48 protein-coding genes are annotated in these 47,938 nt (G+C 43.8%); 21 read left to right on the forward strand and 27 right to left on the reverse strand.

The window, feature by feature from the left end; genetic code table 11:
- Positions 1–158 precede the first annotated feature (158 nt).
- The 3 genes from rpsI to zapE all read right to left on the reverse strand — a co-directional run bounded on the left by rpsI (position 159) and on the right by zapE (position 2,429).
- Positions 159–551, reverse strand: coding sequence for a 30S ribosomal protein S9 (rpsI, locus tag L1D50_RS04045; RefSeq protein ID WP_161568695.1), 393 nt, complete (start codon positions 549–551; stop codon positions 159–161).
- 8 nt (positions 552–559) lie between these two features.
- Entirely contained in the window at positions 560–988 is a 429-nt protein-coding gene (gene rplM / locus L1D50_RS04050; protein ID WP_010376694.1) for a 50S ribosomal protein L13, read from the reverse strand.
- 352 nt (positions 989–1,340) lie between these two features.
- Positions 1,341–2,429: a cell division protein ZapE gene (gene zapE, locus L1D50_RS04055; RefSeq protein ID WP_239965587.1), complete on the reverse strand. Its 1,089-nt coding sequence runs from the start codon at positions 2,427–2,429 to the stop codon at positions 1,341–1,343.
- 123 nt (positions 2,430–2,552) lie between these two features.
- On the opposite strand from zapE, the gene L1D50_RS04060 reads away from it, so the two are divergent.
- The 3 genes from L1D50_RS04060 (at position 2,553) to L1D50_RS04070 (ending at position 5,657) form a co-directional block, all read left to right on the forward strand.
- Positions 2,553–3,008: a YhcB family protein gene (locus L1D50_RS04060; protein WP_239965588.1), complete on the forward strand. Its 456-nt coding sequence runs from the start codon at positions 2,553–2,555 to the stop codon at positions 3,006–3,008.
- Between the two features lie 115 nt (positions 3,009–3,123).
- Entirely contained in the window at positions 3,124–4,476 is a 1,353-nt protein-coding gene (locus L1D50_RS04065; RefSeq protein WP_128727590.1) for a DegQ family serine endoprotease, read from the forward strand.
- A gap of 101 nt (positions 4,477–4,577) precedes the next feature.
- Positions 4,578–5,657 (forward strand): trypsin-like peptidase domain-containing protein, encoded by a 1,080-nt coding sequence (locus L1D50_RS04070; protein ID WP_128727589.1) that lies wholly within the window; start codon positions 4,578–4,580, stop codon positions 5,655–5,657.
- Positions 5,658–5,728: 71 nt separating this feature from the next.
- Here L1D50_RS04070 and murA read toward each other — a convergent pair whose 3' ends face one another.
- The 7 genes from murA to L1D50_RS04105 are packed head-to-tail and all read right to left on the reverse strand — an operon-like array spanning position 5,729 to position 10,386.
- Entirely contained in the window at positions 5,729–6,988 is a 1,260-nt protein-coding gene (gene murA / locus L1D50_RS04075; RefSeq protein ID WP_128727588.1) for a UDP-N-acetylglucosamine 1-carboxyvinyltransferase, read from the reverse strand.
- A 12-nt stretch (positions 6,989–7,000) separates the two neighbouring features.
- Entirely contained in the window at positions 7,001–7,258 is a 258-nt protein-coding gene (locus L1D50_RS04080; RefSeq protein ID WP_128727587.1) for a BolA family protein, read from the reverse strand.
- Between the two features lie 5 nt (positions 7,259–7,263).
- A complete protein-coding gene (locus tag L1D50_RS04085; RefSeq protein ID WP_010376680.1) occupies positions 7,264–7,569 on the reverse strand; it encodes an STAS domain-containing protein in 306 nt (101 codons plus the stop codon).
- Positions 7,556–8,242: an ABC transporter substrate-binding protein gene (locus tag L1D50_RS04090; protein ID WP_128727586.1), complete on the reverse strand. Its 687-nt coding sequence runs from the start codon at positions 8,240–8,242 to the stop codon at positions 7,556–7,558. The genes L1D50_RS04085 and L1D50_RS04090 overlap by 14 nt, the downstream gene beginning before the upstream one ends.
- A gap of 2 nt (positions 8,243–8,244) precedes the next feature.
- Complete coding sequence (gene mlaD, locus L1D50_RS04095) at positions 8,245–8,790, reverse strand: outer membrane lipid asymmetry maintenance protein MlaD (RefSeq protein ID WP_128727585.1); 546 nt, start codon at positions 8,788–8,790, stop codon at positions 8,245–8,247.
- Between the two features lie 13 nt (positions 8,791–8,803).
- A complete protein-coding gene (gene mlaE / locus L1D50_RS04100) occupies positions 8,804–9,583 on the reverse strand; it encodes a lipid asymmetry maintenance ABC transporter permease subunit MlaE (RefSeq protein ID WP_010376675.1) in 780 nt (259 codons plus the stop codon).
- A 2-nt stretch (positions 9,584–9,585) separates the two neighbouring features.
- On the reverse strand, positions 9,586–10,386 hold the full coding sequence (locus L1D50_RS04105) for an ATP-binding cassette domain-containing protein (RefSeq protein ID WP_193554575.1): 801 nt from the start codon (positions 10,384–10,386) through the stop codon (positions 9,586–9,588).
- Positions 10,387–10,560: 174 nt separating this feature from the next.
- Here L1D50_RS04105 and L1D50_RS04110 point away from each other — a divergent pair, with 174 nt between their 5' ends.
- The 12 genes from L1D50_RS04110 to mgtE all read left to right on the forward strand — a co-directional run bounded on the left by L1D50_RS04110 (position 10,561) and on the right by mgtE (position 20,021).
- Positions 10,561–11,520: a calcium/sodium antiporter gene (locus L1D50_RS04110; RefSeq protein ID WP_128727584.1), complete on the forward strand. Its 960-nt coding sequence runs from the start codon at positions 10,561–10,563 to the stop codon at positions 11,518–11,520.
- Positions 11,521–11,529: 9 nt separating this feature from the next.
- Positions 11,530–12,501, forward strand: a complete 972-nt coding sequence (locus tag L1D50_RS04115) for a KpsF/GutQ family sugar-phosphate isomerase (protein ID WP_128727583.1) — start codon at positions 11,530–11,532, stop codon at positions 12,499–12,501.
- A complete protein-coding gene (kdsC, locus tag L1D50_RS04120; RefSeq protein ID WP_138521429.1) occupies positions 12,501–13,052 on the forward strand; it encodes a 3-deoxy-manno-octulosonate-8-phosphatase KdsC in 552 nt (183 codons plus the stop codon). Before L1D50_RS04115 ends, kdsC begins: the two co-directional genes overlap by 1 nt.
- Positions 13,049–13,603: an LPS export ABC transporter periplasmic protein LptC gene (lptC, locus tag L1D50_RS04125; RefSeq protein WP_138521430.1), complete on the forward strand. Its 555-nt coding sequence runs from the start codon at positions 13,049–13,051 to the stop codon at positions 13,601–13,603. Before kdsC ends, lptC begins: the two co-directional genes overlap by 4 nt.
- Positions 13,593–14,135, forward strand: a complete 543-nt coding sequence (gene lptA, locus L1D50_RS04130) for a lipopolysaccharide transport periplasmic protein LptA (protein ID WP_138521431.1) — start codon at positions 13,593–13,595, stop codon at positions 14,133–14,135. The genes lptC and lptA overlap by 11 nt, the downstream gene beginning before the upstream one ends.
- Positions 14,135–14,860: an LPS export ABC transporter ATP-binding protein gene (gene lptB, locus L1D50_RS04135; RefSeq protein ID WP_128727579.1), complete on the forward strand. Its 726-nt coding sequence runs from the start codon at positions 14,135–14,137 to the stop codon at positions 14,858–14,860. Before lptA ends, lptB begins: the two co-directional genes overlap by 1 nt.
- A 46-nt stretch (positions 14,861–14,906) precedes the next feature.
- Entirely contained in the window at positions 14,907–16,406 is a 1,500-nt protein-coding gene (locus L1D50_RS04140) for an RNA polymerase factor sigma-54 (protein WP_128727578.1), read from the forward strand.
- A gap of 29 nt (positions 16,407–16,435) precedes the next feature.
- Positions 16,436–16,723, forward strand: a complete 288-nt coding sequence (gene hpf / locus L1D50_RS04145) for a ribosome hibernation promoting factor (protein ID WP_128727577.1) — start codon at positions 16,436–16,438, stop codon at positions 16,721–16,723.
- A 1-nt stretch (position 16,724) separates the two neighbouring features.
- Positions 16,725–17,183, forward strand: a complete 459-nt coding sequence (ptsN, locus tag L1D50_RS04150) for a PTS IIA-like nitrogen regulatory protein PtsN (RefSeq protein WP_128727576.1) — start codon at positions 16,725–16,727, stop codon at positions 17,181–17,183.
- Positions 17,176–18,042 (forward strand): RNase adapter RapZ, encoded by an 867-nt coding sequence (gene rapZ, locus L1D50_RS04155; RefSeq protein WP_010605937.1) that lies wholly within the window; start codon positions 17,176–17,178, stop codon positions 18,040–18,042. The genes ptsN and rapZ overlap by 8 nt, the downstream gene beginning before the upstream one ends.
- A complete protein-coding gene (locus tag L1D50_RS04160; protein WP_010376658.1) occupies positions 18,043–18,312 on the forward strand; it encodes an HPr family phosphocarrier protein in 270 nt (89 codons plus the stop codon).
- A 350-nt stretch (positions 18,313–18,662) separates the two neighbouring features.
- Complete coding sequence (gene mgtE, locus L1D50_RS04165; protein ID WP_128727575.1) at positions 18,663–20,021, forward strand: magnesium transporter; 1,359 nt, start codon at positions 18,663–18,665, stop codon at positions 20,019–20,021.
- A 61-nt stretch (positions 20,022–20,082) separates the two neighbouring features.
- Here mgtE and pmbA read toward each other — a convergent pair whose 3' ends face one another.
- On the reverse strand, positions 20,083–21,432 hold the full coding sequence (pmbA, locus tag L1D50_RS04170; RefSeq protein WP_239965589.1) for a metalloprotease PmbA: 1,350 nt from the start codon (positions 21,430–21,432) through the stop codon (positions 20,083–20,085).
- Positions 21,433–21,568: 136 nt separating this feature from the next.
- Here pmbA and yjgA point away from each other — a divergent pair, with 136 nt between their 5' ends.
- Positions 21,569–22,087: a ribosome biogenesis factor YjgA gene (gene yjgA / locus L1D50_RS04175; RefSeq protein WP_010376654.1), complete on the forward strand. Its 519-nt coding sequence runs from the start codon at positions 21,569–21,571 to the stop codon at positions 22,085–22,087.
- Positions 22,088–22,178: 91 nt separating this feature from the next.
- On the opposite strand, the gene tldD is transcribed toward yjgA, so the two are convergent.
- The 9 genes from tldD to L1D50_RS04220 form a co-directional block, all read right to left on the reverse strand.
- Entirely contained in the window at positions 22,179–23,618 is a 1,440-nt protein-coding gene (gene tldD / locus L1D50_RS04180; RefSeq protein ID WP_239965590.1) for a metalloprotease TldD, read from the reverse strand.
- Entirely contained in the window at positions 23,615–24,430 is an 816-nt protein-coding gene (locus tag L1D50_RS04185) for a carbon-nitrogen hydrolase family protein (protein WP_128727571.1), read from the reverse strand. The genes tldD and L1D50_RS04185 overlap by 4 nt, the downstream gene beginning before the upstream one ends.
- Positions 24,423–28,352 carry a YhdP family protein gene (locus L1D50_RS04190; protein ID WP_239965591.1) on the reverse strand — a complete coding sequence of 1,310 codons (3,930 nt, stop codon included), beginning with the start codon at positions 28,350–28,352 and terminating at the stop codon, positions 24,423–24,425. Before L1D50_RS04190 ends, L1D50_RS04185 begins: the two co-directional genes overlap by 8 nt.
- 13 nt (positions 28,353–28,365) lie before the next feature.
- Positions 28,366–29,838, reverse strand: a complete 1,473-nt coding sequence (rng, locus tag L1D50_RS04195) for a ribonuclease G (RefSeq protein WP_010376650.1) — start codon at positions 29,836–29,838, stop codon at positions 28,366–28,368.
- Positions 29,839–29,841: 3 nt separating this feature from the next.
- Entirely contained in the window at positions 29,842–30,408 is a 567-nt protein-coding gene (locus L1D50_RS04200) for a Maf family protein (RefSeq protein ID WP_138521441.1), read from the reverse strand.
- The gene (gene mreD / locus L1D50_RS04205; protein ID WP_026001073.1) at positions 30,408–30,890 is read right to left on the reverse strand and encodes a rod shape-determining protein MreD; all 483 of its coding nucleotides are present in this window, start codon (positions 30,888–30,890) and stop codon (positions 30,408–30,410) included. Before mreD ends, L1D50_RS04200 begins: the two co-directional genes overlap by 1 nt.
- Entirely contained in the window at positions 30,880–31,722 is an 843-nt protein-coding gene (mreC, locus tag L1D50_RS04210; protein ID WP_128727568.1) for a rod shape-determining protein MreC, read from the reverse strand. Before mreC ends, mreD begins: the two co-directional genes overlap by 11 nt.
- Positions 31,722–32,765, reverse strand: coding sequence for a rod shape-determining protein (locus tag L1D50_RS04215; RefSeq protein ID WP_010376642.1), 1,044 nt, complete (start codon positions 32,763–32,765; stop codon positions 31,722–31,724). The genes mreC and L1D50_RS04215 overlap by 1 nt, the downstream gene beginning before the upstream one ends.
- Before the next feature lie 67 nt (positions 32,766–32,832).
- Positions 32,833–34,845, reverse strand: coding sequence for a formylglycine-generating enzyme family protein (locus L1D50_RS04220; RefSeq protein ID WP_138521443.1), 2,013 nt, complete (start codon positions 34,843–34,845; stop codon positions 32,833–32,835).
- A gap of 299 nt (positions 34,846–35,144) precedes the next feature.
- Here L1D50_RS04220 and L1D50_RS04225 point away from each other — a divergent pair, with 299 nt between their 5' ends.
- Positions 35,145–36,056 carry a pyridoxal-phosphate dependent enzyme gene (locus L1D50_RS04225; protein ID WP_128727566.1) on the forward strand — a complete coding sequence of 304 codons (912 nt, stop codon included), beginning with the start codon at positions 35,145–35,147 and terminating at the stop codon, positions 36,054–36,056.
- Positions 36,057–36,077: 21 nt separating this feature from the next.
- Here L1D50_RS04225 and L1D50_RS04230 read toward each other — a convergent pair whose 3' ends face one another.
- The 4 genes from L1D50_RS04230 to L1D50_RS04245 all read right to left on the reverse strand — a co-directional run bounded on the left by L1D50_RS04230 (position 36,078) and on the right by L1D50_RS04245 (position 40,854).
- Positions 36,078–37,664, reverse strand: a complete 1,587-nt coding sequence (locus L1D50_RS04230; protein ID WP_128727565.1) for an EAL domain-containing protein — start codon at positions 37,662–37,664, stop codon at positions 36,078–36,080.
- A gap of 266 nt (positions 37,665–37,930) precedes the next feature.
- Entirely contained in the window at positions 37,931–38,584 is a 654-nt protein-coding gene (gene ssb / locus L1D50_RS04235; RefSeq protein WP_128727564.1) for a single-stranded DNA-binding protein, read from the reverse strand.
- Positions 38,585–38,601: 17 nt separating this feature from the next.
- Complete coding sequence (locus tag L1D50_RS04240; protein ID WP_239965592.1) at positions 38,602–39,969, reverse strand: MFS transporter; 1,368 nt, start codon at positions 39,967–39,969, stop codon at positions 38,602–38,604.
- Positions 39,970–40,107: 138 nt separating this feature from the next.
- Positions 40,108–40,854 carry a transporter substrate-binding domain-containing protein gene (locus L1D50_RS04245; RefSeq protein WP_128727562.1) on the reverse strand — a complete coding sequence of 249 codons (747 nt, stop codon included), beginning with the start codon at positions 40,852–40,854 and terminating at the stop codon, positions 40,108–40,110.
- A gap of 180 nt (positions 40,855–41,034) precedes the next feature.
- Here L1D50_RS04245 and uvrA point away from each other — a divergent pair, with 180 nt between their 5' ends.
- The gene (gene uvrA / locus L1D50_RS04250) at positions 41,035–43,857 is read left to right on the forward strand and encodes an excinuclease ABC subunit UvrA (protein ID WP_239965593.1); all 2,823 of its coding nucleotides are present in this window, start codon (positions 41,035–41,037) and stop codon (positions 43,855–43,857) included.
- A gap of 50 nt (positions 43,858–43,907) precedes the next feature.
- The gene (locus L1D50_RS04255) at positions 43,908–44,993 is read left to right on the forward strand and encodes a hypothetical protein (protein WP_239965594.1); all 1,086 of its coding nucleotides are present in this window, start codon (positions 43,908–43,910) and stop codon (positions 44,991–44,993) included.
- Here the strand turns inward: L1D50_RS04255 and L1D50_RS04260 are convergent.
- Positions 44,974–45,372 (reverse strand): thioesterase family protein, encoded by a 399-nt coding sequence (locus L1D50_RS04260; RefSeq protein WP_239965595.1) that lies wholly within the window; start codon positions 45,370–45,372, stop codon positions 44,974–44,976. The genes L1D50_RS04255 and L1D50_RS04260 overlap by 20 nt on opposite strands.
- 29 nt (positions 45,373–45,401) lie before the next feature.
- Between L1D50_RS04260 and L1D50_RS04265 the strand changes: the two genes are divergently transcribed.
- On the forward strand, positions 45,402–46,103 hold the full coding sequence (locus L1D50_RS04265) for a 2OG-Fe(II) oxygenase (protein WP_088531994.1): 702 nt from the start codon (positions 45,402–45,404) through the stop codon (positions 46,101–46,103).
- A gap of 63 nt (positions 46,104–46,166) precedes the next feature.
- On the opposite strand, the gene L1D50_RS04270 is transcribed toward L1D50_RS04265, so the two are convergent.
- Entirely contained in the window at positions 46,167–46,535 is a 369-nt protein-coding gene (locus L1D50_RS04270) for a YacL family protein (RefSeq protein WP_239965596.1), read from the reverse strand.
- A gap of 62 nt (positions 46,536–46,597) precedes the next feature.
- On the opposite strand from L1D50_RS04270, the gene L1D50_RS04275 reads away from it, so the two are divergent.
- On the forward strand, positions 46,598–47,542 hold the full coding sequence (locus L1D50_RS04275) for an AEC family transporter (RefSeq protein WP_235956581.1): 945 nt from the start codon (positions 46,598–46,600) through the stop codon (positions 47,540–47,542).
- Positions 47,543–47,545: 3 nt separating this feature from the next.
- On the opposite strand, the gene L1D50_RS04280 is transcribed toward L1D50_RS04275, so the two are convergent.
- On the reverse strand, positions 47,546–47,773 hold the full coding sequence (locus L1D50_RS04280) for a hypothetical protein (RefSeq protein WP_010376621.1): 228 nt from the start codon (positions 47,771–47,773) through the stop codon (positions 47,546–47,548).
- Positions 47,774–47,938: the final 165 nt, after the last annotated feature.

The following is a 47,938-nucleotide window of genomic DNA, read 5'->3' on the forward strand; positions in this document are numbered from 1 at the left end:
TTATTATATTTATTGAACTTTTTTAACTCGATGCGATATTTTTGAGCGAAATTGAAGGAAATCTCAAGAACAAGCTTACTCCAATTGCTGAGTTCCACAGTATTAAAAACAAAAAACCCAGCATAAGCTGGGTTTTTGAATTCTTGAAACGTAATAAATTAACGCTTAGAGAACTGTGTCTTCTTACGTGCTTTCTTAAGACCAACTTTCTTACGCTCAACTTTACGAGCATCACGAGTAACAAAGCCAGCTTTACGTAGAGTTGGACGTAGTGACTCGTCAAACTCCATTAGTGCACGTGTGATACCGTGACGGATAGCACCCGCTTGACCAGTTGTACCACCACCTGCAACAGTGATGTATAAGTCAAACTTTTCTGTCATTTCAACTAACTCTAGAGGCTGACGAACAACCATGCGAGAAGTTTCACGACCGAAGAACTCTTCTAAAGAGCGCTTATTGATTACGATGTTGCCAGTGCCTGGGCGTAGGAATACGCGAGCACTTGAACTTTTACGACGACCTGTACCGTAGTATTGATTTGCCATGATAGTGCTCCTTAAATGTCTAGAACCTGAGGCTGCTGTGCAGCGTGGTTGTGCTCGTTACCAGCGTAAACTTTAAGTTTACGGAACATTTCACGACCTAGAGGACCGCGAGGTAACATGCCTTTAACCGCTTTCTCGATGATCATTTCAGGCTTTTTAGCTTGAAGTTTCTCAAAGTTGATAGACTTAAGGCCACCTGGGTAACCAGAGTGAGCATAGTACATTTTGTCCTGAGTTTTATTACCAGTTACAGTAACTTTCTCAGCGTTGATTACGATGATGTAATCACCAGTGTCAACGTGTGGAGTGTACTCAGCTTTATGCTTACCGCGAAGGCGACGAGCGATTTCAGTAGCGATGCGACCTAAAGTTTTACCTTCAGCGTCAACTACGTACCAGTCACGTTTTACAGTTTCTGGTTTAGCAACAAACGTTTTCATTATAAAAATCCAAAGTTTTCAATTTTAAAACCACAGGCAGTCCTTGGACTACCGCTCTACTTGTATTTGCTTTAACCCCTTCGAGTTTAAGACTTTTATGCCGCTCAAGTCAGTGGCTAAGCCGACGAGGGCAATAGAACGCAACGTGGCAGGCCGCGGATTATAGCAAGCCTTCTGGGTGAAAACCAGCGCTTGGTGCTTTTTTCTACAAGAAAATCTGAAGAATTTCGAAAAAAATCGAAAAGGCAAAAAATCCAACGAAACGATGACGTATGCGTGAAACGGACTTATTCAAATACGATGTTTACCACCCCATGTCGAACAAGTCCTCTTAACAGAAAAGTAATTGCCGTTAGGCTAAGTGCTCTTTTGCTAAATATTCATGGGATTGCATTTCTTGCAAACGGCTTATGCAGCGTTTGAACTCAAAATTCAGTGTGCCATCGGTATAAAGTTCAGTAATAGGCGCCGCCGCCGAGATGATAAGCGTCACATTTCGCTCGTAAAATTCATCCACAAGCGCAATAAAACGTCTTGCAGCATCATCGTTTTGCTGGCCCATTTGCTTCACATTAGACAAGATAACAGTGTTATATAACCGGCTGATTTCCATGTAATCCACTTGCGAACGAGCGGTTTCACATAGCGCAGGAAAGTCAAACATAACGATACAGTCAGACACCATTCGAGTTTGGATCATCCGACCTTCAATCTCGATTGCTTTGCCAGCAGTACCCGGCTCTGGAGACAATTTGTTAAAGTAATCGAATAAGTTTTCATCAGCTTGCTTATCAAGCGGACTGTGAAAAATTTCCGCTTGTTCCAAAGTACGTAAACGATAGTCAATACCCGAGTCTACATTAACAACCTCAGTATTGGCCTTTACCAACTCAATGGCAGGTAAAAATCGAGCTCGCTGCAGCCCATTTCGGTACAGTTCATCGGGGATTATATTAGAAGTCGCTACCAATACGATTCCACGTTCAAACAGCGCCTGCATTAATCCACCAAGTAGCATGGCATCGGTGATGTCTTGGACAAAAAATTCATCAAAACAAATAAGATCAGTTTCTGATTTAAAAGTGTCGGCAATGCTTTCCAGCGGATTTTTTACGTCTTTGAGCTTTTTCAATTCTGCGTGAACACGATGCATAAAGCGGTGAAAATGCACCCGCATTTTGCGCTCCGTCGGCAACGCATCGTAGAAAGTATCAACTAGATAAGTTTTTCCACGCCCTACTCCACCCCAAAAGTATAAACCCTTCACTTTTGGTTGCTCAACTTTGCCAAACAAGCGTGAGAAGAAACTTTGTTTGGCTGGTGGCTGATTGACAAGGTCGTCATACAGTCGCTGTAAATGCTTTACGGCATTTTCTTGCGCACTGTCATATTGAAAATCATCACGTTGTAGGTCTTGCTGATATTTTTCCCAAGGCGTCATCGACTTAAATATTTTTTTACGATTTGTTTGTAGGTTATATTAACACGACTGTATTCACAGCGTATATTTAACTCTAACAGAGTTTTAATTTTATTTGCCGTTGAGGCACACAGGGAGAAACATATGACTACCGTTACTTGGCTTGGATTACTGATCATTGTTGCCATTGCTGCATTCTTTTTAGGTGGCTTTGTAACGAAAAAGCAGTTCAAACACCATGAGTTAGAAGTGCAAGCACAACAAGCTAAACACGACCTTGAGCAATATCGTCAAGATGTATCAGATCACCTATCTAGCACCAAAAAGCTGGTAAATAAAATGCAAGATAGCTATCAGCAATTGCTTACCCATGTGGAAGAAACGAATCAGCTACTTACACAGGATCGCCCATCTCATCCTGCGGATCCTTTTTTCTCGAAAGAGACCACAGAACAGCTACAAGCTTCTCTACAAGCACGTCCAGAGAGAAGACGTAAGCAAGATCCAAGCTTTGAGGCGCCACCAAGTGATTATGCAGAAGGTGAAACAGGGTTATTTTCTGGTCAAAAAAAAGAAAGTGAGCAAATTAAAGCCTCTTGATGAAACTTTTTGTCGACCCCATAGTCTTTAAAAGAAGTTATTGATTACTAATAAGAGGCTAGTTATCAGCCTCTTATGACCTATATTAACGCTAATAGCGGAGTACTTCACGACTATGAAATTTAAACTATCTTTGTTATCGGCCGCTTTACTCTCTTCTAGCTTATTGCTGTTACCGCAGCAAAGCATGGCCAAACTTCCTGTTGCCGTGGACGGCCAGCAGCTGCCAACGCTAGCACCCATGCTGGAAAAAGTAGCCCCCGGCGTTGTCAGTATCCAAGTAAAAGGCGCTAAAGAAGTGCGTCGTCGCGTCGACCCTTTCGATTTTTTCTTTGGACAACCGCAACCACGTAGCCAAAAGCGCCCTTTTAGTGGCCTCGGCTCAGGTGTCATTATCAATGCAGATAAAGGCTATGTGGTTACGAACAATCACGTTATTGATGATGCAGACGAAATGCTGGTCACTCTGAAGGATGGCAGAGAGTTTGAGGCTAAATTAATCGGTAGCGACGCCGAATCTGATATCGCATTACTACAAATCGATGGCGAAGACCTAACAGAAATCAAACTCGCTAATTCAGACAAGTTGAGAGTGGGTGATTTTTCCGTTGCTATTGGTAACCCATTTGGTTTAAGTCATACAGTCACTTCAGGGATAATCAGTGCACTAGGTCGTAGCGGCCTGAATATCGAAGGCTATGAAGACTTTATCCAAACAGATGCGGCAATCAACCAAGGCAACTCAGGTGGTGCTTTGGTTAACTTAAACGGCGAACTCATTGGTATCAACACTGCTATTTTAGGTGCATCTGGTGGAAATGTAGGGATCGGCTTTGCTATTCCGTCAAACATGATGAAAAATCTGGTGGACCAAATTGTCGAGTATGGCGAAGTTCGCCGTGGCTCATTAGGTATTTTAGGCCGTACCCTAGATGCTGGTCTAGCTAAAGCGCAAGGTTTCGAAGTTAAACGTGGTGCTTATGTCATGCGTGTAGTTGAAGACTCAGCAGCGGACAAAGCCGGCCTGAAAGCCAATGATGTTATTGTCAGCCTAAACGGAGACGAAATTGAGAGCTTTAATGAACTTCACGGTAAAGTGGCGACAATGGGTGAAGGTCGTGAAGTGCGACTTGGCGTCTACCGTGATGGCAAGACCAAATTTATCGACGTGGAGCTTGGTGGCAAGCAAGAAGAACAGGCTAACGCTGAGGACGTACATCCAAACCTACGAGGTGCGGTACTAGAGAGCGGCGAGCGCAACGGCAATGAAGGTGTCGTTATCACATCTATAGAACCTCGTTCACCAGCAGCACGTGTTGGACTTGAAGAGGGCGATGTGATCATGCAAGTGAATCGAAAACGCGTTACTAGCGTCAAAGATATGTCTAAGCTTATCGACGGTATCAAAGGCAATATTGTGCTTGGGATTAAACGTGACCGTGAAACGGTTTTCTACCTCATTCAGTAACGAAATCGAGAAATATTAAAATGAAACACAGCGAAACTTGTCGCTGTGTTTTTTTTTGTGTCATTATTAGCAGTATCAGATAACGATAAATATAAGCTCTTGTGTTCAAATTAATTAAATTCATTTTTCCACCGCTGCTTGCCGGGCTTGGGATCGCTTTTATCATCATTTGGTTTAATCCTGAATTAAGGGAAAACCTGCCAAAGCTTGAGGCCCCACATATTCAGGCCCACCATATGAGTTTTGCTGATGCAGTAGAAAAAACCGCTCCAGCTGTCGTGACGATTTTTTCCGAGGGTTTTAGCAATCAACCAAGATATCAGCGCCAAAGTACGGTTAGAGAGCTTGGCTCTGGTGTTATTATGAGCCGAGACGGTTACATACTGACAAACTATCATGTGGTGAACAATGCTGATCAAATCATTGTGCTTCTTCCTGATGGCCGCCAGTATAGCGATACGCAACTAATTGGCTTTGACACCATTACGGATTTAGCTTTATTAAAAATTCCAGCAGAGAATTTGCCAGTCATTCCTATCGATCATGATTACTCGCCCCGTGTTGGAGATGTGGTGCTCGCAATTGGTAATCCGTTGAACATTGGACAAACCATTACGCAAGGTATTATCAGTGCTACAGGTAAACAAACACTTACGGAAAGCCAGTTCAATAATTTACTGCAAATGGATGCGGCAATTAATGTTGGTAATTCCGGTGGTGCCGTTGTCAATTCTAATGGTGCACTCGTTGGTATTACCTCTGCACAATTTCGCACGCGCTTGAACATTGATATTCAAGGTATCTCGTTTGCAATCCCTTATGACCTTGCATTGGATGTCATGCATAAACTCATTATGGATGGCCGAGTGATCCGAGGTTATCTCGGCTTCAGAGGCACGCCAGTTGACAATACAGGTAAAAGCGTAACGGATCTCTACACACCAATTGTCGGCCTTGCGGTGAGCGAATTAGACCCACTAGGCCCTGCATGGCAAGCAGGTATGAAAGAACACGATATTGTCGTTAAAGTAGGTGGAGAGCCTGTGACTAATCCACAGAGGACATTAAAAACGATAGGTAATACCGCGCCTGGTACAAAACTCGAGTTTGAAGTACTCAGAGGGGGGCAGCGCCTCACCATTACGGTGGAAGTCGCTGAACTCGAAACAGGGTTATATTAGGCAAAAAGGTTAAGCAAAAAGCGTCCAGATGGACGCTTTTTCGTTTTTTATACTAACTTACTTAATTAAGCTTAGGTTTTACGGCGTTTTATATTTGCACCTAAACGACTTAGCTTATCTTCTATCTTCTGATAACCCCTATCAACGTGATAGATGCGGTCGACAACGGTTTCGCCCGTTGCAACAATTCCCGTTAATATAAGACTCGCTGATGCGCGTAAATCGGTTGCCATCACCTGAGCACCTGATAGCGATTCAGTCTCACCACAGATTGCAGTGTTGCCTTCTAAACGAATATTTGCGCCCATGCGCTGTAGCTCCGGCACATGCATAAAGCGATTTTCAAAGATAGTTTCTGTGATTGTCGCACTCCCTTCAGCCACCACATTTAATGCAGTAAACTGAGCCTGCATATCTGTTGGAAAACCTGGATGTGGCATGGTTTTGATATTAACGGCTTTCAAAGTGCGTTGACGCATATCTACATAAATATTGTCTTCACTTACCTCAACAATAGCATTAGCAGCTCGTAGCTTTTCAAGTACAGGCTCAAGGCTATGATAATCCGTGTTTTTACAGAGTACTTCGCCTTTTGCCATTGCCGCAGCAACTAAAAAGGTCCCCGTTTCAATACGATCTGGAAGGATTTTATGCTCGCAACCGTTGAGACGTTCAACGCCTTCGATCTCGATTCGGCTGGAGCCTGCACCGCTGATCTTGGCACCCATAGCAACTAAGCATTCCGCTAAGTTAATAATCTCAGGCTCTCTTGCAGCATTGTCTATCACAGTTTTACCATCGGCGAGGGTTGCAGCCATCAGTAAGTTTTCAGTAGCACCAACGCTGACGGTTTCCATAAAGATCTCGGCGCCCCGCAGACGACCCTCAGTTACCGCATGGATGTAACCATTCTCAACTTTGATCTTAGCACCCATTTTCTCAAGCCCAGAAATATGCAGATCGACAGGACGAGCACCGATAGCACAACCTCCTGGCAGTGAAACCTGAGCTTGACCAAACCTTGCAACTAATGGGCCTAGCGCCAAGACCGACGCACGCATTTGCTTAACGAGCTCATAAGGTGCAAGCACGCTATTTACCGTGGCACCATTGATTTCTAAGATATCACCATCCCACTCAACTGCAGCACCTAATGTTTTTAATAAAGCTTCAGTGGTACCAATATCGCGTAAGTGCGGTACATTAGAAAAACGGCTTTTACCATCACCAAGCAGAGCGGCGAATAAAATAGGTAGGGCTGCGTTTTTAGCCCCGGAAATAGTGACTTCACCGGCTAAAGTGGTGCCACCTTGGATAACAAACTGATCCATTGCGGCACTCCGTTATTGTGGAAGAATAAATTTGCGCTCTTTTTGCCATTCATCAGGTGTGAATGCACGGATGCTAACAGCATGCATAGTGCCGTCTTTAATAGTATCCATCAGTGGGCCATAGATAAGCTGTTCTCTTTTCAGCCTTCTTAATCCGTCAAAACACGTTCCAACAGCAATGACTTCGTAGTGACTACCATTAGCTTTGACGATGATCTCGTCAAGTGATAGCGCATCTTTTAATAAAGTTTCGACTTGATTTGTTTCCATTAGACTCACTCAAATAGGGTTGTCACCTGTCCCAACTCCATTAAATTTTGCAGTTGTTCAGGCGTATTTTTCAGCTCGAGACGAATGTCGCGCTGTTTCAATTGACCTAAAGAGTGAATTAACCAAGCTAAGCCCGCAGTGTCAACCCTTGTCACCTCAGAAAGGTTAAAATAGACGGTTGATTGTGCATTTTTCAACACTTGAACGATGGTTGACTGTTTCAGTGCGCTTGGCAAACTCGCTCTTGTAAGTTCACCAGTTAACACGATTTCACCTTTACTTTCGGTGAATGAAATATTAGGCGTCACCATCATCCCCTCTAAATTGCACTGGTAGCTTGCTCTTTTTATCCAACAGTTGGATCACATGTTCAATACCTTGCTGGCGCAAAATACCGTGTAGCTCCGATTGTTTGGCATCGAGTAAACTAATGCCTTCCGCCATCATGTCAAAAGCACGCCAATCGCCGTCTTGACCACGTCTAACCTTAAAGTCAATTTTGATATCAGGCTTTCCAGGCTCTACAATTTTGGTCTTAACAACCACGACGCCCTCGCTCTCAAATGGGCGATGCTCACCAAATTCTACTTTCTGATCTTTATATTGAGTAAACACGCCAGCATAAGTCGCTACCAAGTAATTTTTGAATACTTCAATAAACTCTTTAATATGCTCAACAGCTGCTGCTTTCTCTTGTTTATCCTCAATATTGCGGACGGTCTGAATATAAGATCCTAGTACACGATACGCGGCATATTTGTAATCAATGTAAGGCAAGAGCTCTTCTTCAACGATCACACGTAGGTGTTCTTTGTCTTTTGCAATGATGCTTTGATCTTTGGTAACACGCTGAAAAGTTTGCGCCGCAACTTGCTCTACCATTTTGTATGGATCGCTTGAGTCCACTTCTTTCGCCTGAACCAATGCAGTAGCCATCAAGGCTACAAACAAAGTCAGACATTTTACATAGATATTTTTTAACATATTTACTCGCTCCCTTGATTAAATAGGAACTGACCGATTAGCTCTTCTAATACAAGTGCGGATTTTGTATCTGTGATCATGTCACCGTCTTTTAATGCCTTTGTTTCCACACCAAAGAGAGACTCTAGATCAACGCTATCTTCACTCGTTACTTCCTGACCAAGACATTTTTGCTTCGCTGATTCGGCGGCAATAACGGGAGAAATACCTAAATATTGCTCACCTAAAATGCCCGACGTCAAAATCGAAACCGACGATGTATCAGAAAACTGACACTCGTAGTTTTTATCTAAACTCATTGAAACTACCGGCACGAACTCTTGTGGATGGATGTGAATTCCATCAACACGACCAATCACAACCCCACCCACCTTAATTGGAGCACGGGTTTTCAACGAGCCTATATTTTCGAATTTAGCCTGTAAGGTGTAGGTCTCACCATTGCCGCTTAAGCCTGAGTTAGCCACCTTTAGCGCCAACATTACAAATGCAGCAACGCCCAACGCCACGAACAAGCCAACTAAAATTTCTATTTTCCGTGTATTCATTTTTAAAAACCTTTTAACTTGAGAACATAACCGCTGTTAATACAAAGTCAAAGCCAAGTACAGCCAGTGAAGAATGTACTACCGTCTCTGTCGTCGCTTTACTTATTCCTTCTGAAGTAGGAATACAGTCATAGCCTTTGTATAGCGCGATCCAAGTTACTAATAGTGCAAATACGAAACTCTTAATAAGACCATTTAAGATGTCTTGTTGAAACGACACTTGCGATTGCATAATTGACCAGAAGCTACCTGAATCTACGCCTAACCAATCAACACCCACCAAGTGTGCGCCTAAAATAGCGATCGCAGAGAATATCAGTGCGAGTAATGGCATACTAATAAAACCGGCCCAAAAGCGAGGGGCTACCACGCGCTTAAGCGGGTCTATCGCCATCATTTCTAAACTAGATAATTGCTCAGTTGCCTTCATCAAACCGATTTCTGCAGTTAACGCACTGCCTGCGCGCCCTGCAAATAAGAGTGCGGTTACCACAGGGCCTAGCTCTCTGAGTAAACTCAAAGCAACCAAAGGCCCTAGGCTATCTTCTGCGCCGTATCCAACCAACACGGTATAGCCTTGTAATGCCAATACCATGCCGATAAATAAACCCGACACCATGATAATCAACAATGACTGATGACCAACCATGTAAAGTTGCTTTATCAACAGTGGCGTGCCTTTTCGGAAATTAGGTAAGCTACATAGCGCACCAAAAAGCATCGTTGTGGCACGGCCAAGCGCAGCAAAACGGCTAAGAGTTTTGTGGCCTAGTTTTTGTAAAAAGTCGACCATATTCACTCTCCTTGCAACAGCGCTTGCTGATAATCAGGCGCTTTAAAGTGGAATGGTACAGGCCCATCCGCAAGGCCCTGTAAGAACTGCTGCACTAATGGCGATTCGTGTTCAAGCATCTGCTCAGGGGTTCCTGTACCAATCACACCTTGCTCAGCAATAATGACGACGTGATCGGCAATACTCAGCACTTCGGTGACATCATGGGTGACTATCAGCGACGATAACCCCAACACTTCATTCAGAGACTTAATCAACCGAACTAGAACACCCATGGAAATCGGATCCTGACCTGCAAACGGTTCATCATACATAATTAATTCAGGATCAAGCGCGATAGCACGCGCTAGAGCAGCACGTCTTGCCATACCACCAGAAAGCTCCGCTGGCATTAAATCTTTTGCACCACGAAGACCAACGGCTTGGAGCTTCATCAACACCACTAAACGAATTAACTCTTCAGATAGTTCAGTATGCTCGCGTAGGGGAAAAGCCACATTGTCGAACACACTCATATCGGTAAACAAAGCACCGCTTTGAAATAACATGCTCATGCGCGTTCGAGCTTGATACAAAGCTGTTCGTGACATATTAGGGATACTGTTTCCAGCAAAAAGAATATCACCGCTATCAGGCTTAAGCTGACCACCAATTAAACGAAGCATGGTGGTTTTACCAATACCGCTCGGCCCCATTATTGCGGTAATTTTGCCCTTTGGTACAGAAAAGCTCATGTTTTTGTAGATGATCCTTTCACCCCGAGAGAAGGTTACATCCTTGATTTCTACAATTGACTGCGACAAGTCGCTCTCCAGATCCAGACTATATTCATCCAAGTATGATACTTTTTTTTCAAACAAGATGGAAAATCGTTTTGGTAAAATTTTGTAAGTCGTGAAATGTAACGGTTTGCTTATACTTTCCAGAGCGCTTTTGGTAGTATCTAACGAAATTTTAATCCTATTGGCTAGAGGTTCATGGTTTTATCGTTTGTTATTCTCATTCTTGGCTTCATTGCATTGGTTTGGAGTGCTGACCGCTTTGTTTTTGGTGCGGCTGCTCTTGCACGAAACTTTGGTGTACCGACATTAATTGTTGGTTTAACTATTGTGGCCATGGGTTCTTCAGCGCCAGAAATGATGGTTGCTGCGCAAGCCGCTCTTGCAGATAAAACAGACACCGCCGTAGGTAATGCCATAGGTTCTAACATTGCCAATATTTTGCTCGTTTTGGGCCTTACTGCGTTATTAAGACCGCTATCAGTCGGTTCTGGTATTTTACGCCGCGAAATGCCGCTGTTAGTTATCGTTTCACTAGTTGCGTGGTATATCGTAAGTGATAACCACTTTAGCTTCGTTGAAGGTGTTTTATTATTAGTGGGTTTTATCGCTTTTCTGATCACATTAATCATCATCACAAAACGTGGTGATGGAGATAGCGATGACCCATTTGTAAGTGAGGCCTGCGAGGAAGTACCAGATAATATCCCAACTCAAAAGGCCTTATTTTGGTTAGTTGTAGGAATGATCCTACTGCCAGTTAGCGCGGATTACTTGGTTGGTGCAGCCGTTGATATAGCCAAATATTTTGGTATGAGTGACTTGCTTATAGGGCTAACCATTATTGCCGTTGGCACTAGCCTACCAGAGCTTGCCGCCTGTATTGCTGGCGTGTTGAAAAATGAAGACGACTTAGCCCTTGGTAATATTATTGGTTCGAATATTTTTAACATCTTGGCGGTGCTATCGATTGCCGGGATCATGAATCCATCCGTCCTCGACGCCAATATTGCTTCACGTGATATCTTTATTATGCTCGGCGCGACACTGCTGCTTATCCTAATGAGCCTCAGCTTGACAGGTAAGCGTCGCATTAACCGTTTAGAAGGCGGCATACTTGTCGCAAGCTTCGCCGGTTACATTTACTACATCATTTAAGGAAGTCTAGTGACAAAGAGCCCATTTATCGATTCTGCAAATCAAGTTTTTGCTACCGAACTTGCAGCAATAGAAGAAGTGCAGCAGTTCGTTGATCAACAATTTGCAAAAGCCTGTGAAATTATGTTTGGCTGCCAAGGCCGGATCATCGTAATTGGCATGGGTAAATCTGGCCACATTGGTAATAAAATTGCAGCAACGCTCGCAAGTACCGGCAGTCCTGCGTTTTTTGTTCATCCAGGCGAAGCGAGTCACGGCGACTTGGGTATGATCACCAAAGATGATGTAGTATTGATGATCTCCAACTCGGGGGAAACCCAAGAGGTAATCTCAATCCTACCTGTGATTAAGCGCTTAGGTGCGCCAGTAATCTCCATGACAGGTAACCCTAACTCTACAATGGCTCTAAACGCGACAGTCCATCTTTGTGTCAAAGTATCAAAAGAGGCGTGCCCATTAGGGCTTGCACCTACAGCTAGCACCACAGCTACGCTAGTGATGGGTGATGCACTCGCAGTTGCGCTACTTGAAGCCAGAGGCTTCACGGCTGATGATTTTGCGCTCTCCCATCCTGGCGGTAGTTTAGGAAGACGACTACTACTAACCGTTGCTGACGTCATGCATCAAGGAGATGCAATCCCAATGGTCGACAGCCATTGCACAGTTAAAGAGGCCTTGTTTGAGATCTCTGCCAAAAGTTTAGGTATGACCGCAATCGTAGATGAAAACATACAATTACAAGGTATTTTTACCGATGGCGACTTACGCCGTATTATTGAACAAAAGATCGATATTCACACCACCCCTATCACGCAAGTAATGACGGCAAAAAGTACAACAGCACGCGCCGATATGCTCGCGGCTGAGGTACTCAATATCATGGAAACCAAGCGAATTAATGGCTTAATTGTGGTAAATGAAAACAACGTTCCGGTTGGTGCCTTAAATACGCAGGATTTACTTAGAGCGGGGGTACTGTAATGCAGTTTGAAGATTTATATCAGGCAATTTCAACTACAGCTTGGGAAAAAGCAAAGCAAATTAAATTATTGATTTGTGATATTGATGGCGTGTTTTCAGATGGCCGTATATACCTTGGCAATAATGGCGAAGAACTGAAAGCTTTTAATACCAAAGACGGGTTTGGTATTAAGGCTTTGATTGATTGTGGAATTGAGGTTGCAGTGATCACAGGAAGACATTCACAAATTGTTCAGCAACGCATGACTAGTTTAAATGTAACTTATATTTACCAAGGTCAAGAAAACAAGGTAGTGGCATATGATGAACTGAAAGCTAAGCTTAACCTTAGCGATGATGAAATCGCGTATATTGGTGATGATGGTCCAGACCTACCCGTAATGGAACGAGTCGGTTTCGCCGTTGCCGTCAATGATGCACACCCTCTTGTTAAGCACATCGCTCATTACACGACCTTAATGCCTGGTGGTTTTGGTGCTGTGAGAGAGCTTACTGATCTCATTATGCTTAGCCAGAAGCACTTATTAACTTCCAAAGGATCAAGTACATGACCGTATTGCGTGTCATTTTACTCATTGTTTTCGCTTCTTTAATGATATGGATGTGGTCACCCATGTTCAATCCATCAGAGACGGATCCAACAAAGGAAGATGAACCGTTAGCTAAGCCAGATTACGTTGCAACCACGCTTCAACAAACGACCTATAGTGAAAATGGCTTATTAAACTATCAAGTAACTGCTGATAAGATGGAGTTGTATCAAGATCTTGGCTTTAGTCACTTTGAAAAACCTATTTTCACTTTGTATAACGGTGAGCAAAATTGGCAAATAAGTTCATCGGAAGCAACATTATACGAAAACAATACTTTAATCTTGGAAGGCAATGTATTGGCAAAGAATTTAACACCTAACGCCATGATCACTGATATTAATGCCGACAATGTAAGAGTTGAAATTAAGCAAAAATTGATGAAGTCGGAACACCCTGTTGTTATCACGGGTCCTAGTCTTAGGATCACGGGTAAAGGGCTACATGCGGATCTGCAAAAGCAAGTGATCGAACTCATCAACCACACAAAGACAATTTATTATGACCAGTAAAATCATTAACAACCTAGTTTGCATCGGCTTGCTTGCAAGTTCTACTCTGGCTATTGCCGCAGAACAAAATGAAGTCATTATTGATGCTGGCCGTCAGCAAGCTCAGCTGCAAAGCAATATCGGTATTTTTGAACAGAATGTTGTAATTATTCATGGCAACAGAAAAATAAATGCTGACCGCCTAGAGGTTCACCGCCGCGCAGAGCTTGGTACAAATAAACAGCTGCTTGTTGCAACTGGCAGCCCTGCCACTTTTAGCGAACGTCAACCTGATGGCAACTTGCTAGAAGCCAAAGCAAATGAAATCCGTTACGATGTAGCTAAAGGAACCCTAGTGATTTCTGGCGATGCGGAAATCAATCAAACTGGGCAAAAAATCAATGCGCAAGTCATCACCTACGACATTGAAAAGCAATTGATCAGCGCTGAGCGCTCAGATCAAGAAGACTCCCGTGTAAGAACCATACTTGTTCCTGTAGATGATAAAAAAGACGCAAAAGATAAAAAAGCGCAGGAAGAAGGTAACAATTAATGAGCGAGCTCAAAGCAACGGGTTTAGCAAAGAGTTATAAAGGTCGTGAAGTCGTCAAGAATGTTGGCTTAAGTGTCCAAGCTGGCAGTATTGTAGGTTTGTTAGGCCCAAATGGCGCAGGTAAAACCACTACTTTTTACATGATAGTAGGATTAGTACCAAGCGATAAAGGTTTTATTCAGATTGATGGCGAAGACATCACTTTACTACCGATGCATAGCCGCGCGCGACTTGGCATTGGCTATCTTCCGCAAGAGTCTTCAATCTTTAGAAAGCTCACGGTCTATCAAAATTTAATGGCGATTTTAGAAACTCGAAAAGACTTAACTAAAGTTGAAAGAGAGGCTGAGCTAAATGAGTTATTAGATGAATTTAATATTCAACATATTCGCGATTCACAGGGTATGGCATTATCGGGAGGCGAAAGAAGACGGGTAGAAATTGCTCGCGCTTTAGCCGCTAATCCCAAGTTTATCCTGTTAGATGAACCTTTTGCTGGTGTTGATCCAATTTCGGTGTTAGATATAAAGACAATCATAGAGCACCTAAAAAACCGCGGTATCGGTGTATTAATCACCGATCACAACGTAAGAGAAACACTAGACGTATGTGAAAAGGCCTACATCGTTTCACATGGTGAGTTAATCGCTGCAGGCACGCCAGAACATGTTTTGGCAGATCAAACCGTAAGAGATGTCTACCTAGGCGAACAATTCAAGCTATAGTTAAGACGTAGTATTAATAACTGTTAAAAAGGATTGTTAGAGATACATGAGGCAATCATTACAGCTGCGCATGGGGCAGCAACTTACAATGACTCCACAACTGCAACAAGCTATTCGCTTGCTGCAGCTTAGTACATTGGATCTGCAACAGGAAATACAAGAAGCATTAGACAGCAATCCATTATTGGAAGTGGAAGAAGGTGATAATACTGACGGCGAAAATGCTGACCAACACGGCCAAGAAAAGAGCAGCACTGAAGATAATCAAAATTCAGGCGATGAAGCATCGGTTAGTGACTATGAGATAGACTCAGATACCGCCATGAGCAAAGACACGGTGAGCGATGATCTCGCCATGGATGTCACTTGGGACGAGTATATGAGCGCAGCTCCAGCCGCCAGCTCAGGTCCACTCCCTGATGACGATAATGTTTATCAAGGGGAAACCTCTGAATCTCTCCATGATTATCTCATGTGGCAACTTGAGTTGACCCCATTTAGTCCAACAGATAGAGCTATTGCGATTGCGATTATTGAAGCGGTCGACCTGTCAGGCATTTTAACACTCTCTTGCGAAGACATTTTAGAGAGCATTAATGACGAAGATAGCGAAGAGCCTATTGAGCTAGATGAAGTCGAAGCCGTACTCAAACGTATTCAGCTTTTTGACCCTGTTGGTATCGCTGCGCGTAGTTTACAAGAATGCTTATGTATTCAGCTAAACCAATTCGCCCCAGATACGCCATGGATTGCCGAAACGAAAATGATCCTGACAGAGCATATTGATTTGCTTGCCAGCCGTGACTATCGAACTTTGGCTAAGAAAACGCGCCTTAAAGAAGCCGATCTCAAAGAGGTGATGACGCTAATTCATAGTCTTAACCCAAAGCCTGCGGCAAGCATTATTCATGAAGAACCTGAGTATGTGATCCCTGATGTATCGGTGAAAAAAGTAAAAGGTCGTTGGGTCGTAGAGCTAAACCCTGATGCTATGCCTAAAATAAGAGTAAACGATCACTACGCTGCGATGTCTAGAACGGCGAAATCCAGTACGGATAGTCAGTTTATTCGCTCTCATTTACAAGAAGCAAAATGGTTTATTAAAAGCTTAGAAAGCCGAAATGATACTTTATTAAAAGTTACCAATTGCATTGTGCAACAACAACAGGCATTCTTTGAACATGGCCCCGAAGCAATGCGCCCTATGGTGCTAAATGATGTTGCTGAAATGGTTGAGATGCATGAGTCCACAATTTCCCGTGTGACAACACAAAAATATATGCATACACCTCGGGGAATATTTGAGCTGAAGTATTTCTTCTCTAGCCATGTAAGTACAGAAAATGGAGGTGAGTGCTCTTCCACAGCAATTAGGGCACTTATCAAAAAGCTGATAGCTGCAGAAAATACCGCGAAGCCATTGAGTGACAGCAAAATTGCAGATATCTTAGCTGAGCAAGGAATTAAGGTAGCGAGACGCACGATTGCAAAATATCGTGAATCCCTGGCCATTCCACCGTCAAATCAGCGTAAAAGTTTGATATAAGACGTAAAACCCAAGAAGGAAAAATGCTTATGCAACTAAATCTAACTGGTCGCCATGTAGAAATTACTGACTCATTAAGAGACTATGTCACCAACAAGTTTGCGAAGCTAGAAAGGCACTTTGATCATATCAATAACGTGCATGTGATCCTAGATGTCGAGAAGCTAGTACAAAAAGCAGAAGCAACATTACACGTAAACGGCGGCGAACTATTTGCATCAACAGAGCATCAAGATATGTATGCCGCAATTGATGGCCTTATCAACAAGCTAGATCGTCAAGTTATTAAACACAAAGAGAAGCTCACTCGACACTAAGATGAAATTAAGTGAATTAGTGAACAAGGACTGCAGTAAAGCTGCGGTCCTTTTTAATAGCAAAAAACGTATTTTAGAATACATCAGCGAACTGGCTCATAGTCAAATTCCAAATACCAGTCAGCATGCTATCTTGGACGCTTTAATGGCGCGAGAGAAATTAGGTAGCACTGGGATTGGTAAAGGCATTGCTATTCCTCATGGACGACTTGAAGGGTTAGATAAAATCCTTGCAATGGTACTTGTCAGTGAGCAAGGGATCCAGTTTGAAGCCATAGATAAGCAGCCGGTCGATATTTTTGTCGCATTCATCGTACCTGAAGGTGATAATCAACAGCACCTGAAGACCTTAGCGGCGATTGCTGATACACTCCAAGACAAGTCTTTTTGCAAAATGCTTAGGCAAGCAAAAAGTGATGATGAGTTATATGCAGTGATCCAAGGTGAATTTGATGAGTGATGAAGAAAAAGGACTCGAGCTTATCATTATCAGTGGCCGATCTGGCTCTGGTAAATCTGTAGCGCTTCGAGTATTGGAAGATTTGGGCTACTATTGTGTAGATAATATTCCAGTCAACTTACTGCCCTCTTTAGTCCGTAGTGTTTCCGACAATTATAATAAAATTGCAGTGAGCATTGATGTTAGAAACTTGCCTAAAGAACAAGACGAGTTTAATGACATTCTTGAGTACTTACCAGGCTTCGCCAAACCTACCCTGTTTTATTTAGACAGTGACGATCAAACCCTGATAAAACGTTTCTCAGAAACACGCCGTTTGCACCCGCTTTCACTGCATAACCTCCCATTAGATGTTGCAATTAAGAAAGAACGAGAATTATTAGATGTATTGATCACTCGCGCCGACTTCCTCATTGATACTACAGGCCTGAGCGTTCATCAACTTGCTGAAGATATTCGCGAAAAAATCTTAGGTAAAAAAGACAAACAACTCATTATTACCTTTGAATCTTTCGGCTTTAAACACGGTATTCCAAAACAAGCGGATTACGTTTTTGATGCGCGCTTTTTACCCAATCCACATTGGGAACCTGAGCTTAAGCCGCTCACGGGCCTAGATCAGCCAGTCAAAGACTATTTGTCGAGTCACAGCATAGTGCAAAAGTTTACTTGGCAAATTCAAACCTTTGTACAAACTTGGTTACCACACTTAGAACGTAACAATCGCAGCTATCTAACAATCGCAATAGGATGCACTGGAGGGCAGCACCGTTCGGTATACCTCGCACAAACCATAGGCGAGCGTTTTGCTAAAACCCACCCTAACGTCAAAATTCGTCATCGTGAGCAAGAGGGTTAAATGTTAGAAGATACGTTTTTAATCCAGAACAAGCTAGGTCTGCATGCCCGAGCTGCGACGGTTCTTGCTCAATTAGCTACCCAATTTGATGCCGAAGTGACCTTATATCAAGGAGACAAAAGCGCAGCTGCTGATAGCGTTCTAGCACTGCTGTTACTTGAAAGTAGCCAAGGCAAAGAGGTACGAGTTGTCTGCGAAGGCCCTGATGCTCAATATGCATTAGATGCCATTGGTGGACTGATAGAAAATAAGTTTAATGAATCCGAATAACCGCCGGTAAAACAATAAGGCCTGATTCATTTACTCCCTGCTAATCTCCCCCTCCTCCGTAACCAAAGTGGTCTAATAAGTCTCTCATAATTAAGCGTAAACCTTGGTAGTTCCCAGTAAACTGAGTTACACTGTAATACCAATTTAGGTTTCTTTCGTGCGGTAAAGTTAGTTACCGAGGTAAACTTAAATTATCGTTGCGTACACCTTTAAGGTGTATTAACGATAACAACCCACCAGCAGAAACAACACGAATAGCATTCAAATTAAGAAATTGATTTCTGCAATAAAGTATACGAATAGGGTTAACTTAATCACGATAGTCACCACTATTATCAAAAAGGATGCCTATGCCTGAAGTATTTGAACAAGACTACACACTGGAACAACTCCAAAAGGTAACCAAAGCCTTAAACAGTGGTCAGTTTGTTCAAGTTAGGCGCATGCTCGCAGAGACGGCACCTTGTGATACAGCACTACTGTTAGAGTCATCTCCGCATAAAGTTCGTTCTATGTTATGGCAGCTCGTCGACCCAGATATCCAAGGGGATGTCTTGGAGGAACTGTCAGAGGACGTAAGACTTGGGATCATCGCCCAAATGGAGCCGGAGCTAATTGCTGCCGCTACAGAAGACATGGACGACGATGATCTTGGTGATGTCCTAAGGAGCCTGCCTGATACCGTCTACCAAGATGTTATTGGCGCGATGGATAGCCAAGACAGAGAACGTGCGACACAAGCATTGTCCTACAAGGAACACTCGGCAGGTGCCCTGATGAGCACCGACACGGTCACCATTCGCCCCGATGTTACCTTAGAAGTTGTATTTAGATATCTACGTCTTAAAGGTGAGTTGCCAAATGGTACAGATGAGTTATATGTAGTTGATAAAGACAACTGCTTTTTAGGCACCTTATCAGTCAATACTTTATTAACTAAATCTCCTGACAGTATGGTTCGAGACTGGATGGATGAAGATAAAGAAACGATCCCTATCTCTATGGACGAATCTGAAGTGGCGCAGCTTTTTGAGCGCCACAACTGGATCTCTGCTCCTGTCGTTGACGATAACGCTCATTTGCTTGGTCGTGTCACCATTGATGACGTTGTTGACGTTATCCGTGAAGATGCCGAGCACAGCTTATTAAGTATGGCAGGTCTTGAAGATGAAGAAGATACTTTTGCGCCAGTTCTAAAAAGTAGCCAGCGCCGCTCTATTTGGCTTGGGATTAACCTGCTAACCGCCTTGATGGCTGCGTTTGTTGCGAGCTTCTTCGAAGGTACTCTGGATATTTTACCTATTCTCGCAGTGTTAAATGGCATAGTGCCAAGTATGGGTGGCGTTGCCGGTAGCCAAACACTAACTCTAGTTATTCGTGGTATTGCCCTTGGTCATATTAACCAAACTAACCAAAAGTTTTTAATGGGTAAAGAGCTGGCGATCGGTGCACTAAACGGTGTGCTTTGGTCTGTATTGATCGCTGGGGTTATTGCTATATGGCAATGGGATTTTACACTCGGTGCCGTTATTGCCTTTGCGATGTTTATGAACTTAGTCGCAGCTGGTATCGCGGGTGCCAGTATTCCTATTATGCTAAAGAAAATGAATATCGACCCAGCACTAGCTGGCAGTGTAGTGCTAACAACCGTTACCGATATCGTCGGGATCTTCGCATTCCTTGGCACAGCGACTTGGTTATTAGTGTAACAGTGTCGAAATGGCGGGAAATGCTGGTCAAAGCCAGCATTTCTTGAGCTGAGGAAGAGAGTTATTCGCCCGCTATTTGCATATTATTGAGTAGTATAGATCCGGTTTGTACTGCGCCTCGACACTCAATATCACCGCCAACGCCTTCAATCCCCATAAACATATCTTTTAAATTGCCAGCAATCGTAATTTCACTCACAGGATATTGCAGCTCACCATTCTCGACCCAAAAACCAGCAGCGCCTCTTGAGTAATCACCGGTTACTGTATTAACACCTTGCCCCATTAGTTCAGTGACTAACAAACCAGTACCCATCGACGCAAGTAGACTGGTTAAATCACCGTGTGTTGGTTTTACTAACCAGTTATGGATCCCACCCGCGTGACCTGTCGATTGCATATTCATTCTACGTGCAGCATAGCTTGCCAATAAGTAAGTATTCAGTACGCCATCTGTGATAATTTCACGGTCTATGGTTTTTACACCTTCACTATCAAAAGGACTAGAAGCAAGCCCTCTTAGTAGATGTGGCTTCTCTTCAATGTTTACGCAGCGATTAAAAATTTGTGTGTCTAAAGAGTCTAACAAGAAGCTAGACTTACGATATAGCGCGCCGCCACCAATACCTGACACTAAGTGCCCAAATAAGCTGTTCGCGATATCCGCTCGAAAAATAACAGGCACTTTACGCGTTGATACCTTACGACTACCTAATTTGGCCAGCGTAGACTGCGCGGCTTCCAAACCAACTTCTTCAGGAGATTTTAGATCCGTGTGCACGCGGGACAACGCATAGGCAGAGTCCCGTTGCATTTGCTCACCTTCTTTACCAATCACCATAGTACTCAAGCTGTGCCTGGTACGTGGAAACCCTGCAATTAAGCCATGGCTATTGCCGTATACACGGATCCCTTGATGGCTCGATAAGCTCGCGCCATCAGAATTCACAATTCGAGGATCGAATTCTAACGCGGCTTTTTCAGCAGCAACACATTGCTCAATGGCTTCATCGGGAGAAACTTGCCAAGGGTGGAAAAGATCTAAATCTGTTGGTGACATCTCTAGCAAGGCTTTATCAGCCACACCATTACAGGGGTCATCCGAGGTAAACCGAGCAATATCTACAGCCTTTTCAACCACTGAGCGTAAGGCGTCAGGACTCAGATCTGCGGTTGATGCTGAGCCTTTATGATTACCCACATACACGCTGATACCAAGACCTCCATCTTGATTAAACTCAATGGTTTCAACCTCTCCCATTCGTGTACTTACAGACAGACCTGAGGTGCTAGACATCGCCGCTTCTGCCGAGGTTGCACCTAGTTTTTTAGCATGCGCTAACACATCGGCAACTGCATTTTTCACATCATCAATTTGATTATATATAGGGTGTTGTTGAGATTGAGTCATAGATACCTTATCCGCTCGCTCGTCTAACTAAAACATATTAGTTAATATGCTATCACAGCTACTAACTATTGTAGTGATCAATTGTGGTATACTCTAATGTTAGAGACCTTAATATTTACTAGTATAGACAAGACCAATGGCTAAACACGAGCAAACGACCGAAGAAGAGATTATTTACGTTTCAAAAAGCGAGCTTAAGCGCGAGGCGCTAGAGTTGCACGAACTAGGCTGCGAAATTGCAGGGCTTGCCAAGAAGCAGCGTGAGAAGTTACCTCTAACGGACGAGCTTAAAGAGGCCATGACTGTTGCGGATAGGATCCGTGCTAAAACAGATGCTTACCGTCGTCATATGAACTACATTGCCAAGACATTACGTAGTACTCCAAATGTCGAAGAGATCCAGGCTGCGATGGATTTGATGCTAAATAAGAACAATAAAGCAGACGTGTTGCTGAACAAGATTGAGCTTATTCGCGATGAAGTGATTGCCAAAGGAGATAGCAAGATTAATGAGCTATTAGATAAGTATCCTGAACTTGAGCGTCAAAAAATGCGCCAGATGGCGCGCCAAGCAAGTAAAGAAGTAAAAGCTGAGAAGCCAGGCAAAGCCTACAAAGAGCTGTTTCAGTATTTAAAAGAAGCAATTATGCCGTAACGCAGTGTTGTGGCTCTGATACAACATAAAAAGGCGCTGATGCGCCTTTTGCTTATTACTTTTTGCTTATCAATAGTTTGCGTAGGTAGTATTACGCTGTACCACCGACAGTAATTTCATCAATCTTCAAACTCGGTTGGCCTACTCCCACAGGGACGCTTTGACCATCTTTACCACATACCCCAACGCCTCTATCAAGCGCAAGGTCATTGCCTACCATCGAGACCTTTTTCATCACCTCTGGGCCATTGCCAATAAGCGTTGCGCCTTTAATTGGTTGGGTTATCTTACCATTCTCAATTAAGTAGGCTTCAGACGCTGAGAATACAAATTTGCCGGAGGTGATATCCACTTGACCACCGCCAAAGTTACTAGCAAAAATACCTTTATCTACGCTACGAATGATCTCTTCTTGACTGTGCTCACCCGCAAGCATGTAGGTATTTGTCATTCTTGGCATCGGTAAATGGGCATAAGACTCACGACGCGCATTACCTGTAGGCGCCACGCCCATTAAGCTCGCGTTTTGCTTGTCTTGCATATAGCCTTTCAAAATACCATTTTCAATCAGTACGTTGTATGCCGCAGGCGTACCTTCATCGTCCACATTCAAAGAGCCGCGACGGTCGGCTATCGTGCCATCATCCACCACAGTACAAAGACTCGAAGCGACTTGTTCACCTATTTTACCACTGAATGCAGAAGCACCTTTACGGTTAAAATCACCTTCTAGGCCATGCCCAACAGCTTCGTGTAACAACACCCCCGGCCAACCAGAACCCAGTACCACAGGCATCGCACCTGCTGGAGCATCTATGGCCTCAAGATTCACGCGTGCTTGGCGCACAGCTTCTTTGGCAAACTGCACCCATCTCGGTGCACCGTCTACTAACTCTTTAAAGTAACCATAGTCTAAACGCGCACCACCACCGGCACTGCCACGCTCTCTGCGACCATTTTTCTCAAGGAGTACCGAGCAATTTAAGCGTATTAGCGGTCGAATGTCGGTTGCAAATGTGCCGTCGCTTGCGGCAATTAACACTTCTTCATATACCGCCGACAGCGAACTGACCACTTGCTGAGCCTCAGGCGCTAAATCGCGAATGCATTGTTCAATCTCTCTTAGTAAAGCCACTTTATCCGCATCACTCATACTGGTAATTGGCTGTGCTGGTTGAAACTGAATGGGAGCTTTTACATCGCTAAATACTTGGACTTCACTGCTTTCGCCAGCTTGCGCAATGCTACGTGCAGCTTCTGCAGCTTTGGTTAACGCTTCAATATTGATGGCATCAGAATAACTAAAGCCAGTCTTCTCACCACTCACGGCACGCACACCAACACCACGTTCGATGTTGTAGCTGCCGTCTTTGACTATGCCATCCTCCAACACCCAAGTTTCGTGGTAGCTTGATTGAAAGTACAGATCGGCATAATTTACTTTGTGCTGATGAATATACTCGAGAGTTTGTGATAATTGCTCACGTGTCAGCTGGCTATTGGTCAGTAAATTCTGCTCTACATTACTCATAAAAACTCACTTTTAAATCGGTTATGATCCGCAACCGGCATTTTTTGCCGGATCGAATCAAGAAACGCGCTATCTAGCTGCTGTGAAATGGGTTCTAAACTCGCACCAGAGTCAATTAAGACTTCACCCCAAGGCGATACAATTAAACTGTGTCCGTAGGTTTCTCGGCCATTTTCATGACAACCTACTTGCGCGGCTGCAACTACATAGCATTGGTTTTCTATCGCCCTTGCCTGTAATAATGGCTGCCAGTGTGCCTTGCCCGTTGCACAGGTAAAAGCACTCGGGACTAAAAATAGCTCAGCTCCCTTCGCTCTCATCATTTGGAACAAACCAGGAAAGCGCAGATCATAACACACGCTTAATCCAATTCTGCCAAATGGACTATCCACTACCACGACATCCTGTCCTGACTCTGTTCGCTCAGACTCTCGATATTGTTTAGTTTTGTCACTCACATCGGCGTCAAACAGATGGATCTTATTATAGCGTGCTACGATTTCGCCACTCGCATTAAATAAGTAACTCGCAGCCAGATATTTATCGTTCTGACTTGGTATCGCGATGGTACCTGCCGCCAACCAAATGTTATGTTGTTGACACAGCGCTGAGAGTTCTTGGAGCAGTGCTTCATTATGCTGCGCGTATTCCCAAGTCTGTTGCGCATTGTCGCAAAATGCCAGCCAAGTTTCAGGTAAGCAGACTAAGGTTGGTTCTTCAACCACTAACTTAGCCAGCTGGCTTTTAAGGTAACCTATATTTGTTTGGGGTGCTTTAGCCGAGCACATTGGCAACGCAATCACCTTAGCCATTACCACTTTCCTTATTTTGCGACACAAGAGGTTGCTCACTTTGCTTAAGTGTAGCACTTGGTTGTGATTCTGAGCTCAATGCAGGTGCTTCTTTACTGGTATTCTCATCAGCTCCATCTGGCATAGCCCCGTCACTAGGAGGCACAACCGGTTTAGGTAACTCAATTTCTTTACTCTTACGATCAACCTCGGTAACCACTGGCTCTTGCATCGTTCCGGTGATTTTAAAATTAATCTCAGAGATCACTCGCGCGGAGTGGATAACCTTATCTAATGCCAGCGCAGCTAACCCCGTCACAGGGTTCACCGCCCATGCCATAATCACAGGTAAACTCGAAGTGACTTGTGGTGCGACGGCTAAATCGTAATTAATTTCATGAGTATTGAGGTCAGCATAGCCACGTATCGTTAAATCAGCTGGCACACCATCAAGCTTTGAGTCTTCCGTGATCGCAATACCATTCGTTAGTTTTACCGATCCACTCATACTGTTATAGAAAAAGCCTTTAGAAAACACATCTCTAAAGTCCAAACGCAACTTTCTGATCAAAGAGTCCAAACTCAGTAGCGAAAAGACGCGTGCCCCTTTATCACTTATTTCCGCCAAATGACCTTCACCTAAGCGCCAAGTCAACTCACCTCCCAGGCTAGGTAAATCCATTTCGTATGGCGCACCTTGCCAATTGAGGGCAAAATCTATGTTGGCGCGGGAGTCTTTGATAGTCGAAGTAATATCAAACTCATCCGTTAGTTCACCAAAATCATCGCTGTTTAACGCACCACTTAGCGTCGTTTTACCTTGTTCAAAGCGGCCACTGGCATTGAATTTATGATCTTTTTTGTCAATCACTAACTCTGAGATATTGAGTCTATTACCATCTCCAAACAACGACATATTAACCTGATCTAACTGATATTCACCGACTTTACAGTCACTGCATACAAATTCGGTTGCAGGTAAGCTCAACAACCAATCTAAAGAATGAATGTCTCTTTCCAGCGTATCTTGTGCTTGCGGCTCTGCCTTAGGTAAATTTAGACGTAAATAATCACTGTTAATGTGAATAGGCCGACTTGAGTTTGACGCTGGAATAGCCACTTGTGAGCGCATTTCTTTACTATTGATTTTAAGCTGCATCGCGCCGTCAATCGCAGCCATAGTAAAGTCAACATCATGGAAAGGGATCTCTGAGAATGTTACTTTTGAGAAAGCGCCATTTACCTGGTTCAGTGCTGGTAGAAATGCAGTTTCGGAACCTGAACTTGGCGCTTTGATAATACGGTTGATCAGTGGTAACCAAGGCAGCAGCTCGACTTCTTGCTGTTTGATTGTGATATCAAAACCGGATGCATTTAAGCCTTCATCTTTACTGCCAATTATCAGGTGTGCATTACGCATCGCACCGGATCCATTTTCAATGATGCCATTAAAATACAATTGATTATCTAGGCTAGCCGTAACAAGATTCGAAATATCATCCCCTAATACTGTACCGCTTAGCAGCTTAGCTTGATCAGCAGGTTTAGCGAATTGATCGGGTAAATGACTTGCCATGCCCCGTAAATCACTCGCAAATTTAGCCTTATAGTTAAATCCAGTTTCGGCAAAATTAAGGATAAGCTCAGTGCTCAGCACGCTATTGCCTTCTAAGTAGCCGTCAATAATTCCATTTGCGTGCGGTTGCAATTGCTCTATCCCTGCTTCAAGGCTGACCTTGGTCGTGACTTGATAACTTTGCTTATCTCCGCTTCCCGATAAGTCCAACGACAAAGGCATGTCCAACCACTTAGCAGACAAATTATTCACTTTGATAGTGTCATCATCGAAGCTAACCACACCTTTCACTTGCTGTAATTGCATCCCAGGCTTTGCCAAGAAAACAGGATTGTTGTCTAGGTAGATGTCACCTTTAGCATGTACGGCTCCTGAGTCTAGGTCGACGGCCAATTGCACATCCCCTTTTGCATCACCTTTACCTTGAACAATATCTAATATATTCGCGAGCGGATCTGCGAGCGGTGTTGCCGCAAAGAAAGGCTGTAACGTGCTCGCTTCAGTGGTGTGATTAATATCAACAGTCAGCACATCAGCGTGATTTAAATCCGCAATACTCACAATGACACCCTCATCAATACTTTGATTAACAAGTTCACCACGGTGTGCGTAAATATCCATTCTTTCATTTTCAAAGTGTAGTGTGACATCACCTGAAGTAACGCTAGGCCAATCTGGTGCAAAACCAAAAGTAACCTCATTCAAACGTGATTTAACTTCAAACTGACCTTGCTTATCGGCGAAAGGAAATTGTGAAAGCGGCCCGCTCAGTAAGACCTGTGTCTGTAAGTGCTGACCACCTTGGATCCCTGCTTCTAAATAATCGACTAAGCTTTTACGCATAATACTGACAGGAAAGTACTGTGAGGCGATTTCTCCACGCCCACCGAGTAGCTCCGCATATAAATCAAGCCGAGGGTCATCAGATAACTGCAAGGAAAACTCTGTGGCTAACGCTACATCTTGATTGCTAAGCCAAAAGTTGGGACTAGAAACTTGCCAGCCTTGTGCTTGTTGATTGCGAATATAGACATCGCCACTGAGCTGCTGGAGCTTAATATTATCTTTGAAGGTCTCTTTTGATAGCAGTTCAGTTTGTTCAGCACTTAAATTGAGCCTAACTTGCTCATCAGTCGCATTTACCTCTAATCTGGTACCATAAATTCCTGGGATCCCTCGAAATGGCTCAAAAGCAATCTCTTCAATGACTCCCCATGCGGCAAAAGCATTATCAGTACCTAGGCTGAATTTTGCTGCGCTCAATTGACCATTGGGATTTATACCATACAACAAATCTCGCCCAGGGAATTTAGCAAGTTGTGCTAACTCAGCTAAAAAGTTGGCGTTAACATCCTTTAGCCAAAAGGTCTTGTTATCTTTATACCATTTCGCTTCAAATAAAATAGGAGCAAGCGATGCTTGATCGCGACTAAACTGGATACCACTACTTTGCACCCACCATCCCTGCTGATCTGGCTTTAATAGAAATTGCGCATCGTCTAATGCTAACGTGCGCTGATTTTCATCTTCTTGCCAAGTCAAGGTGCTGGGTTTGATATCCACTGTGATATCTTGCAATGTGCCTTGCTCGAAACCCAACCATAGCTGAGCATTGATGTCAGCTTTAAGGTCAGGGTGTGCTAAGGTGATAAGCTCTTCTAGCCAATCGACTGGATTAACTTTATCCGCAGATACATAGATATTCCCCGCAAGTTCATGTAGCTTTCGCCCTGATAAAGAAAGACGAGCATTAAACTGACCTTGAGAGAACCCAGGTAATGCGATTTCTCCCACACCTTCATGTAATGCGCTAGAGTTTTGCCACACCAAGTCTTTTAGTAATAAACTGTGGGTTTTACCGCTGACAAAGGTGATATTAAGACGACTATTTTGTACCGCAAAATGCCCAACATCACCTAGAAAAAGGCTTTCAATTAATGCTTGCTGCTCAAAAGCACCTTGGTCTTGAGCCGCATTTAACTTGCTCAGATCTATATCGGCTTCAAACCCTTCCAGTACAAAATAGTTAGATGCGATCTGCATTTGTCGTACAGACTCAAATACATTGAGCTGCAAAGAGGTTTTGGCAATATTAATGGAGATTGGCGAGTCTTTATTATCTTTAAAAGAGAGCGACTCCAACACTAGGGCGGGCCCATTACCTTCCCAACTCGCACTGATCTGGCCAATACTAATATCAACATTCAGTTGCTTTTGGATCAGCGCTTCGATGTTACTTCTATAATCATTTGCATAGGGCAAGGCGTACTTTAGCGCAGACACCAGCACCGCGAGTGTCACTAAAGTGATCGCAAAGATTTGCCACGCTTTACGCAGGCAGAAAAAACAGACGGCCTTAGCCTGCATGTACAGCTACCCTTTACATCATTACTACGTCAAACTGCTCTTGGCTATATAAGCTCTCAGTTTGAATGCTAACCTGCTTACCAATAAATAATTCAAGCTCAGCTAAATTATGATACTCATCGTTGATCAGGGCTTCGCTCACCGCTGGCGAGGCATAAACCATAAACTTGTCAGCATCATAAGCACGATTCACGCGCACGATTTCCCGTAGGATCTCATAGCAAACGGTTTCAACTGTCTTTAGTGAGCCACGACCGGAGCAAGATGGACACACATCACAAAGAATATGTTCTAGACTTTCGCGCGTGCGCTTGCGGGTCATTTCCACAAGACCAAGTGCAGAGAGTCCATTGATATTCGCTTTCGCTCGGTCTTTAGACAACGCAGTTTCTAAAGAGTGCAATACTCGGCGTTTATGCTCGTCAGATACCATGTCAATAAAGTCGATAATAATGATACCACCAAGGTTTCGTAACCTTAGTTGCCTCGCAATTGCTGACGTTGCTTCAACATTGGTATTAAAAATCGTCTCTTCGAGGTTACGATGGCCAACGAACGCGCCAGTATTGACATCAACCGTTGTCATTGCTTCTGTTTGGTCAATGATAAGGTAGCCACCAGACTTTAACTCAACCTTTCGATGTAGTGCCTTTTGGATCTCAGTTTCAACATCAAACAAGTCAAAAATAGGACGCTCACCTGGGTAATACTCAAGTGCACTTGCGAGTTGGGGAACAAACTCTTCAGTGAAAAGCTTTAGCTCTTGGTAGGTTAACTTTGAGTCAACACGAATACGCTCCATATCCTCACCAACATAATCACGCAAGGTGCGAAATGCTAAGGTAAGATCCTCGTGCAAGATTTTTGCTTTGCTCGTTTTACGGCGGCGAGTCACTATTTTTTGCCACAGCTTTTTCAAAAACTCAGCATCGTGCTGTAACTCTGCCTCCGAAGCACCTTCAGCAGCGGTACGAACGATAAAACCACCGTTTTCGTCATTATATTGTGCAACGATTTCTTTTAATCGGTCGCGCTCTTGTTCGGTTTCAATACGTTGACTCACTCCCACGTGCGTAGCATCTGGCATAAACACCAAATAGCGTGAAGGAATAGTAATGTCCGTTGTCAGTCTAGCGCCTTTTGTGCCAAGCGGATCTTTGACCACTTGTACCATAATAAACTGACCTTGTTTAACCAGCTCACGAATATCCTGCACTTTCTTAACAGGGGACTCGGCCACCCCCTCTTCGATAGAAGCGCTGTTCACGATATCTGACGCATGTAGAAACGCAGCTTTTTCCAAGCCGATGTCGACAAAAGCAGCCTGCATACCGGGAAGTACTCGGCTTACTTTGCCAAGATAAATATTACCAACGATGCCGAGGTTACCGATCCGTTCAACTTGAACTTCTTGCAGCACCCCATTTTCGATTAAGGCTACGCGACTTTCACTTGGGGTGACATTGATTAGTAGTTCGCTACTCATAATTTATTTTAAAAACCGTTGAATTAATTCGTCTGTCTCATATAAAGGTAAGCCGACAACTGCAAAATAGCTACCTTGGATCTCAGTTACAAAGCGTCCACCTACCCCTTGGATCCCGTAACCACCCGCTTTATCTTGTGGCTCGTTAGTGTCCCAATAGGCCTCTATCTCAGTTTCGCTAAGCGTTTTAAAAGTCACATTGGTCACAATCACATCACTCAGTACTTTGCTTGAATCTGCAATTGCAATCGCAGTCATCACCTGATGTGTATTACCAGAAAGGCGCTGCATCATCGCTTTGAAATCCGCTTTATCACGAGGCTTGCCAAGTGCTTCCCCGTCAATGACGACCACAGTATCACTGCCAAGAACCGGCCTGTCGGTATATCCTAGCGCCACACCAGACTGTGCTTTTAAACGCGCTAAGCGCTCCACAAGCTGTAATGCGGTTTCATCGTCTAGTGGACTTTCATCAGCATCAACACTAAATTGCTCAAACGAATAGCCAAGCTGAGAGAGTAGCGCTTTGCGACGCGGAGAAGCCGAAGCTAAATATAAAGAAATAGACATTATCTGATCCTAAACTGTCTACGATATTTTCTTAGCAGTGGGAATATCCATAGCCAGCACACCATGCCCGTAACCGCAGGCCACAGATAATGCGGGTTAAAGTAGATATCAAGCAAGAAATGATTAAGCCAAAATTGTAACAAATGATAGAGCGCGAGAAATAGCCCAATCAGCACAGCTTGCTGCCAGATGGAGAAATTACGAATTTTCTGAAAGTTGCTGGCGGTAATATAAATACAAATGGAATAGGTCAACGAGTTCACCCCGAGTGGCGCGCCCATCGCTAAATCTATTATCAGGCCAGTCATCCAAGCCCAGCCAATATTCACACGGTGAGGAACGGCCAAAGACCAGTACATCAACACCAATAATACCCAGTCAGGACGAAAGGGCTCTAGTGAAAAAGGCAATGGCATAAGCGCCATGATTAACGCAACAAAGACACTCAATGCAATCAATAAGTTGCTATGTTTACTCATGATTAATTGCCTCTTGGCTACGTTTACCTAATACCACGAGTAAGCGAATGCGATCTAGTTGTGCAATTGGCTCTGCTTGTACTTGTGCAAATGGTAGACCTTCGTCTCTGTCTATCTCAGTAACTACAGCCACCGGATAGCCTTCGGGGAAAGTACCACCAAGCCCGGAAGTGACCAACACATCACCAATGCGAATATCCATACTATGCGGTACATGAGCAAGACGAACATTATTGATTTTACCCGTCCCCTCAACCACAGTGCGAACGTCATTACGCAATATTCTGACCGGTGTCGCATGGGTGGTATCTGTCATTAGCAGCACTCTTGAGGTCGTTGTACCGACTTGAGTTAGCTGCCCAACAATGCCCATTTCGTCAATAACAGCCTGCCCTTCGCTGATCCCATCAATAGTGCCGCGATTAATCACTACCTGATGACTATAAGGGTTCGAATGAACAGACAAGACTTGAGATATTAAACGTTGATTGGTTTCCCTAGCCGAAGCACCTAATAAAGCGCGCAATTCTTGATTTTCTTTTTGCAAAAACTGCAGTTGCTGCAATTGCTCACTCTGTATTAATTGTTTTTCTCTGAGTGCTTGGTTTTCTTGTTGCAGCTTTTCTCTGGTATTGAGACTTTTCAGGCCCAAGTTGAACGCTTCATAGGGAAGGTTAGCGACGTACAGTAGCGGACTGACCAAAGTATTTAAACTGGTTCGCACCATAGTCCCACCAACCGTGTAGCGGTCACCAATGATCAGAATAATACTAAGCACAACTGCGACAGTAAGTCGCAGTTGTAAAGGTACGGTTCGGCCAAATAATAAATTCATCAGTCGTAACTAAATACGTCACCACCGTGCATGTCTATCATCTCTAACGCCTTACCACCACCTCTTGCCACACAAGTTAATGGATCATCGGCAACCACAACTGGAATACCAGTTTCTTCCATCAACAAACGGTCTAAGTCTTTGAGTAATGCGCCACCACCTGTTAATACCATGCCGTGGGCAGAAATATCAGAGGCAAGCTCTGGTGGCGACTGCTCTAGCGCAACCATTACTGCACTTACAATTCCCATCAAAGGTTCTTGTAAGGCTTCTAAGATTTCATGTGAGTTGAGTGTGAAAGAGCGTGGCACCCCTTCAGCTAAGTTACGTCCGCGAACCTCAATCTCAATCGGCGTTTCACTCTTAAATGCAGAGCCTATTTCATGTTTGATATGCTCAGCCGTCGCCTCACCAATTAGGCTTCCGAAGTTACGACGTACATAGTTGATAATCGCTTCATCAAACTTATCACCACCGATACGTACTGAAGACGAGTAAACAACACCATTCAGTGAGATAATCGCGACTTCCGTCGTACCGCCACCAATATCAACAACCATTGAACCCGTCGCTTCAGATACTGGTAGGCCAGCACCAATTGCAGCAGCCATAGGCTCTTCAATTAAGTACACTTCACGCGCACCGGCGCCCATTGCGGATTCACGGATTGCACGTTTTTCAACTTGCGTTGCACCACAAGGTACGCAGATAAGTACACGAGGGCTTGGACGCATAAAGTTATTATTGTGCACCTGTTTGATAAAGTGCTGTAACATTTTTTCTGTTACATAGAAGTCTGCAATCACCCCATCTTTCATCGGGCGAATAGCTTTAATGTTACCCGGCGTTCGGCCTAGCATTTGCTTAGCCGCAGTACCCACTGATGCAACACTTTTTGGGCCACCAGCTCGCTCCTGACGAATTGCCACTACCGATGGCTCATTCAGTACGATGCCTTCTTCTTTTACATAAATAAGTGTGTTTGCCGTCCCTAAATCGATAGAGAGATCGTTAGAAAATAATCCGCGTAATTTTTTAAACATGAGGCTGGGTGACCTTTCAGAATTCTGTCAAACAAAGCAGCATCACCTGCTGCTCTTAATTTACTACTTATCGCTCTCGAACGAGTCGAAAACCTATATAATTCGCTCTAAAATCTGGCGCTAACGCTAAGCGAGTTGACACTCGAGCCAAACTCGGCGCGAAATTCCATGCACCACCACGCACTGTAACATCGTTCTGAGAAGCACGCTTTTGCGTCCACTCCCAGACATTTCCTACAGTATCATATAAGCCATAGCCATTGGGCGAGAATTGGGCAACTGGTGAAGGGCTTTTATTAGACCACTCACTGCCACACCAACCACAATTAGCTAGGTTTCTTCCGATTTCATTACCCCATGGGTACTCAGATGCAGTGCCTGCACGCGCCGCATATTCCCATTCAACTTCATTGGGTAATCTAAATTGCTGTCCTTTTTCGCCAGATAACCAGTTGGCATACGCTTTGGCATCATCATAAGCAACACAAACAACGGGAAAATTATCTGATTGCTCGTAACCTGGGTTTTCCCAATTATATTCAAGCTCCCAAACCGGTTCGCCATTTTTATAATATGCGCAGCCTTTACCTTGTTCGGCTAAGGTTTTATATCCAGTGCTTTGTGCAAAACGGCGAAAAGCCGCTACTGTAACCTCAGTGCTCTGCATGGCATATGAATGACTCAACACTTTTTCAACAATGGGACGCTCATTTGGTAGACCATTACCCGTCAAATCTCCCATTTTAAAAGTGCCAGCAGGGATAATAGCTAGCTCATTTTCGGTAGTTGCAACAGCAACCACCTGTGCTTGTTGCGCTTCAGACGCAGGCTTTTTCGTTACAACAGACGTTATCGATTGGCGTTTCTTCACCAATTTCGCATTAATGGTTTGTGCAGCTCGTAGGTTAATGCGTGCTTTATAAGGTTCATAACCTAACTTACGGATCTCAACATCATAAAATCCGGCAGGAATTGCTACTGTCGTTTTTGTCGCGCCGTAGCTGACTCCATTAATAAATACTTCGTCGTCGTAAACATTTGATCTTAAAGTTAACTCGACTGTTTTATCAGCCGTTTGTGACTTTTTTACAAGAGGGGTCTCCACGACAGGCTGCTTTGTAATAGTCGCAACTTCAACTGGCTCACTTTGCTCGTCCGAAAAAGTCAGTTGATTATCACTGTAGACGCTCGAGTAGTTAGACTGGTAATTTACGGCAAGCGGAGTGCCATACTCAGCACAATAACGATTGTCTAAGCTCAACAAGTTACATAAGCGGCTGCTATTTACATCACCACGCATCGTCACACTGAGGTTAACGTTGTAGTTGCCTTGTCCACTAAATCCACTATTTACAACATGGCTGCTAATCACTTGAACCTGCGCGCCAGCCATATTGCGTTTTGGCTCGACAACACGGCTCTCGGTTAGGTTTGCAAAAATCTGATCAATAAAGCGCTTAGTTGCTTTTTGAAGCCCCATTTGCTGACCACGCTGCTCACAAGCCGCCAAGGTTTCTGTGCGCTTACAGTTAATCGTGTGGTCTACCTCTAAAGTACCTTCACGAGTAAACTCATTACGTAGTCGCTCTACTCGCGCTGTGCCAAGCTGATCTTTTAAGTTTTCGAGTGTATTGACTAAGGTGTGCTTAGTTACACGGACTTGCTCAATATCTTTACGCTGTGATGCAATCGCCGCAATTTGCATCGCAATGTCTTCTTTATTCTGCTTGTGATCTGCCACCGCTTGCTGATAACGCGTTTGCGCAGAAGAAATATCAATGGAAGGATCATCAATTAGCCGACGATACAACTCATTCATTGCATCTAAGGCCTGATTTTTTTCTTTATCTAACTCACCTGAACGTTTTCTCAATAACTCAAGTTGAGACTGCAGACGCGTTTCCTCTGCTAGGTGCTTTTCTAAAACGACCGAGTATCTGTCTAATTCACTTTGCTTATTAGACAATTCAGACTCGATGGCAGTGACCGTCGCAGTATCTTGCGCCATAGCGCTTTGAGCAACAGTACCCATGGCCAAGATCGAGGCCGAGACAATAAAAGTTAAAGGAGCAATTCGCATATGTTCCATTCCCAACAGCGGCAATTGTTTGGTCTTGTTATTTCTTATAGTTAGGGCTCTATGCTATGTACTTACAAAGTAAAACACAAGCTTTGCACAATTAATATCTGAGTTTACAACTATTAACCAGCGTCTTGCCAGTTTTTAGCTGAGATTTTGCCTATTTTTCTCAAACATTGTGATGTATTACTAATTCGAGCCCAAAATAGTAGATAGGCAATCAAAGATATGTGGTAACCTCTGGAGTGAAATGCTCGGGTTATTTATTATAGAGCGCAAAATATCAGACTAATTTCATCATGCAAACCATCACCAATATCGCCGAGTCACCAATTCAAACTATTCACCACCCGACATTGGATAAGTACGGTTTGACTTTGCTGGTTAAGCGTGATGATTTGCTCCATCCTGTGATCCAAGGAAACAAGTGGCGTAAGTTAAAATACAACATTCTCCACCTAAAGAAAGCAGGCCTTGGAGAGTTAGTCACTTTTGGCGGGGCGTTTTCCAATCACTTATATGCTACCAGCATGGCGTGCAAACTTTTCGCAATCAAAGGGCGCTTAATTGTTAGAGGCCCAGAGATTGACCTACACAATCCAACGCTAAAAATGGCAAGCGCTTGCGGGCTTACACTTCATCCCGTGAGTCGAGTCGAATATCGGCAAAGAAATCAACCTGAATACATTAAAACTCTGCAAGCCAAGTTTAATAATGCTTATCTCATACCAGAAGGCGGCACTAATGCACTTGCACTGCAAGGCGTCGAAGAGTTAGCGCATTCCTTGCCTCAAAGTGATTATGTCATGACTGCCGTGGGCAGTGGTGGCACAATAGCAGGACTAACCTCGGGGCTACCTAACCACACGCAGGTTTTAGGCGTTACGGTACTTAAAGGTGCTGAATACCTAGCACAGGAGATACATGAATTAATCACAGCTCAGCGCTGCGCGCCATGGCAGCTACTCCATAATTTTCACCACGGAGGTTACGCCAAGACAACACCTGAATTGCTGAGCTTTTGTCATGAAATGAAAGTAAAATGTCGTTTGCCTCTTGAGCCTATTTACACGGGGAAACTATTTTACGCCATTTTCACTTTGGCCAAACAAGGATACTTCAAAAAAGGCAGTGTGATCACCGCAATCCATACCGGCGGTTTACAAGGATTAGATGGCTTGAGATATTTGGAAAACAAAAAGTCGACTTAATCAGCTCATGCGATTAGCATTTTAGTGAATATCAGCGAGTTGTTGTAATGGTGCGGAGAAATAATGCCCTTGAGCCCCTTTTACTCCAAGCCCTTTGATGCAACTCAGTTCAGCAACGGTTTCAATCCCCACGGCATACACTGGGATACCCAAGCTTCTCGCTTGAGCGACGATTTGCTTTACTGTGCGTTTACGGTAGGCAGACTTTTCAATGCCGTGCACTAGCTCATAGCTGAGTTTGATGGCTTTTACCAACTCGACAAGCGGTGAGCGCCCTAGCGTCAGAGCCTGCGTAACGTTATCCAAATAAATATCGCACCCAAGTCGGTTCAACCTATCAAAAGCGGTCAACAATCGCTCTCCATGTTGGTAGACCTCTTCAATGCTAAGTTCAAACCCGATTGCCGCACCACTATGAGACGCAATGAGCTGCCCCTCTAGCCAATCAATAAACTGATTATCCACCCAACTCGAAATATGTAAGTTAATACTTACTTTACCAAAATTCCTTTCCTGCTCATAAACAGACAACACCTGCTTCACTATCGCTCTATCAAGAAACTGAAATTGCTCTGGGGTATAAAGGTGTTGCATCACCTGCTTGGCCGAAATTCTCCCCATTTCTTTGTGAGTTATCCTCAATAGCGCTTCGCTTACAATTACATCTTCGGCTAAAAAGTCGAACAACGGCTGGAAGAATAGTGAAAACTGCCCAACTTTGAGGTAACTAAGCAAAGCCTCACCGTCTTCATTAAGACGTTTTGCCAATAACTCTGTAAGATGAACTAAATGGGTATGTTGCCACACTTGATTTTGCGCGATTGAGAGCGCTGATTTAGCGCTTTGATAAACCTGTGTTTGCTGTTTACTCTCCTGATAAAAACAAGCGCCGAGCTTGACTTTACTGCGTGACAAATCCCCCCGAAACTCTAGCAGCACTCTGTATACGATTTCATGAATTTGCTTTGTCAAATCCATACCTTTAGTCGCTCCTACTTGCTTGACTGTCACTGCTAGTGCTCCCGAAGCAAGATATTTAACCGCTACCGTCCCAAACTCTCCAGCGCCTTTAACCAGCGCAAGCTGAAAGTGTAGTTGCAAGTCAACTTCTTTGGGCGTGCTACACTGCCAATGGACTAAAGCAAATAACGCATATTGCCTTTCAGAAGGCGGAGCTGGCAACGCCACTGGTTTTTGCTCATTTGAGCTATATGCCGCCTTACCATATAAAAACCACCACCGATGTACGAATAACACGAGTCCAATTGACAACAAGTTAAAAAATATCAATATGAAACCATGACTTATCCATATAGATTCATGATATAAGGTAACGGTTTGGTCATTCGCAGCAAATTGGTGTTCTTCTGCATTCGCAACAGGTAACAACGAAAAACCATACCTCGTAGCTATTTCACTTGCTCCCGCAGCAAAGGCTTCAGTTGATAGCTGGGTAATTTCAGCCGCAGCCTCCTCTCCTTGGGTGTGAACCTGAAGGTGTAATAAATGACTAAAAAGAAAATTTAAACACAACAACACCGCCAAACTTACCGCGACTAGCTTTTTTCGGTACTGACGACTAAATCCATCTAACAGCTGAGTTGGCATAATATTTTTATTGCGTGAAAAGATAACTGAAGTGTTGTTCAAAATAATGCAAAACTCAAGCAAAATGCGGCTTTAAATTGTACAGAAAGGTTAAGCAACTGAGCCAAAACTAGAAATGCGTTAAGTTCATTGATCGTACATGAGGTTAAGCTTCATCTAAGCCAACTTATCGCAACTTACTTAGAGATAATGTAAGCCAATAAAAAACAAAAACCCCAGCATAATGCTAGGGTTTCCTTAGACGCTATACCACTCTTTAGTACGGATCAGAAGGGAATATCATCATCAAAATCAATTGGCGGCTCCATAGGGTTTGAGCTTCCGCCTGATTGACCGTTGTTTTGGTTCTGTTGTGGTGCAAAACCACCTTGAGACTGACCGCCAAATCCAGAAGACTGCTGTGAATTCTGTTGCGATTGCTGTGGTGCGAATCCACCTTGCTGTTGGTTTGACTGGCTTTGCTGTGGCTGCGAATATTGCTGCTGAGGCGCTTGATTATAGCTTTGCTGGCCATAATTATTTTGCTGCTGTTGACCACCTTGGTACTGGCCACCACCTTGACTTTGCTGCTCGCCACGGCCACCTAGCATTTGCATTTGACCACCCATGTCCACAACGATTTCCGTTGTATACTTTTCTTGGCCGCTTTGATCTGTCCACTTACGAGTCTGTAGACGACCTTCAATGTACACCTGCGAGCCTTTTCTTAAATACTCACCTGCAACTTCCGCAAGTTTGCCAAACAACACCACGCGGTGCCATTCTGTGCGCTCTTGCAATTGACCGGTGTTTTTATCTTTCCAGCTATCCGTAGTTGCAATGCTGATGTTAGCCACGCCGTTACCGTTTGGCATATAGCGAACTTCAGGATCTTGGCCCAGATTACCTACCAAAATTACTTTATTAACACCACGTGCCATGGCATTGTCTCCTCACACTATGACAAGCCCAGCACTTGCTTGGCTTGCTTCAAATCAAAAATTTTATCATCTACTTTTAGGTAGCTACGATTCTCATCTCTTACTACCGTGGCCTCAAGTACCCCAGGTAATGAAACCAGTTGGTCTGCTAATTCCGTCGCCTGTTGCTCATTTTCTACAGCAGAAACTAAGCTGATCGCTTTGCTCTTAGGTGGCACTTGCATACCCCAAGCGATAACAAACCATATTACCCCAATAATAGCCGTTGCGGCAAATATCGTATCGACCGCAAAATTTTGTGCCAAGATACCACCCAAAGCACCGCCTATAAATGCACCTAGAAACTGGCCTGATGAAAACACTCCCATCGCCGAGCCTTTTTGATTTGCTGGAGCTATGCGAGAAACCAGCGCAGGCATAGTTGCTTCAAGAAAGTTAAAGGCAATAAAATAGACCAACATAGCAGCTGCGATCACCCAAAGTGAATCTACAAAACAATACAAGGTAACTGAGCTTACCACTAGCATTGCAATAGACAGCAAGAATGTCTGCTTTTCTTTTTGTTTGCGGATCGCCACTATCATCATCGGTGCCATCAAAGTGAAGGCGAGTAAGAATACTGGAATATAAAGTTGCCAGTGTCTGTCTGCAGCAAGGCCATCACGGATTAACTGACCTGGCAAGGCTACAAAAATCGTAGTCAACGTCAAATGTAATAGCAACACACCCAGATCAAGTCTCAGTAACTGTGGGTTTTTAACCAAGCGACGAATATCTGCAAAGCTTGCAATTGTGTCGCCTTTTGGCGCTTTATTTACCGCATTTGGTACCATAAAAGTGATGATAGCAATACCTACAATCGCTAATACTGCAGTAAGCCAGAAAATTCCCGCGATACCAAAAGACGCCGCAATCATTGGTCCTAATAACATGGCCACAGCAAAGCTCATACCAATGCACATGCCGATGACCGCCATTACTTTAGGACGCTGCTCGTCGCGGCTCAAATCTGCGGCAAGTGCAAGTAAAGCGCTTGCAATAGCACCCATGCCCTGTAGCGCTCGACCAAACGTTACCCAATAGATTGAATCCGCTAAGGCTGCAATAACGGACCCCAAGGCAAACACCAGTAAACCACCTATAATAATTGGCTTACGGCCGAACTTATCAGACAACCAACCCATAGGGATCTGTAGCACGGCTTGAGTCAAACCATAAGCACCAATCGCCAAACCAATCCACAATGGTGAAACATCCTGTAAAGATTGGCCATAAACAGCCAACACAGGCATCAGCATGAACAAACCGAGCATGCGGAAAGCGAAAACACCAGCAAGAGAAATCGCGGCGCGCTTTTCTGTCGGGTTTAAAGAGTCATTAGACATAAGGCGGTATTCATCACTATCGAAAATCACGCGCAAGTTTAACAAACTCTTTTCTTAACTTACACTAGCGCGAGCGGATCTTTGCAATGCGGTTATTAACATCATGAATTTGAGCGGCTTGCTCCGAAAGAAAAAACGCTAATGAACGTCGTACTTAACCGTGATCTGCTCTAACTTCCCGCTACGTTTTACCCGTTCAAATGCTTGACTCAACCGCTGCAAACGCTCGCTCGTTGTGCGTGCCTTGCTAAAAGCAAAATATACTGGGCTTTCGTTAATAACCAACGGACTAATAGCAAACTTTTCAAAATCAGGGTTATTTTTATTTTGATACAGGATGTTGAATTTTTCTTCTAAAAACCCTGCAATCCGTCCCTTTTTGAGCAAATTCAGTTTCACCTGATTGTCTGGTACATAGATAAATTGCGTTTCACTGTCGACACGACGCGCAAGACGAGCTGTAAATGCTTCACCATAATAAGCATTACGCTGAATAGCGATGGGCTTTGACAGATGGAATAACGACTCAAGTGAGTCAAGCTGGTGAGGTTCGCCTGAATTCATTGCAAAAACAATGGTTTCCATTCGTTGAGGACCAATAAAATAGGCAAACTGTTCTCGTACTGGTGTTTTTGTAACACTCAAAATAAGATCGATATCGCCCTCCTCTAATAGCTTCAGCGCCCGACCCCAAGGAATACTTACGAAGCGATAACTACACCCAGCTTCATCTAACAAGGCTTTTGCGAAATCAACGTCCATACCGTGCCAAACAAGGTTGTCATTTAATTTAGACTGCGCCGCATAATTCTCAAACCGCACCACCAGCTCACAAGCGAAGCTGTTTTGGCAAAGCAGCACCATAAGCAATAAAAGTCGATACAAAATCAATATCCCAAGTTGATCGGTTTAATAAGTTTAGTTCGTTTAGCAGAGATAACTTAATTTTGTATTCGGGATGCGGTAATCTGTTCACTTCACATCATGCTTTGACTGATCCAGGTTTCAATTTAGTGGATTAGTATCGCGTACTCAGTACAGCGCACGAAAAAACACAAGGGTCGTATGGATAAAATAGAAGTTAGGGGTGCCCGCACCCACAATTTAAAAGACATTTCACTCACTATTCCAAGAGACAAGTTGATAGTGATCACGGGTCTTTCTGGCTCAGGGAAATCGTCTTTAGCATTTGACACCTTGTACGCAGAAGGTCAGCGTCGTTACGTTGAATCTTTGTCTGCGTACGCGAGACAGTTTTTATCGCTGATGGAAAAACCAGATGTGGACCACATTGAGGGCTTATCTCCGGCAATTTCCATTGAGCAGAAGTCGACTTCTCACAACCCACGCTCAACCGTGGGAACCATTACCGAAATATACGACTATTTAAGATTACTCTTTGCCCGGGTGGGTGAACCGAGATGCCCTACGCATGATTTACCGTTAGCCGCACAAACTATCAGCCAAATGGTTGATACTGTGCTTGCGTTACCCGAGGGTAGCAAACTCATGCTACTTGCACCGGTGGTGAAAAATCGTAAAGGTGAGCACGTAAAACTATTAGAAGAGCTTGCGAGCCAAGGTTTTATCCGTGCACGTATCGATGGCGAGGTATGCGATCTCTCAGATCCACCAACGCTAGAGTTACAGAAAAAACATACCATAGAAGTCGTGGTGGATCGTTTCAAAGTTAAAGCAGGGCTTGAGCAACGGTTAGCCGAATCTTTTGAAACCGCGCTTGATTTGGCTGATGGCATTGCGCAAATTGCCTATATGGATGATAGCGACGCAGACGAACTGATCTTCTCGGCCAACTTTGCCTGTCCAACTTGTGGCTATGCCATGAGCGAACTTGAACCACGATTGTTTTCTTTCAATAACCCAGCAGGTGCGTGCCAAAGCTGTGATGGTTTGGGGGTAAAGCAGTATTTTGATCCCAAACGTGTAGTGCAAAACCCAGAACTAAGCTTGTCTGGCGGTGCAATCAAAGGGTGGGATAAACGCAGTTTTTACTATTTTCAAATGCTAAGCTCAGTTGCCGAGCAATATGGATTTGACTTAGAAACGCCATTTCAGGATCTGCCGAGTAAATTTCAAAAAGTGGTATTAGAAGGCTCAGGCAAAACTAAAATCGCGTTTAAGTATCGCAATGACAGAGGCGATCTGATCACCCGCAATCACGAGTTTGAAGGCGTGTTAAACAACATGAATCGCCGTTATCGGGAAACGGAGTCAAGTTCAGTAAGAGAAGAGCTCGCCAAGTACCAAACCAGCCAAGCTTGTCCAAGTTGCCATGGCTCACGCCTGCGTGAAGAAGCTCGCCATGTATTTATCGGCTCGACCAATCTGCCGACCGTAACAACGATGAGTATCGGCGAAGCCAGTCAATTTTTTATCGACTTAGCACTCACTGGCCAAAAAGCGCATATTGCGGACAAAATACTCAAAGAGATCCGCGACCGTTTATCATTTTTGATCAATGTTGGCCTAAACTACCTTTCTTTGGAGCGTAGTGCTGATACTTTATCTGGCGGTGAAGCTCAGCGGATCCGTCTTGCCAGCCAAATTGGCGCCGGTCTCGTGGGGGTAATGTACGTACTGGATGAGCCTTCAATTGGTCTACATCAACGCGATAACGACCGTTTACTTAAAACACTCACGCACTTAAGAGATCTTGGCAACACCGTGATTGTGGTAGAACACGACGAAGATGCCATTCGTGCAGCCGATCACATCATAGATATAGGCCCAGGCGCCGGCGTGCACGGTGGCTATGTCGTCGCAGAGGGAACTCGCGATGAGATAATGCAAAGCAAAGACTCATTAACAGGGCAATATCTCAGTGGCGAAAAACGCATTGACGTTCCAACGCAACGTCATCAATGTGATGACAAGTGGCTTGAGCTTAAAGGCGCAACGGGCAACAACCTAAAAAGTGTCGATTTAAAAGTACCAGTTGGTCTAATGACTTGCATAACAGGGGTATCTGGTTCAGGTAAGTCTACCCTCATTAATGACACCCTATTCAAGCTTGCTCATCAGGAATTAAACGGTGCAACAACGCAAGAAGCTGCACCATATGAGTCAATTCATGGGCTAGATCACTTCGATAAAGTTATCGATATTGATCAAAGTCCAATCGGTCGCACACCACGTTCGAACCCAGCAACTTACACCGGGATCTTTACTGCTATCCGCGAATTATTTGCAGGAACACAAGAATCGCGTTCACGCGGTTATAAGGTTGGCCGCTTTAGTTTTAATGTTAAGGGTGGTCGCTGTGAGGCCTGCCAAGGCGATGGCGTTATCAAAGTAGAAATGCACTTCCTACCGGATGTCTACGTTCCTTGTGATGTCTGTACTGGTAAGCGCTATAACCGTGAAACACTAGAAGTGCTGTATAAAGGTAAAAATATCCACGAAGTGTTGGAAATGACCGTTGAGGACGCTCGAGAATTTTTTGATAAAATTCCCGCTATCAATCGCAAACTTCAAACTTTAATGGACGTTGGCCTTTCCTACATTCGCTTAGGGCAAGCCGCCACAACTTTGTCCGGTGGTGAAGCGCAGCGTGTTAAGCTCGCTCGTGAGTTATCAAAACGAGATACCGGTAAAACACTTTACATCCTCGATGAGCCAACCACAGGTCTGCACTTCCATGATATTCAGCAGCTACTCGCGGTATTACATCGTCTGCGCGATCATGGTAATACGGTGTTGGTTATCGAGCATAATCTAGATGTCATCAAAACCGCAGACTGGATTGTAGACTTAGGTCCAGAGGGAGGAGCTGGAGGTGGTCAAATACTCGTCTCAGGTACGCCTGAAACGGTGGCAGACTTCGCGGCTTCGCATACAGGTAAGTACCTTAAGCCCTTGTTGTCTTAATTTCTAAAAGTCTCTATTATTGGTGCATAATAATTACAAATTCATTTATTATGCACCAACTTCTCGCGCCAAAAAACTTAACCGCGTACCTAGCAAGACTGCGCTTTTCCATCGGCCAATTTTGGCAAAGCCTAACGATAGCTCAACGCTATTATTTGGTCAGCTTTGTTATTTTCATGTTCAGCTTAAGTGAGCCTGAAGATAATCACTTTATCGCTTTTTTGATATTAATAACCACAGTAACAGCGCTATGCTATGAATTCTGGCCAAGGATCATGATCTTTTGGGAAAGTGTACCAGGTAAAGCACTGATACTGTTATTTTACGCCTTTATCGCTAATTTTGTATTAGTTCAAGCTGATGGCCGTATCAACGATTTAACTGGGGTCAGCACAGATAACTTCCCTTACACACATAATTTGAGTGTGTTGCTGTCGTTACCTACTTGGTTTTTTATTACCAGCACCTTTTTATTAATTCTCGCGCAACTATTAATGACGTGCTACGTCGTGGTGCTTTTCTTACTTAAACCATTACGTATAAAGCCTTTTTGGCATCAGAGTCACTATCGCTATCCGGCGACAACAGCAATAATCAGGCTGATCATGTGTTTTGTTTTACTGGCTTTTTTGGTGCTCGGCATCGCTAAATCCGGGGCTTCAACCGCATTTACTGAGTTTTCTTCTGATTTCAAAGTAGATGAGACCGGGATTTCTTTCCAAGCCAACGCGAAAGAATCGCGCTCTGCAGAAGAAAACGAAGGAGCACCGGAAACTCAACCTCAAGTGGCCAACACGAGCGGCGATACTCCGCGACAAGATGAAGCACAGTCCACTGCAGATGAGCCGGAGTCGTTAACGGTATCTATTAATAACGATCCCAATCCAGATTTGCATGAGCAAGGCAAAAACTATAACGATGTGCTTAACCAAATATTGGCTTACTTTATCTTTCGCTTTGAATCTGACGGAAACTCACGTTGCGAGCACAGCAAAGGCAGTAATATTGTTGAATTAAACGATTATGAGATCTTGGAGATCATGCCGGATAACACCGCAGAATATGGTTTCACTTATACAGTAAAACCTTGTATTTCAGCGGCTATTGGTCATCAGTTTAAACCGCAGAAACCATAAAAGTACCTAGCGCATCGCGCTCTTGCTGACTCAGCGGTTGAGATTGCTTAATCGCAAAGTCATATCGCACCATAATAGTTTTACCTTCAGCACAGCACTCTCCATGCTGCCAAGCCTGCTGCAAAATGACAAATGAGCTGTTGCCAATATGTTCAACAGCCGTTTTTATTTCGACTTCCTGACCATAAAACAGCTCCCCTTTGAAGGTGACTTCGACTTTGGCAACAATCAATTTCCACTCTTTTGGATTTAAATCTGGTGTAAATATTTTGAAAATAGGTGTGCGCGCGGCTTCAAACCACACTGGGAGTACGGTATTGTTGATATGTCCAAGCACGTCTGTATCACAAAAACGCGGCATAAGCTTTTCAGACAGCATAATAACTCCAATAAAAACTAGGGAAAAACATGAGTGATTTTATTCGCGTTTACGATAACGCACTCAGTTCAGACTTTTGCGATGAATTCGTAAAGACCTTCGATCAAAGCCCACATTTAAAACAGGGGACTACGTCTGGTGGTGTCGACTTGAGTAAAAAAGTCAGTCACGACCTTTATTTAAATTCCTACCCTGACTATGCCAAACAGTTACAGCACATTCAACAAGTTACGGCAAAGCACTTATTTGAATACCTTGAAGAACATTTCTTTATGATCATCGGTGCATTTGGACTTAAAGTGTATCACCCCAAAACTGGTGAGCCTGTCGACCTCACTGTGGATAACTTTGAAGAAGTCGGCAAGCCACAACTCCCGGTCCTTGCTCAACAGCTGTTTCGTTTGGGTGCTATCCAAGCCCAGCGCTATCAAATAAATAAAGGCGGCTATCCCTATTGGCATAGCGAAGTCTACCCTCAACATGACCATAATGAAGCCTTACACCGAGTGCTGTTATTTATGTTCTACCTTAACGATGTCGAGGAAGGTGGCGAGACTGAGTTTTATTATCAGCAGCGTAAAATTGCCCCAGTAAAAGGCTCTATGGTGATAGCGCCAGGGTATTTTACACATACACATAGAGGCAACATTCCAGTTTCTAATGATAAGTATATACTCACTTCATGGGTGTTATTTAATAGAGCAGAGCAACTCTATGGAACGCCCAAATAAGCTATCTCTATAATTCAGGGGCTGTTGAACTCAAGCTTGCAAGATCAATAGACCCCACAGAACTTATTTAGCTTTGGTAAATTCAGCCCACTCTACCAACATGGGTAAAAAGTCCTCATAGCCACACACCGCCATCATACCCGACTCATCTAAAGCCAGTGCGTCTTCTTGGTATTGCGCAATGTCATCACTTTCATGAAACAAAGCGTGGCTTTCAAATAATGCTTCTTGCGGCGTGAACGTGGCGCGGATCTCTTTTCCAGCCAACACAAGCTCTTCTTTTCGATTTGGCAGGTTTTCAAGCTCTGTTAGCAGGCTGACAATATACTCATGTGCAAGCTCCTCACTCAGCCACCGACCTATCAACGCATGCTCGTCATTTAAGCGAGCTCGAAACCCAGAAAGTGGGTCACGAATAAACTGGTATTCCATCTTTACTTCTTAACTAAATCACCTTGTTTTATTATACCTAAGTAGCGTCCGCTAAGCATTCATTGATAGAATTACCTTTTAACCACTCGATTGTTGGTCAACGCATGTCGCCTGTTGAGATCTTATTTCCTCTCATTTTTATCGTTATTTCTGGGTTTTTGAGTGCAAAGATAGGCTTTATTGCCATCAATCAGCTTGATGGCTTGCGTACTTTTATCTTTAATTTATGTATTCCTGTGCTGTTATTTAGCAGTATGGTGCAAGCAGATCTGGAAAGCCTCGCGACGGGCTCATTGTTATTATCCTTTTATCTTCCAGTCGCTCTGACTTATGTAAGCTTATACCTATTTCTTTTCAAGGCACAACATCGTTCAAAAGCAGACAGCGCAGCATTGGCATTAAGTGGCACCTACTCTAATACCGTGTTAGTCGGATTACCGATTATCTTAATGGCACTCGGTGAGCAAGCCGCTGCCATGGTATTTATGATTATTACATTCCATAGTGCGATGCTGTTTTTTATGACATTTTTACTGGCAGCAAGGCACAAAAATAAGGTGGATATTGTCAAACCCCTGCTGCTAAATCCAATAGTGATAAGTATTTCGGGTGGTTTGATATTAAACGTTGCTGGGTTAAAACTACCAAGCTTAATACTTGAAAGCTTTAGTTGGTTGGCAAAACCCGCCATTCCTGGGGCGTTATTTATTTTAGGTGCGAGCTTGGTACAGTATGGCGTACGAGGTAAATTACACGGTGCAATATGGCTAAGTGCAGTAAAACTGATGCTACTGCCGGGATTGGTTTATCTCTTTGCCACTTATTTAGGGTTGGCAACTCAACAAGTTCAGGTAGTGACTTTAATGAGTGCCTCTCCTTTGGGCGTTAATGCCTATCTTGTTGCTAGACAACTCGACAGCCAACAAGCAACGCTTGCGGCTACCGTTGTGCTGTCTACTGTGCTGAGTATGTTCAGCCTGACTGGTTGGTTATACTTTTTGGTATAACCGTTAATACCTAGGCGGCGTATACTTAGCAGCATCAATAATAGCCCATAAATGGAAAACGGCTGCAATCACGGGTGGAACCAATAAAAACCACAGTGCATATCCACCTACAACAACAATTGCGAAGATTAAAGCCGCCAATATACGACCTTGAACCAACTGACCAAGGCCAGGGAAAAAGACGTTACAAATCGCTGCAATTACATTACCACCAGAACCTTGTCCAGACATGGTTACCTCTCTTAGTTACTTAAAGTCTTTCTTTTTAATATATCAGATTTCATGCCAACCCTAACACTTTGATTTTAAAAGAAACCAATGAAACTCATTATTTTCTGTTMAMTATAAGTTAGCCTAAACCACTAACTTTTAGCTTAAAGTTTAGCTATATTATGA

Source organism: Pseudoalteromonas sp. Isolate6 (genome assembly GCF_022398435.1).
Classification (GTDB): Bacteria; Pseudomonadota; Gammaproteobacteria; order Enterobacterales; family Alteromonadaceae; genus Pseudoalteromonas; species Pseudoalteromonas galatheae.

What these genes read in the sequence shown, in the direction of transcription:
- hpf (WP_128727577.1), top strand. Translation starts at nt 16,436, where the DNA reads ATGCAACTAAATCTAACTGGTCGCCATGTAGAAATTACTGACTCATTA.
- tldD (WP_239965590.1), bottom strand. Translation starts at nt 23,618, where the DNA reads ATGAGTAATGTAGAGCAGAATTTACTGACCAATAGCCAGCTGACACGT.
- L1D50_RS04255 (WP_239965594.1), top strand. Translation starts at nt 43,908, where the DNA reads ATGCACCAACTTCTCGCGCCAAAAAACTTAACCGCGTACCTAGCAAGA.
- mlaE (WP_010376675.1), bottom strand. Translation starts at nt 9,583, where the DNA reads ATGGTCGACTTTTTACAAAAACTAGGCCACAAAACTCTTAGCCGTTTT.
- pmbA (WP_239965589.1), bottom strand. Translation starts at nt 21,432, where the DNA reads ATGACTCAATCTCAACAACACCCTATATATAATCAAATTGATGATGTG.
- L1D50_RS04240 (WP_239965592.1), bottom strand. Translation starts at nt 39,969, where the DNA reads ATGTCTAATGACTCTTTAAACCCGACAGAAAAGCGCGCCGCGATTTCT.
- L1D50_RS04080 (WP_128727587.1), bottom strand. Translation starts at nt 7,258, where the DNA reads ATGGAAACAAATCAAGTCGAAACTTTATTAAAAGATGCGCTATCACTT.
- rplM (WP_010376694.1), bottom strand. Translation starts at nt 988, where the DNA reads ATGAAAACGTTTGTTGCTAAACCAGAAACTGTAAAACGTGACTGGTAC.
- lptB (WP_128727579.1), top strand. Translation starts at nt 14,135, where the DNA reads ATGAGCGAGCTCAAAGCAACGGGTTTAGCAAAGAGTTATAAAGGTCGT.
- mreC (WP_128727568.1), bottom strand. Translation starts at nt 31,722, where the DNA reads ATGAATTTATTATTTGGCCGAACCGTACCTTTACAACTGCGACTTACT.
- L1D50_RS04200 (WP_138521441.1), bottom strand. Translation starts at nt 30,408, where the DNA reads ATGTCTATTTCTTTATATTTAGCTTCGGCTTCTCCGCGTCGCAAAGCG.
- kdsC (WP_138521429.1), top strand. Translation starts at nt 12,501, where the DNA reads ATGCAGTTTGAAGATTTATATCAGGCAATTTCAACTACAGCTTGGGAA.
- lptA (WP_138521431.1), top strand. Translation starts at nt 13,593, where the DNA reads ATGACCAGTAAAATCATTAACAACCTAGTTTGCATCGGCTTGCTTGCA.
- L1D50_RS04185 (WP_128727571.1), bottom strand. Translation starts at nt 24,430, where the DNA reads ATGGCTAAGGTGATTGCGTTGCCAATGTGCTCGGCTAAAGCACCCCAA.
- mgtE (WP_128727575.1), top strand. Translation starts at nt 18,663, where the DNA reads ATGCCTGAAGTATTTGAACAAGACTACACACTGGAACAACTCCAAAAG.
- L1D50_RS04060 (WP_239965588.1), top strand. Translation starts at nt 2,553, where the DNA reads ATGACTACCGTTACTTGGCTTGGATTACTGATCATTGTTGCCATTGCT.
- rapZ (WP_010605937.1), top strand. Translation starts at nt 17,176, where the DNA reads ATGAGTGATGAAGAAAAAGGACTCGAGCTTATCATTATCAGTGGCCGA.
- L1D50_RS04220 (WP_138521443.1), bottom strand. Translation starts at nt 34,845, where the DNA reads ATGCGAATTGCTCCTTTAACTTTTATTGTCTCGGCCTCGATCTTGGCC.
- murA (WP_128727588.1), bottom strand. Translation starts at nt 6,988, where the DNA reads ATGGATCAGTTTGTTATCCAAGGTGGCACCACTTTAGCCGGTGAAGTC.
- zapE (WP_239965587.1), bottom strand. Translation starts at nt 2,429, where the DNA reads ATGACGCCTTGGGAAAAATATCAGCAAGACCTACAACGTGATGATTTT.
- ptsN (WP_128727576.1), top strand. Translation starts at nt 16,725, where the DNA reads ATGAAATTAAGTGAATTAGTGAACAAGGACTGCAGTAAAGCTGCGGTC.
- L1D50_RS04230 (WP_128727565.1), bottom strand. Translation starts at nt 37,664, where the DNA reads ATGCCAACTCAGCTGTTAGATGGATTTAGTCGTCAGTACCGAAAAAAG.
- L1D50_RS04280 (WP_010376621.1), bottom strand. Translation starts at nt 47,773, where the DNA reads ATGTCTGGACAAGGTTCTGGTGGTAATGTAATTGCAGCGATTTGTAAC.
- L1D50_RS04085 (WP_010376680.1), bottom strand. Translation starts at nt 7,569, where the DNA reads ATGGTGACGCCTAATATTTCATTCACCGAAAGTAAAGGTGAAATCGTG.
- yjgA (WP_010376654.1), top strand. Translation starts at nt 21,569, where the DNA reads ATGGCTAAACACGAGCAAACGACCGAAGAAGAGATTATTTACGTTTCA.
- L1D50_RS04160 (WP_010376658.1), top strand. Translation starts at nt 18,043, where the DNA reads ATGTTAGAAGATACGTTTTTAATCCAGAACAAGCTAGGTCTGCATGCC.
- mlaD (WP_128727585.1), bottom strand. Translation starts at nt 8,790, where the DNA reads ATGAATACACGGAAAATAGAAATTTTAGTTGGCTTGTTCGTGGCGTTG.
- uvrA (WP_239965593.1), top strand. Translation starts at nt 41,035, where the DNA reads ATGGATAAAATAGAAGTTAGGGGTGCCCGCACCCACAATTTAAAAGAC.
- L1D50_RS04215 (WP_010376642.1), bottom strand. Translation starts at nt 32,765, where the DNA reads ATGTTTAAAAAATTACGCGGATTATTTTCTAACGATCTCTCTATCGAT.
- L1D50_RS04265 (WP_088531994.1), top strand. Translation starts at nt 45,402, where the DNA reads ATGAGTGATTTTATTCGCGTTTACGATAACGCACTCAGTTCAGACTTT.
- L1D50_RS04140 (WP_128727578.1), top strand. Translation starts at nt 14,907, where the DNA reads ATGAGGCAATCATTACAGCTGCGCATGGGGCAGCAACTTACAATGACT.
- L1D50_RS04270 (WP_239965596.1), bottom strand. Translation starts at nt 46,535, where the DNA reads ATGGAATACCAGTTTATTCGTGACCCACTTTCTGGGTTTCGAGCTCGC.
- L1D50_RS04190 (WP_239965591.1), bottom strand. Translation starts at nt 28,352, where the DNA reads ATGCAGGCTAAGGCCGTCTGTTTTTTCTGCCTGCGTAAAGCGTGGCAA.
- L1D50_RS04260 (WP_239965595.1), bottom strand. Translation starts at nt 45,372, where the DNA reads ATGCTGTCTGAAAAGCTTATGCCGCGTTTTTGTGATACAGACGTGCTT.
- L1D50_RS04110 (WP_128727584.1), top strand. Translation starts at nt 10,561, where the DNA reads ATGGTTTTATCGTTTGTTATTCTCATTCTTGGCTTCATTGCATTGGTT.
- ssb (WP_128727564.1), bottom strand. Translation starts at nt 38,584, where the DNA reads ATGGCACGTGGTGTTAATAAAGTAATTTTGGTAGGTAATCTGGGCCAA.
- L1D50_RS04065 (WP_128727590.1), top strand. Translation starts at nt 3,124, where the DNA reads ATGAAATTTAAACTATCTTTGTTATCGGCCGCTTTACTCTCTTCTAGC.
- rng (WP_010376650.1), bottom strand. Translation starts at nt 29,838, where the DNA reads ATGAGTAGCGAACTACTAATCAATGTCACCCCAAGTGAAAGTCGCGTA.
- L1D50_RS04225 (WP_128727566.1), top strand. Translation starts at nt 35,145, where the DNA reads ATGCAAACCATCACCAATATCGCCGAGTCACCAATTCAAACTATTCAC.
- L1D50_RS04090 (WP_128727586.1), bottom strand. Translation starts at nt 8,242, where the DNA reads ATGTTAAAAAATATCTATGTAAAATGTCTGACTTTGTTTGTAGCCTTG.
- lptC (WP_138521430.1), top strand. Translation starts at nt 13,049, where the DNA reads ATGACCGTATTGCGTGTCATTTTACTCATTGTTTTCGCTTCTTTAATG.